Source organism: Kosakonia sp. MH5, assembly GCF_009935945.1.
GTDB lineage: Bacteria > Pseudomonadota > Gammaproteobacteria > Enterobacterales > Enterobacteriaceae > Kosakonia > Kosakonia radicincitans.
The window spans coordinates 57672-114482 of sequence record NZ_QODH01000001.1; the positions used below are offsets into that span (position 1 = coordinate 57672).

The window sequence follows — 56811 nt, forward strand, 5'->3', positions numbered from 1 at the left end:
GATAACACTGGCATATGAATAAGATCGTTTTTGTGGAAGACGACCCGGAAGTCGGCGCACTGATTGCGGCTTATCTGGGCAAACACGATATGGATGTCATTGTCGAACCCCGCGGCGATCGCGCCGAAGAGGTGATCGCCCGTGAAAAACCGGAGCTGGTGCTGCTGGATATTATGCTGCCGGGTAAAGACGGTATGACGCTGTGCCGCGACCTGCGAAGCCAGTGGAATGGCCCGATTGTACTGCTCACCTCGCTCGACAGTGATATGAACCATATTTTGTCGCTGGAGATGGGCGCAAACGACTACATCCTCAAAACCACGCCACCTGCGGTGCTGCTGGCCCGGCTGCGGTTGCATTTGCGACAGCGTACTGGCGTCGCGGCGGAACCTGCATCCCCGTCGCTGAAACAGCATAAAGCCATCAGTTTCGGCACATTGTCGATCGATCCGGTTAACCGCCAGGTACTGCTGGCAGGCGAGCAGGTTTCGCTCTCGACGGCGGATTTTGAGCTGCTGTGGGAACTGGCAACCCACGCCGGACAAATCATGGACCGGGACGCACTGTTGAAAAACCTGCGCGGCGTCAGTTATGACGGCATGGATCGCAGCGTCGATGTGGCAATCTCCCGACTGCGGAAAAAGCTGCTCGACAGCGCCACCGAACCTTATCGCATCAAAACCGTCCGTAACAAAGGCTACCTGTTCGCGCCGCACGCGTGGGACAACTGAAGCTCTTAACCAGGTGTCACGATGAAAAAACTGTTCGTCCAGTTTTACCTTTTGCTGTTCGTCTGTTTTCTGGTCATGACGATGCTGGTGGGTCTGGTTTATAAATTTACCGCCGAGCGCGCGGGACGTCAGTCGCTGGACGACCTGATGAAAAGCTCCCTCTACTTAATGCGCAGCGAACTGCGAGAGATCCCGCCGCATCAATGGGCCAAAACGCTGAAAGAGCTGGATCTGAATTTGTCGTTCAATCTGCGCATTGAACCGATGAATAAATTCACGCTTGAGGAACACGCAGCCCAACGGCTGCGCGAAGGCGATATTGTGGCGCTGGATTCTGAATACACCTTTATTCAGCGCATTCCACGCAGCCATTACGTGCTGGCTGTCGGCCCGGTGCCCTATCTCTTTTTCCTGCATGAGATGCGTCTGCTGGATATGTCGTTGATGGCGCTGATTGCCATCTCACTCGCTTTTCCGGTGTTTATCTGGATGCGCCCGCACTGGCAGGAGATGCTGCGGCTGGAATCTGCCGCGCAACGTTTTGGTGAAGGCCATCTTGAAGAACGTATTCATTTCGACAGTAACTCCAGCTTTGAGCGGCTCGGCATCGCCTTTAACCAGATGGCCGATAACATCAATGCGCTGATCGCCAGTAAAAAACAGTTGATTGACGGTATCGCCCACGAGCTGCGCACGCCGCTGGTCAGGCTGCGTTACCGGCTGGAGATGAGCGATAACCTGAGCGAAACCGAACGCGCGGCGCTGAACCGTGATATCGGGCAACTGGAAGCATTAATTGAAGAACTGCTGACCTATGCCCGGCTCGATCGCCCGCAAACTGAGCTAAAACTCACTACCCCGGATCTGCCCGCCTGGTTTCACAGCTATATGGATGATGCCCGCAGCATGAACCCGCAACACACCTTGTTGCTGACCGCCACACCGGGCGAAGAGTATGGTGCGCTCGATATGCGCCTGATGGAGCGCGTGCTGGATAACCTGGTAAACAATGCATTGCGTTACAGCCAGCAAACCGTGAGGGTCACCTTACAGCGCCAGGGCTCGCAGGCCAGCATGACCGTGGAAGATGATGGTCCAGGCATTGCGCCCGAAGAGCGCCAGCGTGTGTTCGAGCCTTTTGTCCGCCTCGATCCCAGCCGCGATCGCGCAACCGGCGGCTGCGGCCTGGGGCTGGCCATTGTGCATTCAATAGCCCTGGCATTCGGCGGCGAAGTCAGTTGCTCACAAAGCGAGTTGGGTGGCGCGCAATTTACTTTTAGCTGGCCCATCTACCACCACATTTCACTGCCCTCCTGAACCATAGCGGTACAGTAGCCGGATGCGTGCACCTGTGCTATAAATTAAAAAGTATGTTGTAACTAATGGAGAAACCAGGATGGCAGCGCTGGATCTTATCGAACGTCTTAACACCACTTTTCGGCAGCTTGAACATGAACTCGGCGCATTGAAAGCGGCGCTGGCGGAGTGCCGTCTGATGGCCGGGCGCGTCTTTACCTTGCCGGAAATTGCCAAAGGTGCGGAGCACGATCCCCTGCCTGCTATTCACGTCAAACAACATATTGGCCGCCGCGCGGCAGAGCTGGCGCTCAACCATTACACGCATCTGTTCATTCAGCAGCAGTCGGAAAACCGCAGCAGCAAAGCAGCGGTGCGGCTGCCGGGCGTACTGTGTTATCAAACCAATGAGGCGACTCGTCAGGCGCTGGAACAGCGCATCAGCGCGATCAATTCGCTGAAACTGGCCTTTGAACGGATTGTTACCGTGGAATCCGGGCTGGTGCCCGCAGCCCGTTTTGAGTGGGTACATCGTCATTTACCAGGTCTGATCACCCTCAATGCCTACCGCACGCTGACGTTGATTCATTCTCCCGCCACCATTCGTTTCGGCTGGGCCAATAAACACATCATCAAAAACCTCACGCGCGATGAGGTGCTGGCACAACTGGAGAAAAGCCTGAAATCACCGCGCGCTGTTTCCGCCTTCACGCGGGAGCAGTGGCTGGCGAAAGTCGAACAGGAGTACAACGATGTTGCCGCACTACCCAAACAGGCGCGGCTGAAAATTAAACGTCCGGTGAAGGTACAGCCGATTGCGCGCATCTGGTATTCCGGTTCACAAAAGCAGGTGCAGTACGCCTGCCCGACACCAATGATTGTGCTGATCTCAGAGGAAAATGGCGGGATGGTGCCGGATATTGGCGAACTGCTGGATTACAACGCCGACAATATACAGCACCGTTTCAAACCGCAGCCGCAGCCGCTAACGCTGTTGATCCCGCGGCTGCACCTCTATCTGGCGGGTTAGGCCTGTTTCATGCTGCCGACCATCGACTCCGGGCGTACCCAACTGTCAAACTCGGCCTCGGTCAGATAGCCGAGCGCCAGCGCCGAGGCTTTCAGCGTCAGCCCCTCTTTATGGGCTTTTTTGGCAATTTCCGCCGCTTTGTCGTACCCGATATGCGTATTCAGCGCCGTCACCAGCATTAACGACTCATTGAGCAACTGGTCGATACGCACACGATTGGGCTCAATGCCCACCGCGCAATGCTCGTTGAAACTCTCCATTCCGTCCGTCAGTAAACGCACCGATTGCAGGAAATTATGGATAACCAGCGGGCGGAACACATTCAGCTCGAAGTTGCCGGATGCGCCGCCAATATTGACCGCCACATCGTTGCCCAGCACCTGGCTGCACAACATGGTCATCGCTTCGCACTGCGTCGGGTTAACTTTGCCTGGCATGATCGAGCTACCCGGCTCGTTTTCCGGAATGGCGATTTCGCCGATGCCGCAGCGCGGGCCGGAAGCCAACCAGCGCACATCGTTGGCGATTTTCATCAGCGATGCCGCCAGCCCTTTTAACGCGCCGTGAGCCTGCACCAGCGCATCACAAGTGGCCAGCGCCTCGAATTTATTGGGCGCAGTGACAAACGGTTGTTGCGTGAAACTCGCCAGCTCTTTCGCCACACGCTCTGCATATTCCGGGTGCGTATTCAGCCCCGTGCCTACGGCAGTGCCGCCCAGCGCCAGCTCGCTTAAGTGCGGCAAACTTAATTCGATATGCTTCAGGTTGTGTTCCAGCATCGCGACCCAACCGGAGATCTCCTGGCCAAGCGTCAGCGGCGTTGCATCCTGTAAGTGAGTTCGGCCGATTTTCACAATGTCAGCGAAAGCGCGGGACTTCTCCGCAAGCGTGTTTTTCAGCACCAGCAATTGCGGCAGCAGATGTTCGCGCACGCCAATCACCGCCGCAACATGCATCGCGGTAGGAAAAACGTCGTTGGAGCTCTGGCTTTTGTTTACGTCGTCGTTGGGATGAATTTTGCGATCCATACCGCGCACGCCGCCGAGGATCTCGCTGCCGCGATTCGCCAGCACCTCGTTCATGTTCATGTTGCTCTGCGTGCCGGAGCCGGTCTGCCAGATGGCGAGCGGAAACTCATCGGGATGTTTCCCCGCCAGCACTTCATCTGCCGCCGCGATAATCGCGCGGGCCTTCTCTTCAGGCAACAGCCCCAGATCCTGGTTCACCTTCGCCGCTGCACGCTTGGTCAGCGCCAGCGCGTGGATCAGCGAGACCGGCATCTTCTCGGTGGAAATGCGGAAATGCTCCAGCGACCGCTGGGTTTGCGCGCCCCAAAGTTTATCGGCCGGAACATCGATGGCGCCCATCGAATCTTTCTCACTGCGATGCGTTGTCATTACTTTCTCCTTGGCTACAAAGTGGTGTTGAGTGCTGACATTGCTCACCTGCAAACAAGTAAAAGTATTGATGCTATTTATGATGTTGTTTACTGCTTTGTGCTGAATCAGGTCTGTCGGAGAGCGGCAGCCCCGAAAAAAACCGCCCCCAGGGGCGGTCTGAATCATTTCACACAGCGGGCGCACTGGCCGGACTGGATCTGCTGGAAGAAGTCATTGCCTTTGTCATCAACAAGGATAAAGGCCGGGAAATCTTCCACTTCAATCTTCCAGATGGCTTCCATTCCCAGTTCCGGATAAGCCACGCACTCCAGATGCTTGATGCTGTTCTGCGCGAGGATAGCCGCCGGGCCGCCAATGCTGCCAAGGTAAAAACCGCCATGTTTATGGCAGGCATCCGTCACCTGCTGGCTACGGTTGCCTTTCGCCAGCATGATCATGCTGCCGCCCTGCGACTGCAACTGATCGACGTAGGAATCCATCCGTCCTGCGGTGGTTGGGCCGAGGGAACCAGAAGCATAACCTTCCGGCGTTTTCGCCGGGCCAGCGTAATAAATCGGGTGATTTTTCACGTACTCCGGCAGATGCTCGCCGCTGTCCATCAGCTCTTTCAGTTTCGCATGCGCAATATCGCGAGCGACAATGATCGTACCGCTGAGCGACAGACGCGTGGAGACCGGGTACTGCGACAACTGCGCCAGGATCTCTTTCATCGGACGGTTGAGATCCACTTTCACCGCCTCGCCTTCACCCGCCTGGCGCAGCGCTTCGGGAATGTATTTACCGGGATTCTGCTCCAGCCGCTCCAGCCAGATCCCTTCACGGTTGATCTTGCCTTTGATGTTACGATCGGCCGAACAGGAAACGCCCATCCCCACCGGACAGGATGCGCCGTGGCGCGGCAGACGGATCACGCGAATATCATGGGCAAAGTACTTGCCGCCAAACTGCGCGCCCAGACCGAGATTCTGCGCTTCCACCAGCAGTTCCTGCTCAAGTTGCACATCGCGGAATGCCTGGCCGTGCTCATTACCTTCCGTCGGCAACGCGTCGTAATATTTGGTTGATGCCAGTTTGACCGTTTTCAGCGTCGCTTCCGCCGATGTACCGCCAATCACGAACGCAATGTGATAAGGCGGACACGCGGCCGTACCCAGGGTGCGCATCTTCTCAACAAGGTAATTTTTCAGCTTCGCCGGGGTGATCAGCGCTTTGGTTTCCTGGTAGAGATAAGTTTTGTTGGCCGAACCGCCGCCCTTGGCAATACACAGGAACTTATATTCATCGCCGTCCACGCTGTAGAGATCGATCTGCGCTGGCAGGTTAGTGCCGGTGTTGACCTCTTTGTACATATCCAGCGGCGCATTCTGCGAGTAGCGCAGGTTATCGTTGATAAAGGTGTTATAGACGCCACGGGCCAGCGCGGCTTCATCGCCGCCGCCGGTCCATACGTTCTGCCCTTTTTTACCCATGATGATCGCCGTGCCGGTATCCTGGCAGGTTGGCAGAACGCCGCGCGAGGCGATCTCGGAGTTGCGCAGGAATTGCAGCGCGACATATTTATCGTTTTCGCTGGCTTCGGGATCGTCGAGGATATCAGCAACCTGCTGCTGGTGCGCCGGGCGCAGTAAAAATGCAGCATCGTGGAAGGCATGTTGCGCCAGTAGCGTCAGTGCCTGCGGGTCAACTTTGAGGATTTGCTGGCCGTCAAACTCGGCAACAGAAACATAGTCACGGCTTAGCAGATAGTATTCGGTCTCGTCCTTTCCGAGTGGGAAAGGATCCTGATAGTAAAAGGGTTTATTCGACATTGTTCTCTCACTTACGGCACGATCTGGTTATTGTTCAGGCAGCCATTCCCTCTGCCTGTGTTAAAGCGAGTTACCATATCCTACACAATTTTTTAACAAAAACTGAGACTAATACGACTTTTTATCCCCGCAGGTTACTTCTGCCGGGTTTGTTGCTTTAATGACGCCAGTATTTCATTACTTAGAAAGGGCTTGATAATGCAAAAACTCATCAACTCAGTGCAGAACTACGCCTGGGGAAGTAAAACTGCGTTAACGGATCTCTACGGCGTGGCGAATCCGCAAAACCTGCCGATGGCAGAGTTGTGGATGGGAGCGCACCCGAAGAGCAGCTCAAAAGTTCAGGACGCCAGCGGTCAGACCCGCGCGTTGCGTGACGTGATCGAGCAGGACAAAAACCGCCTGCTCGGCCAGGCAGTGGCAGAGCGTTTCGGCGAACTGCCGTTTTTATTTAAAGTGCTGTGCGCCGACCAGCCGCTGTCGATTCAGGTTCATCCCAACAAGAAAAACTCAGAAATCGGCTTTGCCAAAGAGAACGCCGCAGGCATTCCGCTGGACGCGGCGGAACGTAACTACAAAGATCCAAACCATAAGCCGGAACTGGTGTTCGCCCTGACGCCGTTCCTGGCCATGAATGCCTTTCGCGAGTTCTCCGACATAGTCTCTCTGCTGCAACCGGTCGCGGGTGCGCATCCGGCTATCGCCCACTTCTTGCAGGCGCCGGGCGCTGAGAGATTGAGCGAGCTGTTTGCCGCGCTGCTCAACATGCAGGGTGACGAAAAATCCCGCGCGCTGGCGGTGCTGAAATCCGTGCTGGAAGAAAAACAGGGTGAGCCGTGGCAGACGATCCGCACGATTGCTGAATTCTACCCCGATGACAGCGGCCTCTTCTCTCCACTGCTGCTCAACGTAGTGAAACTGAATCCAGGCGAAGCGATGTTTCTGTTCGCCGAAACGCCGCATGCCTATCTGCATGGCGTGGCGCTGGAAGTGATGGCGAACTCCGATAACGTTCTGCGCGCCGGATTAACGCCGAAATACATCGATATTCCGGAACTGGTGGCGAACGTCAAATTCACACCGAAACCAGCCGCAACGCTGCTCACCGAACCGGTGCGCCAGGGCGCGGAGCTGGATTTCCCAATCCCGGTTGATGATTTTGCGTTCTCGCTTCACGATCTCTCCGCCGCTGAAACCACGCTGGCGCAGCAGAGTGCGGCGATTGTCTTTTGCGTGGAAGGCGAAGCGGTGCTCAGCAAAGGCAGTGACCGTCTGGTACTGAAACCTGGCGAGTCGGCATTCATTGCTGCTGATGAGTCGCCAGTGGCCGTCCGCGGCACCGGGAGAGTGGCGCGCGTGTTCAATAAAAGCAACTAAGTTACTGAACTTTTTAATAAGGGTTGCTAAGCTTGCTGTAACCTATTTCGACAGTCCAGGCGGCCACCACCGCCTGGTTTCATTTTTTATGGATAAACACTATGAAAAAAACGTTGGTTGCCGCAGGGATCATTGTTGCACTGGGTGTCGTCTGGACCGGCGGTGCCTGGTACACGGGAAAACAGCTTGAAAGCCGTCTGGCGGAGATAGTGAACGACGCCAATGCGCAGATTAAGCACAACGCGCCGGAGGCCAACGTGGAGCTTTCCGCGCAGGATTATCAGCGCGGCCTCTTCTCCAGCCATTTTACGCTGCATATCAAGCCAGTTGATGGCGCCACCAATACCTGGCTGAAACCGGGCCAGAACATTGTTCTGCAAGAAACCGTCGATCATGGCCCCTTCCCGCTGGCGCAGCTTAAGTCGTTCAGCCTGGCCCCGGCAATGGCCTCTGTGCATACGCAACTGGTTAATAACGATGTCACCAAAGCACTGTTCGACATCGCCAAAGGGGAATCGCCGTTCTATGCCGAAACCCGCATTGGCTACAGCGGCGATACGCGCAGCGATATCACCCTGCTCCCGCTCAGCTCTGAAAAAGAGGGCGAGAAAGTCGCCTTCAGCGGTGGCCAGTTCCGTTTCAGCGCGGACAAAGATGGCAACGCGCTCACCCTGAGCGGAGAGGCGCAGAGCGGGCTGGTTGATGCTGTGAATGAGTACGGACAGCGCGTGCAACTGTCGTTTAACCAACTGAAAACCGATGGCAAAAGCGAAATCGCAGCTTTTGATGAGCGCACCGGTAGCCAGAAACTCTCACTCGATAAACTCTCTATTTCGGTGGAAAACAAAGAGCTGGCCGTGCTGGAAGGCATGAACTTAACGGCTAAATCCGACGTGGCGGATGACAAGAAAAACATCAACAGCCAGCTCGATTACACTCTTAATAGCCTGAAAGTTCAGGGCCAGGATCTGGGCAGCGGCAACCTGACGCTAAAAGTGGGCCAGATCGACGGCCAGGCGTGGCATCAGTTCAGCGAGCAGTACAATGCGCAGACGCGCGCGCTGATGGCGCAGCCGGAAGTGGTGCAGAACCCGGAACTCTACCAGCAAAAAGCGACGGAAGCCTTCCTCAATGCTGTACCGCTGCTGCTGAAAGGTGAACCGGTGATTACCGTTGCGCCGTTAAGCTGGAAAAATGCCAAAGGCGAAGCCACCTTCAATCTGTCACTGTTCCTGAAAGATCCTTCCACCGCCACCGGCGCGCCGCAAACGCTGGCCGACGAAGTGGATCGCACGGTGAAATCGCTGGATGGCAAGCTGCTGATCCCGGTGGAGATGGCCACCGAACTGATGACCCAGGTCGCGAAACTGGAAGGTTATCAGCAGGACGAAGCAGCAAAACTGGCTAACCAGCAAGTTAAAGGGCTGGCGGCGATGGGCCAGATGTTCCGTATCACCACGCTTGAGAACAACAATATTCTCACCAGCCTGCAATACGCGAACGGTCAGGTGACGCTGAATGGCGAAAAAATGCCGCTCGAAGAGTTTGTCGGTATGTTTGGTCTGCCGTCGCTTCAGCCCGCACAGCCGGACAACGCCGTGCCTCCGGTGCCGGAAGTACCGGCAGCGCCGCAGCAGTAATCTCTAACCCCTCTGCGGAGGGGTTAATTTTTTGCCAGACAGCAACGCACCTCTCAGCATCAGCGTGTACAACTCATACAACTCGGTGATATATATACGCAATATATTTCAGTTCCCTCCCATACCGCTGATTTTGTGAGGCTGAATGCGTAAAATGGCGTATGAAGATCTTGTCGATACGGTGCTGAAAGACGCCGTTATGGCATTGCTGGCGTCAGAGAGTAAGATCTCTTTCGCCACGCTTGTGCAGCAACTCCAGCAGCATCTGCAGGAGGCGTGCGATGATGAACGACACCACGCGCTTCAGGCGGCTATCCGTGCCGTCTACCTCTACCAGAGCAGCAATACGCGCCATACCAATCCGTTTCCGTTAACCGGGCTTTCAGCGCGGAATAATCTGCCCAGACATTAACCCTGCGGGCAAAAAAACGCCTTCGCGACAGGCGAAGGCGAATCGAGGACACATTTTTTTGATTACAGATCGTCGGGCGTTTTCTGCACGACCAGCTCTAATGCATTGCGATAGATATCCTGTCTGACCACATCATCTTCTGTTTCCAGCAGCCCGATCAGCGCCAGAATCAGATGCTTATTACTGACCTCTACATTCTTTAACTGCAGGTTATGCATGATCTCGTGGATTATTTCCTTTTCCGCTTCATAAGTGCGCGCATCTGTTCCGAAATACGCATTAAGTTGCTCTTCTGTGGTTGTCGTCTGCATAGTAATCCTGAATAAAAAAGAGAGCCCGGCCTCCACGGTATGGCGGGAGGGTTCTGATTCGACAATAAAAAATAGTCACGCTTTTTCACCTGTGCAACTTAATTACATAACAATTTTTTATCTATTTCCCCTGGCGACATTTTTTACCGGCATAAACTCCACACGCCAGAATTTGAAAACCGTTGCGCTTAGAGCTTCTGCGCCACGGCGTCTATAAATGAATGAGTTTTTTTGACCAGCAGGAGGAAAGAATGCCAGTAGTGGTGATTACCGGAGGGACAGCAGGTGTGGGGCGCGCAACGCAATAAACTGGGTAAAAAAGCCCGTCCGGTGGCACCTGTTTTCCAGCCGGAGACGGCCGCACGCGACATCTATCGGGCCAGCCAGCGGCGCGTGCACGAAGTCTGGCTGGGCAGTTCCAGTATTCAGTCCATTGCCGGGAACATGCTTTTCCCCGCCCTTTTTGATCGTCTTCTGGCGAAAAAGGCCTGGGGCGGCCAAACGGAAGAACAACCGCTATCGGCAACCGCCGATTACCTGGATGCGCCGGTTGATGACCTGCATCATGCGCTCGGCCGCTTTAGCGATGAGGCCAAAACACATACGCTGAGCGCCAGCGCCGATCTGCCCGGCACCAACATTGATTTTTTGGTAGCGAAAAGGACCGCTATCGACCGGCGAAACCAATAAACGGTCGGCATCCGCCGTTGAAAAACCGGCAGCATGCGTACCGGACCACTGCATCGGCGTACGGACAGCCTGACGTTCTGGCAAACGCAAATCATCCCCCATGCCGATCTCATCGCCGTAACGCATCACTGGCGTGCCGGGAAGCGAAAAGAGCACCGCGTGCGCCATCGCAATCCACGCGGTATCACCTTGCAGCATCGGCGCCAGCCGCCGCCGGATGCCGCGTTGATAAACTCTCATCTCCTCATCTGGCGCAAACGCCGCCATCACCTCTTTCTTCTCTTCATCACTGAGACCGTCGAGATCCAGTTCGTCATGGTTACGTAGCCAGTTGGCGAAACAGGCGCGTAGCGGCGGTGCAGGGATTTCACGTAACGCATCCGCCAGCGGCGTGGCATTCTGCCGGGCGAGCGCCAGGAAGAAGTGTTTATTAATGTTGAAACTCAGCAACATATGCAGCCGATCATTGTTGCCGAAGTAGTCGGCATACTCATCAACAGCGACATCCACTTCCCCCAGCAGGATGGTTTCAGGCCTGCGCAACATGACAAAATCACGCAGATGGTTCAGAAGCCAGTAACCTTTATCAGCATCGCCACCACCGGCCTGCTTCACCATGTGCGATGCCGCATCAAGGCGGAAACCAGAGACGCCAAGCCGCAGCCAGAAAACGATAATGCGTTCGATCTCTTTAATCACCTGTGGGCACTGAAGATTCAAGTCGGGCTCGTGGCGATAAAACATGTGTCGGTAATACTGCTGCGCGGCCTCATCCCAGCTCCAGACGCTCTCTTCGACGCCGGGAAACATCGGATCATCATCCTCTTCTGGTGGCTCATCAGCCCAAATGTAGTAGTCGCGATAAGGGGAGTGTTTATCCTGCCGGGCCGACTGAAACCAGACATGCTGATCGGAGGTATGCTGCAAGACAAGCTCAATAATGACATGGATCCCCAGATCTTCCGCCTCTTCCAGCAGTAAGACCATATCGGCGATATCGCCAAAACGCGGGTCAATTTGCAGGTGATCCTGCACATCGTACCCGCCATCAAGAAACGGAGTGAGATAAAAAGGTGTTAACCAGACGCCCGTCGCGCCCAGGCCGCGAATGTAATCCAGGCGGCGGCGAATACCCTGCAAATCACCGCAGCCATCGCCGTTCCCGTCCAGAAAAAAAGGGGTATCAATCTGGTAGATGACAGCATTTTTATACCAATCACTTCGCATCCGACGCTCCTCTTGCTGCTGTTCGCTTACAGAGTGAAGGATAGATGTTTTTCTCGCCCGACAGGCCGCAGCAGCGCGGTATTCATGGAATCTGAAAAAAACAGGCAATCTGCGTTACGTGCGCCACATCGCACCAAAAATCGGAGAAATCTTTACCCTGTGCGCTTTCGGCTTTGGCCTTTGCGAACTAAGGATTAGTGATGACGGTAAAAACCGCCCAGAAAATAACATTGTGGGAATTTTTTCAGCAATTAGGTAAGACATTTATGTTGCCGGTCGCCCTGCTCTCATTTTGCGGGATCATGCTTGGCATCGGCAGTTCACTGAGCAGCCGCGATGTGATTACGCTCCTGCCATGGCTTGGACACCCGCTGTTGCAGGCAGTGTTTATCTGGATGAGCAAAATCGGCGCATTTGCCTTTACCTTCCTGCCGGTGATGTTCTGTATCGCCATCCCGCTGGGGCTGGCCCGTGAAGATAAAGGCGTTGCGGCTTTCTCCGGGTTTGTCGGTTATGCGGTAATGAATCTGGCGGTCAATTTCTGGCTGATGGCAAAAGGGGTTTTGCCCACCAGCGATGCGGCGCTTCTCAAAGCGCATAACGTGCAGAATGTGCTGGGCATTCCCTCCATTGATACCGGCATCCTCGGCGCAGTGATTGCCGGGGTGATCATCTGGCGGCTGCATGAGCGCTTTCATACGCTGCGCCTGCCGGATGCGCTGGCTTTCTTCGGCGGTACGCGTTCGGTACCGATTGTCACCAGCATTGTGATGGGCATGATTGGCCTGGTAATCCCGCTGGTCTGGCCGTGGTTTGCGCTGGGGATTAGCGGGCTTGGGCACATTATCGATCGCGCTGGCGAGTTCGGCCCGATGATTTTCGGCACCGGCGAGCGGCTGTTGCTCCCTTTCGGCCTGCAACACATTCTGGTCGCGCTGATTCGTTTTACCGAAGCGGGTGGCACCATGGATGTGTGCGGTCATACGGTCAGCGGCGCGTTAACCATTTTCCAGGCGCAGCTTGGCTGCCCGGAAACCCACGGTTTTGCCGAGAGCGCTACGCGTTTTCTGTCGCAGGGTAAAATGCCGGCTTTCCTCGGCGGCTTACCGGGCGCAGCGCTGGCAATGTATCACTGTGCCAGACCGGAAAATCGTCATAAAATTAAAGGCTTAATTATCTCCGGCGTGATTGCCTGTGTGGTCGGCGGCACCACCGAACCGCTGGAGTTCCTGTTCCTGTTTGTCGCCCCGGCGCTCTATGTGCTCCATGCCCTGTTAACCGGTCTTGGTTTCACCGTGATGGCGGTGCTTGGCGTAACTATTGGCAACACGGACGGCAATATCATCGACTTTATCGTTTTCGGCATACTGCATGGCATGGCGACCAAATGGTATCTGGTGCCGGTCGTTGCCGCCGTATGGTTTGTGACGTATTACGCGCTGTTCCGTTTTGCTATCACCCGCTTCAACCTGAAAACACCGGGGCGCGAGATCGACACGGCCAGCGAGGCGAACAGCGCAACGACAAGTGCGCAGGGGCAATCGGGCTATAATGTCCCGGCTCTACTGAACGCGCTCGGCGGCGCAGAGAATATCGATTCGCTGGACAACTGCATCACCCGTTTACGTCTGGTGGTGAAGGATATGTCGCGCGTGGACGAGGCCGCCCTGAAAGCGAACCGGGCAATCGGCGTGATTAAAGTTAATCAACATAACCTGCAAGTGGTGATTGGTACGCAGGTTCAGTCAGTGAAAGATGAGATGGTGCAGTTGATGCGCGCACCGCAGGCGGTAGCCCAGACGGAGGCAGGATAAAATGACAGACACAACCTCTTTCGATTTTGCCACCCCAATCGATCGCCACGGAACCTGGTGTACGCAGTGGGATTACGTTGCCGATCGTTTCGGCCACGCCGATTTGCTGCCTTTTACCATCTCCGATATGGATTTCGCCACAGCACCCTGCGTCATTACCGCCATGCAGCAACGGCTGGCGCACGGCGTGCTGGGCTACAGCCGCTGGAAAAATGACGATTTTCTCGGTGCGATTGAACACTGGCTGGCCAGCCGTTTTAACTGTCCGTCAGATCGGGAAACCTTTGTTTACGGCCCATCGGTGATCTGGATGATCGCCGAGCAAATTCGGCAATGGTCGCAGCCTGGCGATGGCGTGGTGGTGCATACACCCGCCTATGATGCGTTCTACAAAGCGATCGCAGGGAATCAGCGCCAGATGTTTTCCGTGCCACTGGAGCGTAACGATGCAGGCTGGTACTGCGATATGACGCGTCTGGAAGCGGTGTTAAGGCGCCCGGAAAGCAAAATTCTTCTCCTGTGCAGCCCACACAACCCAACCGGCAAGCTCTGGACACGGGAAGAACTGGAAACCATGGCCGCGCTGTGCGAGCGGCATAACGTCAGGGTGATCAGCGATGAAATCCATATGGATATGGTCTGGAGCCAGCGTCCACATATCCCATGGCATACCGTGGCGCGCGGCCCGTGGGCGCTGTTTACCTCGGCGTCAAAAAGCTTCAATATCCCGGCGCTGACCGGCGCATGGGGAATGATTGGCGATGCGACGTCGCGCGAGAACTGGCTGGATGCACTGAAAAACAGTAATGGTCTCTCCTCACCGGCGGTGTTATCCGTGGTTGCGCATATTGCCGCTTACCGCCAGGGCGCGCCATGGCTGGATGCTCTGAGAACGTATCTGCGCGCCAATCTGGAGTATATCGCCAGCCGGTTAAATCAGGCGTTCCCGTCGCTTAACTGGCACATCCCGGAATCAACCTATCTGGCGTGGATCGATTTACGTCGCACTGGAGTGGACGACGATGCTCTGCAAAAGGCGCTGATTGAGGAGCAAAAAGTCGCCATTATGCGCGGCGATGTTTACGGCGCGGAAGGTCAGGGATTTATTCGTTTAAATGCCGGTTGCCCGCGAATAAAACTTGAGCGCGGCGTCGAAGGATTAATTGCCGCATTAACATCGCTAATGTGATGTCTACGTTTGTCAGCACCAATGCTTTTTAGGCGGCTGAAGAGATTACGTTCACCGAACACCGATAATATCGGCCATTGCTCAAAACAGAGTCGCCTGCAGGCGGCTCTGTTTTATCGCTAATAATCGCGGAATATTACCCAATGCTTCCGCTCAGGCAACTGACAGAAATGATAGTGGATCAACCATAAAATTGGGTTGTTATTCTCCGCGAAAGCCTTTTCATTCAGGGATTCATAAATTTAGCTGTATTTTTAATAGCTTATTGAGCTGTGGTATAATGGTATGCACTTTAGCAAAAATAAGAGTGCGACCATGATAGATCCAAACCTGCCACTAACTGACATCCATCGCCATCTCGACGGCAATATCCGCGCCCAAACTATTCTGGATCTTGGCCGCCAGTATAATTTACCCCTGCCCGCGCAAACGCTCGACGCGCTGCGTCCGCATGTGCAGGTCACCTCGAACGAACCCGATCTGGTCAGTTTTCTGGCGAAACTCGACTGGGGCGTAAAAGTGCTGGCTTCGCTGGATGCCTGCCGCCGTGTGGCGTACGAAAATATGCAGGATGCGGCCCTTAACGGCCTGCATTATGTCGAGCTGCGTTTCTCTCCAGGCTATATGGCCATGACTCACAACCTGCCGGTTGCTGGCGTGGTGGAAGCGGTAATTGCCGGCGTGCGTGAAGGCAGCCGCGATTTCAACGTCCAGGCGCGGCTAATCGGTATTATGAGCCGCACCTTTGGCGAAGCCGCCTGTTTGCAGGAACTGGAAGCCTTACTGGCACATCGCGACGGGATCACCGCGCTGGATCTGGCGGGCGATGAGCTCGGCTTCCCTGGCAGCCTGTTTCTGTCGCACTTTAACCGCGCGCGGGATGCGGGCTGGCGCATTACCGTGCACGCAGGCGAAGCAGCCGGGCCGGAGAGCATCTGGCAGGCAATTCGCGAACTGGGCGCCGTGCGTATCGGCCACGGTGTCAAAGCGATTAATGATGCGGCGCTCATGGATTTCCTTGCTGAGCAGCGTATCGGCATCGAATCCTGCCTGACGTCGAATATTCAGACCAGTACCGTGCCTTCGCTCGATCGCCATCCGCTCAAGACTTTCCTTGAACATGGCATTCTTGCCAGCATTAACACTGACGATCCGGCCGTGCAGGGTGTGGAAATTGGTCATGAATATCAGGTTGCGGCACCCGCAGCAGGGCTGAGTCGCGAACAGATTCGCCAGGCGCAAATCAACGGGCTGGAGATGGCGTTTCTCAGCGAGCAAGAGAAACAGGCATTACGGAAGAAAGTGGCAACCGCCTGAAACAAACCGCTCACGCAGCGGCGTGAGCGGTCAATTGTCAGGTCAGGCTCAGAGTGGCGCGATGTTTTGCGGACTCAATCCCCAGTTCGATTAACTCCATAATCTGAATAGCCTGGCTGGCCGGAACCGGGTTTTCACCGACGCCATTAAGCGCATCGCGAATCGCAGCATAGTAGGCCGGGTAGTTGCCCGGCACGGTCAGCCAGCTCTCTTCCCTGCGTTCTTCGCCTTCCACGCGCGTCAACACGCCGTCGCGCATATCGTAGCCCCAGTCAGCCTGCGGCAAACGCGCGCCATTTTTCAGGCACTCTTCCTGCGGATCCAGACCATATTTCACATAGCTACCACGACTGCCGTGCACAATGTAGCGTGCCGATTCCGCCGCCGCCAGCAGCGTACCATGCAGCACCACGCGGCGTTGCGGGTAAGTCAGTACGGCATGGAAGTAGTCGGTTGATTGTGCACCCGGACGCAACTGCGCCAGATCGACCATCAGCGATACCGGCAGACCGAATAAATTGACCGCCTGATCGAGCAGATGCGGACCTAAATCGTACCAGATGCCGCTGCCCGGACCGCCCTGTTCGCGCCAGCGGTTGCGTACCTGCGGACGAAAACGGTCAAAATGGGATTCAAAATAGGCCACCTCGCCCAGAGCGCCGTCCGCCAGTAGCGCTTTTAACGTCAGAAAATCACTGTCCCAACGCCGATTGTGGAACACAGACAATACGCGCCCAAGACTACGCGCCAGCGCATCCAGTTCGCGGGCTTGTGACAGTGTCACTGTAAAGGGTTTATCCACGACCACATGCTTACCGGCTTCCAGTGCCGCTTTCGCCAGCGGAAAATGGGTATCGTTGGGCGTGGGGATCACAATCAAATCGATTTGCGGATCGTTGAACAGATGTTTCGGTTCAGAAACAACCGGCACGACGGGCCAGTCAGCTTTGACTTTTGATTCATCACTGCTGGAAATAGCCGCCAGTTCCATCCCTGGCGTTCCGGCAATCAGCGGCGCGTGAAACGTTTTACTGGCATAGCCATAACCGACTAAGCCAACACGGATCTTATCACTCATATCATGGCCCCTCCTTTTAGAGCACTTATTTGACACCATCTGTCGGATGGCGACAACCGCTTCCTCTATTCATAAATTTCATGAATGATTTAGTCCCATTACGCCCTGGTTTCCGGTCGAAAAATCTGCTTAAATCTGCAACCAGCGCCTTTTCGAGACATGATGGCGTTTTTTATACGTGGATTAACATCAGGGAGTTGTAGAAGTATGGCCGGAATAATCAATCGGATCATTGAACTAATGGGGTGGGTGGTGCTTGGCGTATCGACCGTTCTTTTGGTTTTCGCCAGCCATATCGATAATTATCAGCCCCCGGAACAGAGTATTGTGGCGCAGAAAAAATAATAACGAAAACTCCTGGTAAAGAGAGTAAATGCTTATTGCCAGCGGTGGTGAAGAACGTTAATCTTCTTCTCCGCCGCCGTTCTGGCATCTGTTTTCATTCGAAAAGAAAACTCTTAATTTAATAGTAGAGCTATTTACGTTGCGATAATAATAATGTTTATTATTCGAACGAATTAGCCCCATTTTATTTACGCCTCTTTCAATATATGGATAACCCACGACATGACCGTTCAGGACTATTTATTAAAATTCCGCAAAATCAGTTCGCTCGAAAGTCTGGAAAAATTGTTTGACCACCTCAACTACACGCTTACCGACACTGCCGAAATCATCAACATGTACCGCGCCGCCGATCACCGCCGCGCTGAGCTGGTCTCTGGCGGCCGCTTGTTTGACATTGGGTGCGTTCCACGCTCTGTCTGGCGCTACGTGCAGTAACGCCTCTGGCATTTGGCGCGTAATGCTTTATACTCGTCGCCCGGCGAAATAAATGCATTACATTAAAGCCTTAACAGAGGAATACACATGACGACAACGCCTGCAGAACGAATCGGAGGCTGGTTACTTGGCCCTCTGGCCTGGTTGCTGCTCACGTTATTAAGTACTTCTCTGGCATTAATGCTCTATGCCACCGCACTATTAACGCCACAGACGGTCGCGGCGCTCGGCGCGCAAACGCTGAAAGAAAACGTTTTGTGGTTCGTTTCATTCGCCTTTGCTATCGCCATCTGGTATTACACGTTCTGGCTGGTGATCGCCTTTTTTAAGCGCCGCCGCAGCGTACCCAAACACTTTATAATCTGGTCGTTAATTTGCGTCCTGCTGTCGCTGAAAGCGTTCGCTTTCTCTCCCGTTTCCGACGATCTGGCGGTGCGACAGCTTCTGTTCCCACTGCTTGCCGCTGCGCTGATGGTGCCTTACTTCAAGCGTTCTCAACGCGTGAAGAAGACCTTTGTTAATCCGTAATAACCTTACAGTTATCCTGTTGTCGCCCGGTGCTGTTTGACCGATAATAGGCGGCTTTTTTATTTTCAGGCCAAATAATGACAGATTATCTGCTGCTATTTATCGGAACGGTGCTGGTCAATAACTTCGTACTGGTGAAGTTTCTTGGCCTGTGTCCGTTTATGGGCGTTTCCAAAAAACTGGAAAGCGCCATGGGCATGGGTCTGGCGACTACCTTCGTGATGACGCTGGCGTCGGTGTGCGCCTGGATTATCGATACCTGGGTTCTGATTCCGCTGGATTTAGTCTATCTGCGCACGCTGGCGTTTATCCTGATTATCGCGGTCGTTGTGCAGTTCACCGAAATGGTGGTGCGCAAAACCAGCCCGGCGCTCTATCGCCTGCTGGGGATCTTTCTGCCGTTGATTACCACCAACTGCGCGGTGCTGGGCGTTGCGCTGCTGAATATCAACCTTGGTCATAATTTCATGCAATCGGCGTTATATGGCTTTGCCGCCGCCGTTGGCTTCTCTTTGGTGATGGTGCTGTTCGCTGCGATCCGCGAGCGTCTGGTGGTTGCCGATGTGCCCGCCCCTTTCCGCGGCAATGCGATTGCGTTAATCACTGCGGGCTTAATGTCTCTGGCCTTTATGGGCTTTAGTGGTCTGGTAAAACTGTAATGAGTGCAATTTCAATTGCCGTTGCAGCTCTGAGCGTGCTAGGGCTGCTGTTTGGCCTCATTCTCGGTTACGCATCCCGCCGCTTTGCGGTTGAGGACGATCCGGTCGTTGAACGTATTGATGAGCTGCTGCCGCAAAGTCAGTGCGGCCAGTGCGGCTATCCAGGCTGCCGCCCTTATGCAGAAGCAGTGGGCATCAACGGCGAAAAAATTAACCGCTGCGCGCCGGGCGGCGAAGCGGTAATGCTGAAAATCGCCACGCTGCTGAATGTCGATCCGCAACCGATTGACGGCGATGCCAGCGCACAGGAGCCGGTACGGATGCTGGCGGTTATTGATGAAAACAACTGCATTGGCTGCACCAAATGCATCCAGGCCTGTCCGGTCGACGCCATCCTTGGCGCCACGCGCGCCATGCATACGGTGATGAGCGATCTGTGTACCGGTTGCAATCTTTGTGTGGATCCGTGTCCGACGCAGTGCATTGAATTGCGTCCTGTGGAAACGACCACCGCGAGCTGGAAATGGGATTTAGAAACCATCCCGGTACGTATTATTCCTGTGGAACACCATGCTTAAGTTATTTTCCGCTTTCCGAAAAGAGAAACTGTGGGATTTTCACGGTGGCATCCATCCGCCGGAGATGAAAACGCAGTCTAACGGCACGCCGCTGCGCCAGTTACCGCTGGCGCAGCGCTTTGTCATTCCGCTAAAACAACATATTGGTGCTGAAGGCGAGCTGTGCGTCAGCGTCGGTGATACGGTGCTGCGCGGCCAGCCGCTGACGCGTGGTCGCGGCCGGATGCTACCAGTGCATGCCCCGACGTCGGGTACCGTTATCGCTATCGCTCCCCACTCCACCGCTCACCCTTCAGCGTTGCCGGAGATGAGCGTCATTATTGCAGCTGATGGCGAAGATCGCTGGATCGAACGTGATGGCTGGAATGACTACCGCGCACACAGCATTGACGCGTTGCTCGAACGCATTCATCAGTATGGCGTCGCGGGGTTAGGCGGCGCGGGCTTTCCGACCGCCGCCAAACTGTATGGCGGCGGCAATAAAATTGAAACGCTGATCATCAATGCCGCCGAATGCGAGCCGTACATTACCGCTGACGACCGGCTGATGCAGGATTGTGCCGCGCAGATTATCGAAGGTGTGCGTATTCTGGCGCACATTCTTAAACCGCGTCAGACCCTCATCGGGATTGAAGATAATAAACCGCAGGCCATTTCGATGATGCGTGCGGTGCTGGCCGACAGTCATGATATTCAGTTACGCGTTATTCCAACCAAATACCCGTCCGGCGGCGCAAAACAGTTGACGCAGATCCTGACAGGCAAACAGGTGCCGCACGGCGGTCGTTCTTCGGATATCGGCATCCTGATGCAAAACGTCGGCACGGCCTATGCGGTGAAACGCGCAGTGATTGATGGTGAGCCTCTGACCGAACGCGTCGTCACGCTGACCGGCGAAGCCGTCACCCGTCCCGGCAACGTCTGGGCGCGTCTGGGGACGCCAGTGCGTCATCTGCTTGAACATGCGGGTTTCTGTCCTTCCAGCGAACAACTGGTCATTATGGGCGGCCCGCTGATGGGCTTTACCCTGCCATGGCTGGATGTTCCGGTAGTCAAAATCACCAACTGTCTGCTGGCGCCATCTGCCAGCGAAATGGGTGAACCGCAGGAAGAAAAAGGCTGTATTCGCTGTAGCGCCTGTGCCGATGCTTGCCCGGCAGATTTACTGCCGCAGCAGCTTTACTGGTTCAGCAAGGGCCAGCAGCACGATAAGGCCACTGCGCATAACCTCTCCGATTGTATCGAATGCGGTGCCTGCGCCTGGGTGTGCCCCAGCAATATTCCGCTGGTGCAATATTTCCGCCAGGAGAAAGCGGAAATTTATGCCATTGCGCAGGAAGAGAAACGCACGATCGAAGCTAAAGCGCGCTTTGAGGCGCGTCAGGCTCGTCTTGAGCGCGATAAAATTGCCCGGCAGCAGCGCCACAAACAGGCCGCGGTGCAGCCTGGCGCTCAGGATCAGCAGGCTATCGACGCTGCGCTGGCCCGCGTGCGGGAAAAACAAGCTACCGCCACGCAACCAGTGGTGATTCAGGCTGGCGCCGAGCCGGATAACCGCGATGCCATCGCCGCCCGCGAAGCGCGCAAAGCGCAGGTTCGCGCCCGCCAGGCAGAGAAAGCACAGCTCGCTGAAGCAAACACGGCAAGCGGTGAAACGGACGATCCGCGCAAAGCGGCTGTCGAAGCCGCCATTGCCCGCGCGAAAGCGCGTAAAGCGGCGCAGGCTGAATCCCCGGTTGTCGAACAACCGCCGGAGCAGGCGCCTGTCGATCCGCGCAAAGCTGCCGTTGAGGCAGCAATTGCCCGCGCGAAAGCGCGTAAAGCGGCGCAGGCTGAATCCCAGGTTGTCGAACAACCGCCGGAGCAGGCACCTGTCGATCCGCGCAAAGCCGCTGTCGAAGCCGCCATTGCCCGCGCGAAAGCGCGTAAAGCGGCGCAGGCTGAATCCCCGGTTGTCGAACAACCGCCGGAGCAGGCACCTGTCGATCCGCGTAAAGCCGCTGTCGAAGCCGCCATTGCCCGCGCGAAAGCGCGCAAAGCAGAACAAACGCAGGCGCAGGCAGCGGTAAATGAGGCATCACCGGTTCCGCAGGCCGCCAATGATGATCCGCGCAAAGCGGCTGTCGCCGCCGCCATCGCCCGTGTTCAGGCTAAAAAAGACGCGCAGCAAGCTGTTAACGAGGATTAAATGGTTTTCCGAATCGCAAGTTCCCCCTATACCCATAACCAGCGTCAGACTTCACGCATTATGCTGTTGGTAACGCTCGCCACCGTGCCAGGCATTGCCGCTCAACTGTGGTTTTTCGGTTGGGGAACCCTGATACAGATTATTCTCGCCATTGTCACTGCTCTGGCAGCGGAAGCGCTGGTGTTGTCGCTGCGTAAACAAAACGTGGGCGCGATTCTGGCGGATAACTCGGCGCTATTAACCGGCCTGCTGCTGGCTATCAGTATCCCCCCTTTCGCGCCGTGGTGGATGGTGGTGCTGGGTACGGTGTTCGCCGTCGTTATTGCCAAACAGTTATATGGCGGGCTTGGTCACAACCCATTTAACCCGGCGATGATCGGTTACGTGGTACTGCTGATCTCTTTCCCTGTGCAAATGACCAGTTGGCTGCCGCCATACGAAATCGCCCATACCGTGCCGGGTTTTATGGATGCGGTACAGGTGATCTTCAGCGGGCATACTGCAACGGGTGCCACCATGGAAACCCTGCGTATTGGTATTGATGGCGTCAGCCAGGCCACACCGCTGGATACCTTTAAAACATCACTGCATGCGGGTCACAGCGTTGAGCAGATCCTGCAATACCCGATCTACAGCGGTGTGCTGGCGGGCGCAGGCTGGCAGTGGGTTAACCTTGGCTATCTGGCCGGCGGGCTGTTCCTGCTGTGGCAGAAGACCATTCGCTGGCATATTCCGCTGAGCTTCCTGCTTTCGCTTGCGGTGTGCTCCACGCTTGGCTGGATCTTTTCCCCGCAATCGCTGGCTGCACCGCATCTGCATTTACTCTCCGGCGCAACCATGCTGGGCGCTTTCTTTATTTTGACCGATCCGGTAACCGCCTCCACTACCAACAAAGGGCGGCTGATTTTTGGCGCGCTGGCGGGTTTGCTGGTGTGGCTGATCCGCAGTTTTGGCGGCTATCCGGACGGCGTCGCCTTTGCTGTACTGCTGGCTAATATCACCGTACCGCTGATTGACTACTACACGCGTCCTCGCGTGTACGGGCATCGATAAGGAGTCGCCATGCTAAAGACGATGCGTAAACATGGCGTGACGCTGGCGCTGTTCGCAGCGGGTTCTACCGGCCTGACAGCTGCCATTGATCAAATGACCAAAACCACGATTGCCGAGCAGGCCGCGCAGCAACAAAAAGCGCTGTTTGATCAGGTGATTCCCGGCGACAGCTATAATAATGCGCTGCAACAGAGCTGTTATCTGGTAAGCGATCCGGCGTTAGGTAAAGGCCAGCATCATCTGTGGATCGCTAAAAAAGATGAGCAGCCGGTGGCGGCAGTGATTGAAGCCACGGCACCCGACGGCTACTCTGGGGCAATTCAGTTACTGGTCGGTGCCGACTTTTCCGGCACCGTACTGGGTGTGCGCGTGACTGAGCATCATGAAACGCCGGGGCTGGGCGATAAAATCGAACTACGTATTTCTGACTGGATCACGCACTTTTCCGGGAAGCGAATTGAAGGTGCCACCGACCCGCATTTTGCGGTGAAAAAAGATGGCGGCGATTTCGATCAGTTCACGGGAGCCACCATTACCCCGCGCGCCGTGGTCAATGCGGTTAAACGTGCGGGTCTGTATGCAACGACGCTGCCTGAGCAGCTTTCCCGTTTACCGGGTTGCGGAGAGTAAACGATGAGCGAAGTAAAAGACGTTATCGTCCAGGGGCTGTGGAAGAACAACTCCGCGCTGGTGCAGTTGCTCGGGATGTGCCCGCTGCTGGCGGTAACCTCCACGGCGACTAACGCTCTGGGTCTGGGGCTCGCTACCACGCTGGTCCTGACGCTGACCAACTTGTTTATTTCGCTGTTGCGTCGCTGGACACCCGCAGAGATCCGTATTCCTGTTTATGTAATGATTATCGCGTCCGTGGTCAGTGCGGTACAGATGCTGATTAACGCTTACGCTTTTGGTCTGTACCAGTCATTGGGGATTTTTATCCCGCTGATCGTCACCAACTGTATCGTGGTCGGGCGCGCTGAAGCTTTCGCCGCGAAAAAAGGCCCGGCGTTATCGGCGCTGGATGGTTTTTCCATCGGCATGGGGGCAACCGGTGCGATGTTTGTTCTCGGCTCGCTGCGTGAAATTCTTGGCAACGGCACCCTGTTTGACGGCGCAGATGGTCTGCTCGGCAACTGGGCCAAAGTGCTGCGTATTGAAGTGTTTCATACCGATTCACCGTTTTTGCTGGCGATGTTGCCGCCCGGTGCATTTATCGGTCTGGGCATGATGCTGGCAGTGAAATATCTGATCGATCAAAAAATGAAAAAGCGCCGGGAAGCCGCTGCTGCTGTTAGTGACGCTGCGCACTCGTCGCCCGGGAAGGCATAATGAACAAAGCAAAACGGCTGGAAATATTAACCCGTTTACGGGAAAACAACCCACATCCGACCACCGAACTCAATTTCAGTTCGCCGTTTGAACTGTTGATCGCCGTGCTGCTTTCCGCCCAGGCGACCGACGTCAGCGTCAATAAAGCCACCGCGCTGCTCTACCCGGTTGCCAATACGCCAGCCGCGATGCTGGCGTTGGGCGTTGAGGGTGTGAAGCAATACATCAAAACAATTGGCCTGTTTAACAGCAAAGCGGAAAACGTGATTAAAACCTGCCGTATTTTGCTGGAAAAACATGGTGGCGAAGTGCCGGAAGATCGCGCCGCACTGGAAGCGCTGCCGGGCGTCGGGCGTAAAACCGCCAATGTGGTGCTCAACACCGCCTTTGGCTGGCCAACGATTGCCGTCGACACACACATCTTCCGCGTCTCTAACCGCACGCGTTTTGCGCCCGGTAAGAACGTTGAGGAAGTGGAAGAGAAGCTGCTGAAAGTGGTGCCGGCGGAGTTTAAAGTCGATTGCCACCACTGGTTGATCCTGCACGGGCGATACACCTGCATCGCCCGTAAGCCGCGCTGCGGCTCCTGCATTATCGAAGATCTCTGCGAATACGACGACAAAGTCGAACTCTGACCGCCGTCAGAACGGCCGGAATACCGCCAGCAGAATAATCACCGCCACCACGACGATAATCAGCGTGGTGGCATTACGCACAGCGCCTGCGCCCTTCACCGCCTCACCGCCCGCCATCCGGCGTATCGTTGCAGAGAGAAAGCCGTGCAGCCCGGAAAGTACAATCACGGCCACGATCTTCACGACCAGCCAGAGATGCGGAAACTGACCGTGAGCGATAACCATGATCGCCCCGGCAATCCACAGCAGCAACATCGCGGGGGTGACGACTTTGCGGCTCCAGCGACGTACCGCCAGCAGCAACCCAGCCGTTGAGGTTTTATCACTTTGCAGCGCGCTCCAGCCGGCAACCACAGCCATCACCAACATGCCGCCAATCCAGACGATGGCGGAGACAATATGTAACGCATTGAGCCACGGGTGAAAGTTCATTATTTGACTCCAGTAGAAAGGGACAGGCAGCAGTCTGCCAGCAGCGCGGCGGGATGTCATGAACAATGCGCGGCATAACGTTAAAAAAGCCATGGTTATTGCCTTTTTACCGTATGCGGAAGCAATGAAAATTGGCAGAACTTGCTGATTTTCAGCAGATAACTGATGTGATATTACTCACATCTCTGCACATTGCCCATCAAGTCGAATTAATGTTCGAAAAATGATGAATTTGACAAATAATCGTTCACTTATGCGTATTCATTAAGACTTATCATTTTTTTAGAAGAAAAAAATACAACCGCAGTGTGATTATACTGACATTGCTAATGTGATGTTAAAAAAGAAGTTTATTGCCGGGAATTTCAGACCGTAGCGCAAAGTTTAGCCACTTATTTTCAAGACATATAACCATTAATGTTTGATAAACCAGTCCAATACACTACATTATAAGCAAAATAGCAGAACATATAGCTAATGACGTAATCCTACCCTATGATCCCAGTGGAAAAATCCATCTTTATTACATTGGTAAAATTTAACTCTGAATAACAAATACAATTACCGAGTAATGTAATGACAGAGATCTATGTAACAGAATATGTCAAAGGTATTGCCTGAAAGCCCAGGATAGTGAACATTACCCGCCGTTTCCCCTCCCAATATAACTATAAGCGTGATGAACTCTGGTTATTACGCGCTGAACACCCCCGTTAATATGGGATGTAAAAAAAGAGGTATATGTGTCAACTGCAAACAAACCAACCGAAAGCGTTAGCCTGAATGCTTTTAAACAACCGAAAGCGTTTTATCTGATTTTCTCGATCGAGTTATGGGAACGTTTTGGTTACTACGGCCTGCAAGGGATCATGGCCGTTTACCTGGTAAAACAGCTGGGTATGTCCGAAGCGGACTCGATTACGCTGTTCTCTTCCTTTAGCGCGTTGGTCTACGGCCTGGTCTCTATCGGCGGCTGGCTGGGCGATAAAGTCCTCGGTACCAAACGTGTGATTATGCTGGGCGCGATTGTGCTGGCGATCGGCTATGCACTGGTGGCATGGTCCGGCCATGACGCCGGTATCGTCTATATGGGTATGGCGGCTATCGCCGTCGGTAACGGGCTGTTCAAAGCCAACCCGTCTTCCCTGCTCTCTACCTGCTATGCCAAAGATGATCCGCGTCTGGACGGTGCATTTACCATGTACTACATGTCCGTTAACGTTGGCTCCTTCTTCTCTATGCTGGCAACGCCGTGGCTCGCCGCGAAGTTTGGCTGGAGCACGGCATTTGGTCTGAGCGTTGTCGGTCTGCTGATCACCATCGTTAACTTCGCCTTCTGCAAACGCTGGGTGAAAAATTACGGTTCAAAACCGGACTTCGCACCGGTGCGCATGGGTTACCTGCTGGCGACCATCGTCGGTGTCGCCGTGCTGATTGCTATCGCAACCTGGCTGCTGCACAACCAGGGGATCGCCCGTATGGTACTGGGTGTTGTTGCGCTGGGTATTATCTGCATCTTCGCGAAAGAGACGTTCGCCCTGCAAGGCGCTGCACGTCGCAAAATGATTGTGGCCTTCATTCTGATGCTTCAGGCGATCGTTTTCTTCGTCCTGTACAGCCAGATGCCGACGTCCCTGAACTTCTTTGCCATTCGCAACGTTGAACATACCCTGTTTGGCATCGCGTTTGAGCCGGAACAGTATCAGGCGCTGAACCCGTTCTGGATCATTATTGGTAGCCCGATTTTGGCCGCAATCTACAACAAAATGGGCGATACGCTGCCGATGCCGCATAAATTTGCGATCGGTATGGTATTGTGCTCCGGCGCGTTCCTGGTTCTGCCGCTGGGCACCAAATTCGCTTCCGATGCCGGTATCGTCTCCGTGAACTGGCTGATTGCAAGTTACGCGCTGCAAAGTATCGGTGAACTGATGATCTCCGGGCTGGGCCTGGCGATGGTTGCGCAGTTGGTACCGCAACGACTGATGGGCTTCATCATGGGTAGCTGGTTCCTGACGACTGCCGGTGCGAACATCATCGCAGGTTACGTCGCTAACCAGATGGCAATCCCGGAAAACGTGACCGACCCGCTGATGTCACTGGACATCTACGGTACTGTCTTCCTGCAGATTGGTATCGCCACAGCCGTGATTGCGGTGCTGATGATCCTGGCTGCACCGAAGCTGAACCGCATGACGCAGAGCGACGACAACGTGCGTGAAGCGTCGGAAACCGCAACAGCGTAATTGCTGCGGGGAACACGAAATATTCAGCCGCTAACCCAGGTTAGCGGCTTTTTTTTTATTCCGCGACGTAATAACCTAATGCCCGAAATTAACTATAAGGAAAGCATAATGAAACTGTTTTACAAGCCCGGCGCCTGCTCGCTTGCATCGCACATTGCCCTGCGTGAAACCGGTAAAGACGTGACGCTGGTCAGCGTCGACCTGATGAAAAAGCGCCTGGAAAATGGCGACGACTTTTTTGCCATTAACCCGAAAGGCCAGATCCCTGCGCTTCAACTTGATGACACCACGCTGGTGACGGAAGGCGTGGCAATCATGCAATATGTCGCCGACAGCGCACCGGACAGCCAGCTTCTGGCGCCGGTCGGTACGTTGCCGCGCTACAAAACGCTGGAGTGGCTAAACTTTGTCGCGACCGAGCTGCATAAAGGCTTCACGCCGCTTTTCCGCCCGGATACGCCTGAAGAGTACAAACCGACGGTTCGCGCTCTGCTGGAGAAAAAGCTGCAATACGTGGACCAGTCCCTGGCGAATAGCGAGTGGATCAGCGGCGCGCGCTTCACTATTGCTGATGGCTACCTGTTTACGGTGCTGCGCTGGGCGCGCGCAGTGAAACTGAACATGGAAGGCCTGAGCCATATCGACGCGTACATGGCGCGTGTTGCCGCTCGTCCGGCCGTTGCGGCCGCGATGGCAGCGGAAGGTATTCAGTAAGCACTGATGGCCCGCGTGCGTTTGCGCGCGGCATTAATGCCAGTAAGAGAAAGGCGGGAAAATCCCGCCTTTTTTATTACAGCAAGGTTGCGCTGAACAGATGTTCCGGTTTCGCGATCCTGTCCTGCGCTGCCACCACTTGCAGTTCGTACTCCTGCATGCCCTGAGTGGTCAGCATAATTTCATACACCGCAGCCGTTACATGCTCCAGCGCCTCACGTACCGATGCACCCTGCAGCAGCTTCACCAGTAACAGCCCGCTGGTGACATCGCCGACGCCAACCGGCTGACGCGCGCCGAAATCGACCAGCGGACGGCTGATGTGCCAGGCTTCCTGCGGCGTCACCAGCAGCATCTCAAAACGATCCGCGCTCAGACCGGCGCGCGCCAGATGTTTCACCAGAACAATTTGCGGCCCTTTCGCAATCAGTTCACGCGCGGCAGCGACCGCTTCCTGCACGCTATTCACTGCATGTTCGCAAAGGATCTCCAGCTCAATCAGATTAGGCGCAATGATATCGCTGGCCGGTAACGCGTGGCGCAGATGGAATTCGGCGACGCCCGGCGCAACGATGCACCCTTTTTCGGGATGCCCCATCACCGGATCGCAGAAATATTTCGCCTGCGGATTGGCGGCTTTTACCTGACGCACGATACCGAGAATATGTTCGCCCTGCTCCGCCGACCCGAGATAGCCGCTTAGTACCGCGTCACAGCGCTGTAGCTGATCAATAGCGGCGATGCCCTGCACAATCTCCGTCAGATGCGCGGGCGGCATGACGCTACCGGTCCATTTGCCGTACTGGGTGTGGTTAGAAAACTGCACCGTATTCAGCGGCCAGACATTGGCGCCAAGGCGGCGCATCGGAAATTCAGCCGCACTGTTCCCCGCATGCCCAAAGACCACATGCGATTGAATGGCGAGGATGTTCTTCATTTTTGTAGCCTTGCAATGACGGGACGAAAAAGAAGGGAGTGATTTCTCACTCCCCGGGATATGACGTGAATTATTTCCAGCAGATCAGGCAGTAATTTTTCTTACCGCGACGCAGCAGCGTGTAGCGACCAAACAGGCGATCGCTGTCGGCGAAGGTGTATTCCGGATCGGACTGTTTTTCACCGTTGATGGTGACCGCATTGGAGGCGATGGTTTTACGCGCCTGGCCGCGGGATGGTTGCAGCTCGGAATCGACCAGCGCCTGCATCAGATCCGCACCTTTTTCCATCTCGACCATCGGCACGCCATCCTGCGCCAGCTGTTCGAAATCCGCTTCGCTCAGATCGCTCAGCGTGCCGTTAAACAGGCTTTCGGTGATGCGTTTTGCGGCAACCAGCCCCTCTTCGCCATGCACCAGTCGCGTGACCTGCTCGGCCAGCACATACTGTGCGCGCGGTGCTTTACCGCTGTTCTTGTCTTCTTCTTCCAGCGCGTTAATTTCGGCGATATCCATAAAGGTGAAGAATTTCAGGAAGCGATAAACATCGGCATCGGCGGTGTTGATCCAGAACTGGTAGAACTTGTACGGGCTGGTTTTCTTCGGATCCAGCCAGACCGCGCCGCCTTCGGTTTTACCGAATTTGGTGCCGTCAGCTTTGGTGATCAGCGGAACCGTCAGGCCAAATACCTGATTCTGGTGCAGACGACGGGTCAGGTCGATACCGGAGGTGATGTTGCCCCATTGATCGGAACCGCCGATCTGCAACGCCACGCCGTGCAGCTTGTTCAGGCAGGCGAAGTCGTAACCCTGTAACAGGTTGTAGGAGAACTCGGTAAAGGAGATACCGACATCATCACGGTTCAGACGCTGTTTCACCGCTTCTTTGTTAATCATCTGGTTAACAGAGAAGTGTTTGCCGATATCGCGCAGGAAGGTCAGCACGTTCATATTGCCGAACCAGTCGTAGTTGTTCGCCGCAATTGCGGAGTTGTCACCGCAGTCGAAATCGAGGAACGGTGCCACTTGCCGGCGGATTTTATCCACCCACTCCTGCACGGTCTCTTCGGTATTCAGTTTGCGCTCGGTCGCTTTAAAGCTCGGATCGCCAATCAGCCCGGTAGCGCCGCCTACCAGCGCTACCGGCTTGTGGCCAGCCTGCTGGAAGCGTTTCAGGCATAACAATGGAACGAGATGCCCCAAATGCAAGCTGTCTGCGGTGGGATCGAAGCCGCAATAAAGCGCGATTGGCCCCTGCGCCAGTCGCTCTGCTAACGCTTCCTCATCCGTTACCTGAGCCACCAGGCCCCGCTCTTGCAATTGTTTAATCAAGTTACTGCTTGCCATCAAATTCTCCATGTATAAAACGGAACTGCACCTTTGCCGGTACACGACTTTTCGCCAGATGCGAAAGGATACTTCAGGGGGGCAGATAGCATAAAGCGCCGGAACACGGAGTACCAGCGCTTAACGCAACATTTTTCAGGGATTACGGAGCGAGACGATCAATTTTCCAGGCGTCATTTTCACGCTGGTATAAAAAACGATCGTGCAGACGGTTAGCGCCGCCCTGCCAGAACTCCATCTGCTCAATGCTGACGCGAAAACCTCCCCAGAAACTGGGCAGCGGAATTTCGCCCTGCTGGAACTTTTGCTTCAGTTCAAGAAACTTGCTTTCGAGGATACCGCGCGCGGAGATACGGCTGGATTGTTTAGAAACCCAGGCACCGATTTGACTGTCGCGCGGGCGGCTGTGAAAGTACTTCACCACTTCCAGCGTCGATAAGCGTTCTGCTTTACCGGTTACCATCACCTGACGTTCCAGCATATGCCACGGGAACAGCAGACTGACCGCCGGATTATGCTCAATATGGTGCGCTTTACGGCTACCAAGGTTGGTATAAAACACCAGCCCTTTTTCATCATAATGCTTGAGCAGCACGATGCGCTGATAAGGCTGACCGTTTTCATCCACCGTTGCTACCACCATGGCAGTCGGATCGACGAGCTGGGCCTCGCAGGCTTGCCCTAACCAGCGCTCAAAGAGTTTCAGCGGCTCTGCTGGCAGGTCGTTGCGGCGCAGACCGCCTTTTGTGTATTCACGGCGCAGATGCGCGATTTGCTGCAATTGATCGTTATCAGACATGGCGTTAGCAAAAAATAATCATCAGGGAGGGCTATTATGCGCCCCCCTGTGAAAATCTCAACGCTCTGGAATTAACTGACAGTTATTCAGCACGATGCGGTCACGTTTATAGACCGTCGCGCCGTTACCTTTCGACCAGAAAACATAAACGCCATCAGTATAGCGCGCGCCGGATGCCGATAACCCTTGTTGCAGCGTCAGTAGCTTGTCATCCCAGACGAAACTGGCCTGCTGGCGGGTACGGTTAATTTTCACGGTCAGGGGTTTTTCATCGCACTGGTAAACCAGCGTGTCGGTATGCATCCGTTCAACGAACTGGTTGTAATAACTACACCCGGCAAGCAGTGCGGGCAGGCAGGCAATCAGCAGTTTTTTCATTGGGTATCCCTGGACAGTCCTGGTCACGGAGGGCGAAACGCCCTCCTTAAATCCGGTCAGTCTAGCGATGTAACACCAAAGTAAAATTCGGTTAACTCTGATTCTGGCGTGGGTTCGCCGGATAGATGGCGCCAAGTACCGTCGGCGCAGAAGCCCCGGTCACCGACGGCAGATTGCCTGGTAACCCGGCGAGCGTTCGCCATGCCAGCCAGGCAAAAGCCAGCGCTTCCATATCATCACCGCTGATCCCCGCGTCATCCGTAGTGGAAACTTCGATACCCGGCAGCAGCGCCGCCAGACGCGCCATCAACAGCGGATTACGGCTGCCGCCGCCGCACACCAGCAGACGTTCACAACCGCCGCTCAGCAATACCTGTTCGGAAATGGTCACCGCCGTCAGTTCCGTCAGCGTTGCCTGGACATCGCTGGCGCTAATACCCGGGAAATGGACCAGGTGGCGCTCAAGCCAGCCATAGTTGAAATATTCGCGCCCGGTGCTTTTCGGCGGTATTGCCGCGAAGTAAGGATCGCTGAGCATATTTTGCAGCAACGGCAGCACCACTTTCCCTTCGCTTGCCCACTGAGCGTCTTTGTCATATGGCTTGCCCTTTTGTCGCCAAATCCAGGCATCCATCAGCATATTACCCGGCCCGGTATCATAGCCTCTGACCGGTTGACCGGGGATTAACAGCGACAGATTGGCAATGCCGCCAATATTGAGCACCATCCGTCGTTCAACCGGATGCGCCAGCAGCGCGTGGTGAAAAGCCGGAACCAGCGGCGCGCCCTGTCCACCCAGCGCCATATCGCGCCGACGAAAATCGCCGACCACCGTTACGCCAGTACGAGCGGCAATCTGATTGTTATCGCCTATTTGCAGCGTATGCGGTGCAACTCCCGTTGGTTCATGCCAGACCGTTTGCCCGTGGCAGCCAATCGCCACGATATCCTCCGGGTGCAGATGCTCGCGATCCATCAACGCCAGAACGGCATCAGCGAACAGTTTTCCCAGTTGCGTATCCAGCCGTCCCAGTTGTGAGAGCGTGAGCGGCTGCCCCTGGCAAATCGCGAGGATCGCCTCTTTCAGCGGCAGTGGAATAGGAAACGTAAGGCTTGCCTGCTGCGCGACCATGTTCTCATCGATGGCCGCCAGCACCACATCCACACCGTCCAGACTCGTTCCCGACATCACCCCAATGTAGCGACCCGATTTCATGCGCCTTCCTTAATTTGCGTAACTCAGGAGCAACACTCCACCATAAAGCAACCATTAACGCTATCGACTACAAACACTTTTTAACAATCCTGCCGTTTTACACTAAGTGAAATCCCATCAGGTCGCGTTTATAATCGCTTCGTTTAAATCTGGTTAAACAGACACCGGGTATTATTTTTGCCAGGATTAGGCAGAAGATACGACCTGGCATTGTAAAAATGCCATATAATTTAACCATGACGGATGCTCATAAGAGCATTTCATGGTGAACAGGAGATTCATAAATGATGTTACGTGCACTGGCAGTTTCGCTGATTGGTTTAACGTTGGCTGGTTGTGTCAACAACGATACGCTTTCCGGTGATGTTTACTCTGCCTCCGAAGCCAAACAAGTGCAAAATGTCACTTACGGCACCATTGTTCATGTCCGTCAGGTGCAGCTCCAGGGCGGCGATAACAGCAACGTTATTGGCGCGATTGGCGGCGCAGTGTTGGGTGGTTTCCTCGGTAATACCGTGGGTGGCGGCACTGGTCGTTCTCTGGCTACCGCAGCAGGCGCGGTTGCAGGCGGCGTAGCGGGTCAATCCGTTCAGGGTTCTCTGAACAAAACTCAGGGCGTTGAGCTGGAAATTCGTAAAGACGACGGTAACACCATCATGGTGGTGCAGAAACAGGGCAATACCCATTTCTCTGCGGGCCAGCGCGTCGCGATGGCCAGCAACGGCAGCCAGGTAACGGTCTCTCCGCGCTAAGCAGGAGGCTGGTTGTTGCAGTTGCGATCACCTTCAGACATAAAAAAGCCTTGCGATGCAAGGCTTTTTCAATTCAATCCCGCGACTGTAGCTCAAGGATATTTTGCTCCAGCCGGGCAATCATCTTGATTAACAGATCCAGTTCTTCCGCAGAGATCCCGGAAAGAATTTCACCCCGGGTTTTGCGAATTACTGTCTCCATTTCATCGATAATCGGTGCTGCTTTTTCCGTCAATTTGATCCGTTTTGCCCGGCGATCGCTGGCGCATGTCTGGCGAGAAATAAGACCTTTCTCCTCCAGTTGGTCAAGCGTACGCACCAGCGAAGGCTGCTCAATGCCAATCGCTTTAGCCAGTTGAATTTGCGACTGCTCGGGCGGCAACTGATGAATATTGTGCAGCGTTACCCAGTGAGTCTGCGTTAATTCCAGAGGTTTCAGGCGATGGTCAATCAAAGCGCGCCATACGCGCACTAAGCGTGCCAGATCAGAACCTAATGGCGATTCCAATTTCATCTCCTTATAATTAGCTTGCTAACTTATTATACTCATTTTAAAATAGTTTGCAGTATTTGTATTGGTAAAACAAATGTATTGCTGTCCCGGTCAAGTAGTTTGCGAAGTCGCTCCCAGCTCTGACGTGGCATCTTTATCTCTTTTCTTACCGTTAAGCCCTGCCCGGCGATCCGTTTGACTGTACAGGACCCATAAACGTGAAGTGGAATTCGAGTTCGCTGGATTTACCCCTCCAGGACCTGATTTTCGGCGCATCAGTCTATTTCCCGCCTGTTTTTAAAGTCGTGATGCTTGGCTTTCTGCTGTGGCTTGTCGCCCACCGTTTGTTGCGCGAGTGGATCTACGCTGGCGAGATCTGGCACCCCATTCTGATGGATCTTTCCCTGTTTGTTATTGCGCTGAGTCTCGCGCTCGGCTTGCTCATCGTGTGGTAATTATTCATCTGAAATCCCTTAAATATTTCTCCACTTTGCTGGTACTGGCCGTGGCCATTGTCGCGGCGTGGTGGATGTGGAACTACTACATGCAAACCCCCTGGACGCGGGATGGGAAAGTTCGCGCCGAACAGGTCAGTATTACGCCGCAGGTTTCCGGCACGATTACCATGCTGGCGGTGAAAGATAATCAGCTCGTCAAAGCCGGGCAATTGCTGTTCCGCATCGATGACACGCCATACCACATCGCCGTTCTGAACGCCGAAGCGCAGTTGGCAAAAGCGCAAACCGATCTGGCAAAAGCCAGTAATGAAGCCAACCGCCGCCGCCACCTGTCGCAAAATTACATCTCCGCAGAAGATCTCGATACCGCCAATATTGGTGTTAAAGCTGCACAGGCGGGCGTTGCAGTCGCCGAAGCGCAGCTCGCACAGGCAAAATGGCAACTGGCGCAGACCACCGTCAGCGCGCCGGTGGATGGCTGGGTCACGAATCTTTCGGCGCGCACGGGCAATTACGCCACCGCCGGACAGCCAGTCTTCGCCCTTGTCGATAGCCATTCGTTTTATGTCATGGGTTATTTTGAAGAGACCAAACTGCGCCATATTCATGAAGGCGCCGCCGCGAAAATCGTCCTCTACAGCAGTAATGTTACGTTACAGGGTCACGTATCCGGTATTGGTCGTGCGATCTACGATCAGAGCGTTGAGACGGACAGCGGCCTGGTCCCGGACATCAAACCAAATGTACCCTGGGTGCGGCTGGCGCAGCGCGTGCCGGTACGTATTCAGTTTGATAAATTGCCCGACGGTCTGACGCTGGTTTCCGGCACTACCTGTACCGTGGCAATTGGCGAACAACCATGAAATCCCCTGCCTGGCTGTGGCAAAACCTGCCGTGGGTGAAAGCCACGCCTGCGCAGTGGCGCTATGCATTGCGCAACGGGGTCGCCATGTGTCTGGCGCTTACGGTGGCTTATTATCTCGATCTGGATCAACCCTACTGGGCGATGACGTCCGCCGCAGTGGTCAGTTTTCCCACTGTTGGCGGCGTGATCAGCAAAAGTCTTGGCCGTATTGCCGGTAGCCTGCTCGGTGCCAGCGCCGCGCTGATTATTGCCGGGCAAACGCTGAATGATCCGTGGTTGTTTCTGTTTGCCATGGCCGGCTGGATTGCCTTTTGTACCTGGGCTTGCGCGCAATTTACCAATAATGTCGCTTACGCATTTCAGCTTGCTGGCTATACCGCCGCGATTATCGCTTTCCCGGCGATCAACATTACCGATACCACCGAACTGTGGGATATCGCCCAGGCGCGCGTGTGTGAAGTGATTTTAGGTATATTGTGCGGCGGTTTTATGATGATGGTGATGCCCGGCACGGCGGACGGCGTCACGTTACTGGTGACATTAAAAAAGATGCATGCCCGTTTGCTTGAGCATGCCAGCCTGCTGTGGCAACCGGAAACAACCGATGCTATTCGCGCCGCCCATGAAAGTGTCATCGGGCAGATTCTTACCACCAATCTGCTGCGCATTCAGGCTTTCTGGAGCCACTACCGTTTTCGTCGGCAGAACGCCTTGCTTAGCTGGCTGCTGCACCAGCAACTGCGTATGACCAGCGTGATCTCCAGCCTGCGCCGCATGCTGCTTAACTGGCCGGACGCGCCAGCCAATTTGCGCCCGACAGTAGAAGAATTATTGGCCGCGCTGGCCAGGCCGAACGCGGACGCGCTGACCATCGCCAGGATAATCGCCCCTCTTGCGCCTGGCGAGCAGGATGATTACCGCCACCACGCATTCTGGCAGCGCTTACGCTATTTTTGCCGCCTCTATCTGGACAGCAACCGCTGGCTGGCACGTGTCGAGAACGCAACGCCGATCAGTGTCTATACGCCGCCGCGCAGCCCGGCGTTAATGCGCTATACCGATAATGCCGAGGCGCTGTGGAGCGGTATTCGTACTTTCTGCGCGCTGGCTCTGGTGGGCGCCTGGAGCATTAATACGCAGTGGGAATATGGCGCGGCGGCGCTGACGCTGGCGGCAATCAGCTGCGTGCTCTATTCGGTGTCGCCTGCGCCTTTTAACTCGCTGACGCTGCTGCTGCGCACATTGCTGCTGCTGTCGCTGTTCAGTTTTGTGGTGAAATTTGGCCTGATGGTGCAGATAAGCGAGCTGGGTTCATTTTTGCTGTTCCTGTTTCCGCTGCTGACGACCATGCAACTGCTGAAATTGCAACTCCCCAAACAGGCCGGGCTGTTGGGACAGTTGATCGTCTTTATGGGCTCGTTTATCGCGGTGACCAATCCGCCTGCTTATGATTTCGCCGATTTTTTAAATGACAATCTGGCGAAAATCCTCGGCGTTGCGCTGGCCTGGCTGTTGTTTGCCGTGCTGCGTCCGGGTTCCGATGCGCGCAAAAGCCGCCGCCATATCCGTACATTGCGGCGTAATTTTGTCGATCAACTCAGTCGGGTACCGCAACTGAGCGAAGATGCGTTCGAGTCCGTGGTCTATCATCACATCAGCCAGTTGAGCAACAGCCAGGATGCGCTGGCGCGGCGTTGGTTATTGCGTTGGGGAGTGGTGCTGCTGAATTGCTCGCATGTGGTGTGGCAACTTCGCGAGTGGGAAATTCGTTCCGATGTGCTGGCAAACGTGCGTGATATCTGCATTGCGTTATTGCGCGATGTAATGAGTGAGCGTGGCGTTCAGCAACGAACGCTGTCCGCCACGCAGGCGGAGTTACAACATATTTGTGTGACGCTGGGAAAACATCATCAGCCTGCGGCGCGCGAACTGGCGTCGGTTATCTGGCGTCTTTACTGTTCGCTTTCCCAGCTGGAGCAAGCGCCGCCCGAAGGCACGCTTATCGAACGAATCACTTGATGACGCCACAGGCATAACGCGCCCCGCCTCCACCCAGCGGTTTTGGTTGATCGGACATATTATCGCCGCCGACATGAATCATCAGCGCTTTATCTTTCACGTCATCCAGCTTTTTCAGCCGCGGTGCCATCACCGGATCGGTCGCTTTACCGTCGTTATTGACTACCAGCACCGGCAGATCGCCTAAATGTCCGACGCCCTCCGGCCCTTCATGTTTACCCGTATGTTGCGGATCAAGGTGGCCGCCTGCAGCCTCAGCGGCAGAGGCTTTCCCCTCCTTCATAGCGGGCTCACAACTGCCTTTCGCGTGGACGTGAAAGCCGTGCTCGCCAGGCGGCAGGGCTTTCAGATCCGGCGCAAATTCCAGCCCTTTGTCCGTTTCACTGATTTTCACGCTGCCGATCGACTGCCCAATGCCCTGGGCAGTGACGAGATGCATCTCGACGTCTTCACTGGCGGCCTGCGCCCCCGTACAGACCAACAGCGCCAGCATTGCCAGACTAAAACGCTTCATATGACCTCCTTTGATATACGTTTACCCTGTCAGTTTAAACCAGGATGAACGATTTCACCGGGAGGCCTTTGCTTATGGCACGTCGTAGCCCAACGCCGCTTTGCGGATGCGGAACCACTGCTGGCGAGTCATCTGCAGCTCCAGCGCGCCAAGCGCTGATTTAACGCGTTCAATTTTGCCGGAACCGATAATCGGCAGCGGCGACGATGGCAGACGCATGACCCACGCGTAAACCACCTGTTCGATAGTTTCCGCGTTCAGCTCGCGTGCAACATTCGCCAGCTCATCGCGCAACGGTTGAAAAGCAGGATCATTAAACAGGCGACCGCCACCCAGGCACGACCAGGCCATCGGGCGAATGCGCAGTTGTTGCAGTTGATCCAGTGTGCCATCAAGAAGCAGCGGCTGATGTACCGGGGAGATCTCCACCTGGTTGGTCGCCAGCGTAAACGGCAGCCGCGATTGCAACAGTGAGAACTGCGCCGGGGTGAAGTTGGAAACGCCAAAGTTGCGCACTTTACCGCTCTGGTGCAGATGCAGGAACGCCTCTGCCACTTCATCGGCATCCATCAGCGGGTCGGGACGGTGAATCAGTAGCAGATCGAGATGATCGATAGCCAGATTACTCAGCGACTGTTCCGCGCTTTTGATGATGTGGTCGCGATCGGTGATGTAATGACCAAGCACATTTTCCGCTTTTGCGGTGGTCGCAATACCGCATTTGCTGACGACTTCCATCCGCTCACGCAAATGCGGAGCCAGTTTCAGCGCGTCACCAAACGCGGCTTCGCACTGATAGCCGCCATAAATATCGGCATGATCGACAGTCGTGATGCCCAGATCGAGATGTGCCTCGATAAAACTCACCAACTGGCGCGAGGACATATTCCACTCCATCAAACGCCAGTAACCCATCACAAAACGAGAGAACTCCGGGCCTTGCGGCGCAAGAGCAATACGTTGAACCATAATGGTATCCTCAAAGGTCATTTTCCTGTGAGTATACGCATTTTCAGGATCAAAAAAGTGAAGGTTGCTGAGGTTCTTCCGGGGGAAGGGATTTGTTTGCGCGCATTTTGCGCAGCCAGCGCTGACGGCACAGGCGGAGCACCTCTTGCTTTTGTCCGTCGCTCATATTTTGCCAGTTGAAACGCTCATCGCGGCTACGCATGCAGCCACGGCAAAAGCCCCGCTCATCTGACTGGCAGATGCCGCGACACGGACTCTGGACAGGAAAAAACTCCAGTTGTTCAGGCACGGTCGTCTCCGTTAATGCATGCACTCTCTCTATTGAAGACTGCTCATTGATAACGTGCAAGCCCTAAAGCGCATTGATTGCCACTTGCAGTGGACCGATCGGTCTAGTAGAGTGGCGCGATGAGCAGAAATACCGAACACGACACGCGCGAACACTTACTGGCTACCGGCGAGCAACTTTGCATGCATCGCGGGTTCACTGGTATGGGCCTGAGCGAATTATTGAAAACAGCAGAAGTGCCGAAAGGCTCGTTCTACCACTATTTTCGCTCAAAAGAGGCGTTTGGCGTGGCGTTACTTGAGCGTCACTATGCGGGTTACCACCAGCGGCTGGCTACCCATTTCGCCAGCGGGCCGGGAAATTATCGTGACAGGCTGCTGGCGTACTATCAGGAGACACTGCATCAGTTTTGCCAGCAGGGGATTATCAGTGGTTGCCTGACGGTGAAACTCTCTGCGGAAGTGTGCGATCTGTCGGAGGATATGCGCGCCGCGATGGACAAAGGCGCAAGCGGTGTTATCGCCCTGCTTGCGCAAGCGCTGGAAAAAGGGCGAGAAGATCGTAGCCTTACCCTTTCCGGCGATGCGCTGACGCAAGCGCAGGTGCTGTATGCTTTATGGCTGGGCGCCAATTTGCAGGCCAAGATTTCTCGCAGTGCCCTGCCGCTGGAAAGCGCGCTGGCGCATGCGAAAAACATTATCGCTATGCCTGTGTAATATCAGGCTTTTTTATTTCACATTTTACTAGTCGACCGGTCTATTCAGGAGTTGTTATGTCCAGTAAATTATTCACGCCGCTGAAAGTGGGCGCAATTACCGTTCCAAACCGTGTTTTTATGGCTCCACTGACGCGTCTGCGCAGCATTGAGCCGGGCGATATCCCGACGCCGCTGATGGCGGAATATTACCGTCAACGCGCCAGTTCTGGCCTGATCATCAGCGAAGCCACGCAAATCTCCGCACAGGCGAAAGGTTACGCAGGCGCGCCGGGCCTGCACAGCGCCGAACAAATCGCTGCGTGGCAGAAAATTACCGATGCCGTACACCGTGAAAACGGCCGTATTGCGGTTCAACTGTGGCACACCGGTCGCATCTCACACAACAGCTTGCAACCGGGCGGCGCAGCGCCTGTCGCGCCTTCGGCTATCAGCGCGGGCACCCGCACTTCGCTGCGTGATGCTAATGGTAACGCTACCCGCGAAGATACCTCTATGCCGCGCGCACTGGAGACCGCCGAAATTCCGGGTATCGTTAACGATTTCCGCCAGGCCGTTGCGAATGCACGTGAAGCGGGTTTTGACCTGGTCGAACTGCACTCTGCCCACGGCTACCTGCTGCATCAATTCCTGTCGCCATCTTCTAACCATCGTACCGATCAGTACGGCGGTAGCGTGGAAAACCGCGCCCGTCTGGTGCTGGAAGTGGTTGATGCCGTGAGCAAAGAGTGGGGAGCCGATCGCATCGGGATCCGCGTTTCGCCGATTGGCACATTCCAGAATGTGGATAATGGCCCGAACGAAGAAGCGGATGCGCTGTATCTGATTGAAGAACTGGGTAAACGTGGGATTGCTTACCTGCATATGTCCGAACCGGACTGGGCGGGCGGCAAGCCATACACCGATGCGTTCCGTGAAAAAGTGCGTGCGCGCTTCCACGGCCCGATCATCGGCGCTGGCGCTTACACCATCGAGAAAGCAGAGGCACTGCTCGAAAAAGGTTTGATCGATGCCGTAGCCTTTGGTCGCGCGTATATCGCCAACCCGGACCTGGTGAAACGTCTGCAACTGAAAGCGGAACTGAACCCGCAGCGCCCGGAAAGCTTCTACGGCGGCGGCGCAGAAGGCTATACCGATTACCCGTCTCTGTGATCCTCGGATTGTTCATTTGATAGCGGCGGGTTTACGCCGCTATACTAAAACGATGTTTCTAACTGGAACGTTAATTCATTTATAAAAGAGGACATCATGCGCTTACTTCACACCATGCTTCGTGTTGGCAACCTGCAACGCTCCATCGACTTCTATACCAAAGTGCTGGGCATGAAGCTGCTGCGTACCAGCGAAAATCCGGAATATAAATACTCGCTGGCCTTTGTGGGTTACGGCCCGGAAACCGAAGAAGCGGTCATCGAGTTGACTTACAACTGGGGCGTCGAGAGCTATGAGCTGGGCACCGCCTACGGTCACATCGCGCTGAGCGTGGAAAATGCCGCAGAGTCCTGCGAAGCGATCCGCAAAAACGGCGGTAACGTAACCCGCGAAGCGGGTCCGGTTAAAGGCGGTACCACCGTTATCGCCTTTGTTGAAGATCCGGACGGTTACAAAATCGAACTGATCGAAGAGAAGCACGCCGGTCACGGCCTGGGTAATTGATCCCTTCGGGCGCACTTTGCGCCCGCTGTTTTACATCCCTTCGCAAAATTTGCCATAATGCGCTGCCATTTTCCCGTATCAAGAGATCCTGATGTCCGATAACGCTCAACTTACTGGCCTGTGCGACCGTTTTCGCGGTTTTTATCCTGTCGTGATTGATGTTGAAACTGCCGGCTTTAACGCCAAAACCGACGCACTGCTGGAAGTCGCCGCCATTACGCTGAAAATGGATGAACAAGGCTGGCTGATGCCTGACAGCACCCTGCATTTCCACGTTGAGCCTTTCGAAGGCGCAAATCTGCAACCGGAAGCGCTGGCCTTTAACGGTATTGATCCCTCGAATCCACTGCGCGGCGCGGTAAGCGAACATGATGCGCTGCATGCCATTTTCAAAATGGTGCGCAAAGGCATTAAAGATCAAAACTGCAATCGCGCTATTATGGTGGCGCATAATGCCACCTTCGATCACAGCTTTATGATGGCCGCCGCCGAACGCGCGTCGCTGAAGCGCAATCCTTTCCACCCGTTTGTCACCTTTGATACCGCATCACTGAGCGGGCTGGCGCTGGGGCAAACTGTGCTGTCAAAAGCCTGCGCCGCCGCGGGTATTGCCTTTGACGCCTCGCAGGCGCATTCGGCGCTGTACGATACGGAACAAACCGCCCTGCTGTTTTGCGAAATCGTGAACCGCTGGAAGCGTCTGGGTGGATGGCCATTGCCGCTCGCCGATGATTCACAGGCATAAAAAAAGCGACCGCAGGGTCGCTTTTTTATTGGCGGAAACTTATTCCGCAGCCGGCTCGTCTTTATGGTTTGCCGCCGCTTCTTTAATCAGCGATTGCAGTTCGCCGCGCTGATACATCTCAATGATGATATCGCAGCCGCCGACCAGTTCGCCTTCAACCCACAGCTGCGGGAAGGTTGGCCAGTTAGCGTATTTTGGCAGTTCTGCGCGAATGTCCGGGTTTTGCAGGATATCGACATACGCGAAACGCTCGCCACAAGCAGACAGCGCCTGCACAGCCTGGGCGGAGAAGCCGCAGCTCGGCAGCTTCGGGGAGCCTTTCATATACAGCAGAATCGGGTTTTCAGCGATTTGACGCTGGATTTTCTCAAGGGTTGTGCTCATTGTCTTACTTCCTTCAACTTCTTCTACGGCTGAGATCTGACATTGTAACGGTTCAGACAAGCAACGGAAAATAACATTTTATTCACCGTTCATTATTTTATCGTCTGTCACGTAAAGTTGCCTTAAAAATATGACTTAACCCAACTTGTCCTGCTCAACTCTTAATCGTCATAGAAACGTTTTGCTGCTTTTTTTTGCGCTTGCTAACGAAACGAAGTTATAGATGCAAAAACAGTATTAACTTTTGTGCTTTTTATGGATTAGAATCGACGGGTTTTGAAAAACCATACGCAGGCATATTATATGCTTGCCTTAACAGGGGATTGCTCAGTGGCGCGGATACCAAAAGCTTCGATCACGCTCTGTGCTTTGTTGTTCACCACGCTTTCTTTCACGCCATTGGCTAACGCCTCTGAACAGGCGCGAGCATCGGCCGTGCAAAAATCGCATCTGGCGAAAGCATCCGAACGTAAGAAAAAAACCACATCACAAAAAACATCAAAGAAAAGCAGTCGCAGTACGGCAGAAAAAACCACCAGTAAAAAAACAGCGGAACACAAGAAGTCACCGGCTAAGAAAAAAGTTTCCACCAGCAGCAAAGCCAGTCAGATTACCTCGCGTCGTAACAAAACCAGCCAGTTAAAAACTACAGAAGTCGCCTGGACGGAAAAATGCAGTACGCCGCGCAAAGGCCGCAAGCCTCATTGTGTCAAAGTCAAAAAAACCACGACCATTGCTGAGGCACATAAAGTACGTATCCAGAAAGCCCAGAAAACGGCGATGTCGAAACTAATGAACCAGATTGGTAAACCTTACCGCTGGGGCGGCACCTCGCCGAGTACCGGTTTTGATTGTAGTGGTCTGGTCTATTACGCCTATAAGGATTTGGTGAAATTCCGCATTCCGCGCACCGCCAACGAAATGTATCACCTGCGTGATGCGTCGCCGGTGAATGTGGCGGAACTGGAAAGCGGCGACCTGGTATTCTTCCGCACGCAGGGTCGCGGTACCGCCGATCACGTTGGCGTGTACGTTGGCAACGGCAAGTTTATCCAGTCTCCGCGCAGCGGCCAGGATATTCAGGTCACTTCCCTGAGCGAAGACTACTGGCAGCGCCATTACGTCGGCGCTCGCCGCGTCGTTACGCCGAAAACCATTCGTTGATCCCATCGCCTGTCGTCATTGCGACAGGCGATGTTCTCTTTTTCCCGTCCCCGCGATTTGTTACTCTAAGCCTCACACTCAATAGGGTTATTGGGTGTATTAAAATAATGAAGGAGAGTAGCAATGTCGTTCGAATTACCTGCATTACCGTATGCAAAAGACGCCCTGATGCCGCATATCTCAGCCGAAACGCTGGAGTATCACTATGGTAAGCACCATCAGACTTATGTCACTAACCTCAACAACCTGATCAAAGGCACCGCCTTCGAAGGCAAAACGCTGGAAGAGATCGTTAAGCACAGCGAAGGTGGCGTGTTCAATAACGCCGCTCAGGTCTGGAACCACACCTTTTACTGGAATTGCCTCGCGCCGCACGCTGGTGGTGAGCCGACTGGCGAACTGGCCGCTGCGATTGCTAAAGCCTTTGGCGGCTTTGCGGAGTTCAAAGCGCAGTTTACCGATGCCGCAGTGAAGAACTTTGGTTCAGGCTGGACATGGCTGGTGAAAAAAGCGGATGGCGGGTTGGCGATTGTCTCAACGTCCAATGCGGGAACCCCGCTGACGACGGATGCGACACCGTTGCTGACTGTCGATGTCTGGGAACATGCTTATTACATTGACTACCGCAACGCCCGTCCGAACTACCTTGAACACTTCTGGGCGCTGGTCAACTGGGCCTTCGTGGCGAAGAATTTCGCCGCATAAAACAAAGGAGGGGCATTGCCCCTCCTCTTTTTACTCGACTGCCGCACAGGCTCGTTCCGGCCGGGAGCGCCCGGAAAACAGCACCACCATCAGCCCAAGCCCCGCAATAATCGCCCCCATCACCGGGACAAAATCATATCCCAGGCCGCCGGAGATCACCGCGCCGCCCGCAGCCGCACCGAGTGCGTTACCGAGGTTAAAGGCACCAATGTTCACTGAAGAAGAGAGTCCTGGCGCTTCATGTGCGACGCGCATTACACGCATTTGCAGCGGCGGAACCACAGCAAAGGTCGCTGCGCCCCAGATCACCATACTGATAGCCGCGCCTACTTCGCTGCGGGCCAGGAACGGAATAGCCAGCATGATGGCAATCAGCAGGATAAGAAAACCTTTCAGCGTACCGGTTACCGAACGATCCGCCAGTTTGCCGCCAAGGTAGTTGCCAATCGAGAAACCGACGCCAATCAGCACCAACATCCCGGTAACAAACACCGGCGTAGCATCAGTAATGGTGCGCAGCACCGGCGAAATATAGGTATAAAGCGTGAACATCGCGCCCGCGCCGAGCACCGTCGTCAGCAGTGCCGACAGCACCTGTGGACGAACCAACACGGACAACTCTTTGCGTACATCCGGACGTTCGCCCGTTCCGCCGCCAGGCAGTGAAAAGTAGAGGCTCAGCATGGCAACCAGACCCAGCACGGCGGTCGCCATAAACGACATGCGCCAGCCGATGGTTTCACCCAGCCAGGTTGCAGCAGGCACACCGCCAATATTGGCGATAGTCAGCCCCATAAACATGGTGGCGACGGCGCTGGCTTGTTTCTCTTTTGCCACCACGCTTGCCGCAACAACCGATCCCAGACCAAAGAAGGCGCCGTGGTTGAGGCTGGTAACGATGCGCGCCAGCATTAAGGTGGTGTAGTCCGGCGCGATTGCCGACAGCACATTACCCAGCGTAAAGATCGCCATCAGGAAGATCAGCGCGTTACGTCTGCCACGGTGCGACAGCAGCAGCGTCATCAGCGGCGCCCCCACCATCACGCCAATCGCATAAGCGCTAATCAACATCCCCGCCGCCGGAATGGAAACATCGACGCCACGGGCAATAACGGGCAGCAATCCCATCGGGGAGAACTCCGTTGTACCTATCCCAAAGGCGCCAATCGCCAGGGCAAGCAGAGGGAAATTTACTTTCATCGTTTGACTCCGAAAAAGCCGTGTCGGTTGGAGACACTGTCGCAGAAGTCAAAAGTATGACAGCAATCACAAAAAACAGAAGTTAGCAGAATGACAAAAGATTATTGCAGAAGTGATAACAATGGCGGGGAAAGCCGAGGGAGAAGGCTCTCCCTCGTGCCAGATCAATGCAGCGCGGCGGTCAGCCCACCGAAAACAATCAGGCTCAGAACAATGACGGTAGTGACCAAAGAATACTTCAGATCGGTGCTCATCAATTTTTCTCCATTTTCATTTCCCCACAAAAAGTGAGTTTGCGCATTTTTGCACAAATAATCATAAAAATCTTGCTGGAATTAGGAGGAGATATGTTTTAGCGCTTCCCCTTTTGCTCAAGATAAGACAAAATTCGACGCTAAATTTATTAGCGTACCGGCCATTGACTCCCCTCCTGACGTTTAGTGTCTTTTTCCCGGCGTACCGCACTCACTTTGCTGGGGTTCAGGGTGATGGAAGGCAAACGTTTACCTTAAGTATTATCAGGAGCTTATGATATGGTCTGGAGTGATTTCTGATGGCAACGATTAAAGACGTCGCGAAACGAGCAAACGTTTCCACTACAACCGTATCACATGTAATTAACAAAACGCGCTTCGTCGCTGAAGAGACTCGCAACGCCGTATGGGCGGCGATTAAAGAGTTACATTACTCCCCCAGCGCTGTGGCACGTAGCCTGAAGGTCAATCACACCAAATCGATCGGTTTACTGGCCACCAGCAGCGAAGCCGCCTATTTTGCCGAGATCATCGAAGCCGTAGAGAAAAAATGCTTCCAGAAAGGCTACACCTTGATCCTCGGCAACGCCTGGAACAGCCTTGAGAAACAGCGCGCCTACCTGTCGATGATGGCGCAAAAACGTGTCGATGGCCTGCTGGTGATGTGCTCCGAATACCCGGAGTCGCTGCTGAGCATGCTGGAAGAGTACCGTAATATCCCAATGGTGGTGATGGATTGGGGCGAGGCGAAAGCCGATTTTACCGATTCGGTCATTGATAATGCTTTTGAAGGCGGCTATATGGCTGGCCGCTATCTGATTGAGCGCGGACATCGCGATATCGGCGTCATTCCAGGCCCGCTGGAGCGCAACACCGGCGCAGGCCGCCTCGCCGGTTTTATGAAAGCGATGGAAGAGGCGATCATTACCGTACCGGAAAACTGGATCGTGCAGGGCGACTTTGAACCGGAATCGGGTTACCGGGCGATGCAGCAAATCCTCAACCAGTCCCACCGCCCTACTGCCGTGTTCTGCGGCGGCGATATTATGGCGATGGGTGCGCTCTGCGCGGCGGATGAGATGGGGCTGCGCGTTCCCCAGGATATTTCGCTGATCGGCTATGACAATGTGCGCAATTCCCGCTACTTTACGCCCGCACTGACCACCATCCATCAGCCGAAAGATTCGCTGGGCGAAACGGCGTTTACCATGTTGCTCGATCGTATCGTCAACAAACGCGAAGAGTCGCAGTCCATTGAAGTCCATCCGCGTCTGATCGAGCGTCGTTCGGTGGCGGATGGTCCGTTCCGCGACTACCGCCGTTAATCACACCCTGCGGGGGCCGCTACTCCGGCTCCCGCAACCATTCGCTGTTCAGCGTCTCACTGTCCCCCAGATACTCCAGCAGCCAGTTCAACGCCGGTGATGCGTCATTTTGTTGCCATGTCAGGCAGCAGGCCGCATCCGGAAACGGGTTCTCCAGTTCCAGCGCCACCCAGTCGCCGCTGTCCAGCCGCGGACGCGCGAAATGCGCGGGCACCATCCCCACACACAGCCCGGCAGAAAGGCAGGCTTCTGAAGCGGACCAGTCCGGCACGATTACCCGCTTCTGGTTATCCAGCAGCCAGGTAATACGTTTTGGCAACGAGCGCGACGTATCTTCCTGGATCAACGAAGGCCAGTTGCGCAACGTTTCATCGCTTAGCGGGCCGGGCATTGATGCCAGCGGATGGCGGCTGGAGACCACGCATTTCCAGCTCAGCATGCCCATATCACGAAACGCGTACCGTCCACCGACCGGGATCGCCTGGGTCGCGCCAATCGCCACCTCAACGCGGCCATCTGCCAGCGCATCCCAGACACCGTTGAACACCTCCTGGTAAACCTGTAACTCGACATCGTTAAAATGTCGGTAGAAATCGACGATCAGTTGCTGTGTTCGTGCCGGTTTCACAATGTTATCCACGGCAATCGCCAGTTGGCCGCGCCAGCCGTTGGCGATCTGTTGGCACTGCTGGCGGGTGATCTGCATTTTTTTGATAACAGATCGCCCCTCTTTTAAAAACCAGCTTCCGGCGGGTGTTAACTCCACATCCCGATGACGGCGTTCAAATAACGGAACTGCCAGCCACTCTTCGAGTTGGCGCACCGTATAGCTCACCGCTGAAGGTACGCGGTGCAACTCCTGGGCGGCACCGCTGAAACTGCCGTTGCGCGCAACAGCATCAACCACTTCGAGTGAATATTCTGACCACATAATCTGCCTGCAAAAATTTTGAAACCACTGCGCAAATATTAGCGTTTCACAAGCAGGAAAGCACTCCTTACACTCGACAGCCCTGAAGAAGCAACAAGATGAGAACTCAAATGCAACCTGGAAAAGGATTTTTAGTCTGGCTCGCGGGATTAAGCGTGCTGGGCTTTTTAGCCACCGATATGTACCTGCCCGCGTTTAGCGCGATACAACAAGATTTGCAAACCTCCCCGGCCATCGTCAGCGCCACGCTGAGTTTGTTTCTGGCAGGCTTTGCTGTCGCACAACTGGTATGGGGCCCCTTGTCGGATCGCTATGGCCGCAGACCTATTTTGTTGAGCGGGCTGACTATTTTCGCACTTGGCTGTCTGGGAACATTGTGGGTACGGGACGCCAGCCTGTTACTGGCGCTGCGTTTCGTACAGGCAATCGGCGTTTGCGCCGCTACGGTTAGCTGGCAGGCGCTGGTCACTGACCACTATCCGGCACACCGCGTTAACCGTATCTTCGCGACCATTATGCCGCTGGTGGGCCTGACGCCTGCGCTGGCCCCCCTGCTGGGTGCCTGGATGCTGGCGCACTTCTCCTGGCAGGCGATTTTTGCCACTCTGCTGGCAATAACTCTGGTGCTGATGGTGCCTGCCTGGCGGTTGAAAGCGCCCGCCCAGCCTGCTGCGCTGCATGAACAGCCGCTGACCTTTTACGATCTGCTGCGCAATAAAGCATATCGCGGCAATGTCATCATCTACGCTGCCTGCTCGGCCAGTTTTTTTGCCTGGCTGACCGGTTCGCCGTTCATTTTGCACGAAATGGGTTATGGTCCGTCAGTAATTGGTCTGAGTTACGTACCGCAGACCATTGCCTTCCTGATTGGCGGTTATGGTTGCCGCGCTGCCTTGCAAAAATGGCAGGGTTCGCGCCTGCTTCCGTGGCTGCTGAGCGCCTTTGGATTAAGCGTGATTGCCACCTGGATTGTGGGTTTGCTGCCGCAGACATCACTGACCGCACTGCTGATCCCGTTCTGTTTTATGGCAATGGCCAACGGCGCCATCTATCCTGTTGTGGTAGCACAGGCGTTACGCCCGTTTCCCCAGGCGAGTGGCCGCGCAGCCGCGCTGCAAAATACGTTGCAACTCGGGTTGTGTTTCCTGGCAAGCCTGGTGGTATCAGGGCTGATTGCCACACCGCTGTTTACCACCACCACTGTAATGGTGGCGATGGTGCTGCTGGCCGCGTTTGGCTATCGCCAGCAACACCAGCGTAATACTGAAACGGTAAAAGATGAGGCTGTCCCCTCCTCTTCGCACGGATGATTATGTTAGCGACTATCAATAGTTAAGTGATTAGTTTGCTAACAGCTTTAAGTTGAATCACCTGATATTGAGGCCTATACTAATTTTCGGTTTTTAATAAATACGATAAATATTATGTAGTAACGGGCACCGGATTGTGCCCGCCATTCCAGGGACGGCCTTTCGGCAAGGGTCATCTCCCTTCCTCTGTTCTACGTCGGATATCAGCCTCACGGCGAAAACCGTGAGATTTCTCACAAGCCCGAAAAAGCGACTACGCTGTTTGAAGGTTCAGATCACTACGAGTGATGGAGAAGTTATGAGTTCATCGTGTATAGAAGAAGTTGGCGTACGGGATGATAATTGGTTCCGTATAGCAAACGAGTTACTGAGCCGCGCAGGTATCCGCGTTAACGGTCCCGCTGCTTCAGATATCCAGGTGAAAAACCCGGATTTTTTTAAACGCGTTTTACAGGAAGGTTCGCTCGGGCTAGGTGAAAGTTATATGGACGGTTGGTGGGAATGCGATCGTCTGGATATCTTCTTCACCAAAGTGCTGCGTGCCGGACTGGAAAAACAGCTTCCGCACCATTTCAAAGACACACTCCGCATTGCCGGAGCAAGATTATTTAATCTGCAAAGTAAAAAACGGGCCTGGATTGTCGGTAAAGAGCATTACGACCTTGGTAATGATCTGTTTACCCGCATGCTGGATCCGCAGATGCAATACTCTTGCGCCTACTGGAAAGACGCAGAAAATCTCGACGACGCACAACGGGCGAAATTAAAGCTTATTGGTGAAAAACTGAAGCTGAAACCCGGTATGCGCGTGCTGGATATCGGCTGCGGCTGGGGCGGGCTGGCACAATTTATGGCACAGAATTACGGCGTCAGCGTGGTCGGCGTAACAATCTCGGCGGAACAGCAAAAAATGGCGCAACAGCGTTGTGAAGGGCTGGATGTCGATATTCGCCTGCAGGATTATCGCGATCTGAATGAGCAGTTTGACCGCATTGTCTCCGTCGGGATGTTTGAACACGTGGGGCCGAAAAATTACGCGACCTATTTCAGCGTGGTGGATCGCAACCTTAAACCGGACGGAATTTTCCTGCTGCACACTATCGGTTCAAAACGCACCGACCTCAATGTTGACCCCTGGATCAACCGCTACATCTTCCCGAACGGTTGCCTGCCTTCCGTACGCCAGATTGCCAACGCCAGTGAATCACATTTCGTGATGGAAGACTGGCACAACTTCGGCGCCGATTACGATCGCACGTTGATGGCATGGTACGAACGTTTTCTTGCCGCCTGGCCGGAAATTGCCGACAACTACTCTGAACGCTTCAAACGGATGTTCAGCTACTATCTGAACGCCTGCGCAGGCGCTTTCCGTGCACGTGATATTCAACTGTGGCAGGTCGTCTTCAGCCGCGGTATCGAACACGGCCTGCGCGTTCCGCGCTAAAACAAAAAACCCCGGCAAGCCGGGGTTTTCTTTACTCTTCGCCGCTGATGACAGCGGCTTCTTTTGCCGCCAGCACACGCTCAACGGTATCGACCACGGCCTGCGTTTGCGGATCGATCTCAATATTGACGCGGTGGCCCAGCTTTTTCTCACCAAGGGTGGTGCGTTGCAGCGTTTCCGGAATCAGATGCACACAGAAACGGCTGTTTGTCACCTCACCGACCGTCAGACTAATACCGTCTATACCGATAAATCCTTTATAGAGGATATATTTCATCAAGGCCGGATCCTGCACTTTAAACCAGATCTGGCGGTTATTCTCGGAGGTGAGAATTTTAACGATTTCAGCGGTCGTCATAATATGGCCGGACATTAAATGGCCGCCAATCTCATCGCTGAATTTTGCTGCGCGCTCAACGTTTACCCTATCACCAATATTTAGCTCACCGAGATTGGTAATACGCAGCGTCTCTTTCATCAAATCGAAACTAATATGGCTGCCATTAATGGCCGTCACGGTCAGACAGCAACCATTGTTAGCAATGGATGCACCGGTCTCAATTCCCTCCAGCATCGTTTCAGGAAGCTCAACAACGTGGGTGCGGAAATTCGGTTTATCCTCAATTGAAACCAGTTTTGCCATACCCTGTACAATACCCGTAAACATACTTACCACTCCTGTTCCATTCCTACGGCTCAGCCGTGTTCTTTACGCACAATAACAGGTGAAAATAGCCCATGCCAGTCTCATTCACCCCGCCGCTGCTTTTCCCGCCAAGCCGGTGATAAGATAAGCGCCCCGCTCCAGGCGCGGTAATAATTTTGCTTTATGGTCAACATGGAAAAAAGAGGCTGTAGCAGGTAATATTTATGCGCATGCCGCATCTTTCACACTGCGGCATTCTTGTTAGCACAAGGAAAACTCCTTCCTGATAAGCCGTTCCATTCTTTCTTATAACAACAATATAAAGGTGTTCACGTGCAGAAGTATGTAGCAGAAGCGCGTCAGTTACTGGCCCTTGCGGTGCCGGTTATTTTCGCGCAGGTGGCCCAGACCTCTATGGGCTTCGTTGATACGGTGATGGCGGGTGGCTACAGCGCCACGGACATGGCTGCCGTCGCCATTGGTACCTCAATCTGGCTGCCAGCGATCCTGTTTGGACACGGCCTGCTGCTGGCGCTAACGCCGGTGATTGCGCAACTTAACGGTTCAGGGCGCCGCGATCGCATCGCACATCAAATCGGTCAGGGGTTCTGGCTGGCAGGCACTGTCTCCATTCTGGTGATGGTGGTGCTGTGGAATGCCGGCCATATCATTCGCGCGATGCACAACATCGACCCGGAGTTAGCCAACAAAGCCGTGGGTTACCTGCGCGCGCTACTGTGGGGCGTGCCCGGTTATCTCTTCTTCCAGGTACTGCGTAACCAGTGCGAAGGCCTTGCCCGCACCAAACCCGGCATGGTGATGGGTTTTCTCGGCCTGCTGGTCAATATCCCGGTGAATTACATCTTTATCTACGGCCATTTTGGTATGCCAGAACTGGGTGGCATCGGTTGCGGCGTGGCCACCGCCTTGGTGTACTGGGTGATGTTTATCTGTATGCGCATCTGGGTGAAACGCGCCCGCGTCATGCGCGATATTCAGCAGAACCAGCGTTTTGCGAAACCAGATATGGACGTACTAAAACGTCTGACGCAACTCGGCCTGCCGATTGCGCTGGCGTTGTTTTTTGAAGTCACGCTGTTTGCGGTGGTTGCACTGCTGGTGTCGCCGCTGGGTATTGTCGATGTCGCCGGGCACCAGATCGCCCTCAACTTTAGTTCGCTGATGTTCGTGCTGCCGATGTCGCTTGGTGCGGCAGTGACCATTCGCGTCGGTTTCCGCCTGGGGCAGGGATCAACCCTTGATGCGCAAATCGCAGCGCGCACCGGGCTGATGGTTGGCGTCTGCATGGCGGTGGTCACGGCGATTTTCACCGTGCTGCTGCGCGAGCAGATTGCCCTGCTCTATAACGATAATCCGCAAGTCGTGGCGCTGGCATCACACCTGATGTTGCTGGCGGCGATTTATCAGATTTCTGATTCGATCCAGGTCATTGGCAGCGGCGTGCTACGCGGCTATAAGGATACGCGCTCCATCTTCTTTATCACGTTTACCGCCTACTGGGTGCTGGGGCTTCCTTCCGGCTATATCCTGGCGCTGACTGATTTAGTGGTGCCAAGAATGGGACCGGCCGGTTTCTGGATGGGCTTTATCATCGGCCTGACTTCTGCGGCAATTTTGATGATGCTGCGGATGCGCTTCCTGCAACGCCAGCCTTCCGCACGGATTTTGCAACGCGCTGCGCATTAACAGGCCAGTAGCCGCCGGATGGCGGCTACTTTCCCGGCGTTTTGGTTAGTTGTTCCGCAATCGCGTGAATTCAGGAAGAAATTTGCCATTTTCCCCTTGCCACATCTCCGGGCTGCCGCTAATATTCGTCCCCGTTGTCAGCCACAACACTGCGTTCATAGCTCAGTTGGTTAGAGCACCACCTTGACATGGTGGGGGTCGTTGGTTCGAGTCCAATTGAACGCACCATTCTCTCAGTGCGTCCGTAGCTCAGTTGGTTAGAGCACCACCTTGACATGGTGGGGGTCGATGGTTCGAGTCCATTCGGACGCACCATTCTTAAGTTTCCTTTTTACTTCTCTTGTTTTATCGCTGCGTTACGCAGCAGACCGCAAATGCGGCCTGCCTGTGTTTTACGTTTACGCACTCAGCGTTTTCATATCGATAACAAAACGGTACTTCACGTCGCTTTTCAGCAGGCGCTCAAAGGCGTCATTGATCTCATCCATCCGAATCAGCTCAGAATCCGCCGTAATGTTATGTTCACCGCAGAAATCGAGCATTTCCTGAGTTTCGGCAATACCACCAATCGCGGAGCCGGAAACCGAACGGCGACCAATCAGCAGCGGGATGGTGTTAATGGTCGGTTCGAGTTCGCCCAGCAGCCCAACAAATACCAGCGTGCCATCCAGCGTCAGCGTTGACAGATAGGCATTGATATCGTGGGTGTAAGGCACGGTATCAATGATCAGCTCAAACTCCCCGTGTACCGCTTCCATCTGTTTCGCGTCTGTAGAGAGCACCACATGGTGCGCCCCCAGACGACGGGCATCCGCCTCTTTGCCCGGTGAACGGGTAAACAGCGTCACTTCCGCACCCAGCGCATGCGCCAGTTTCAGCGCCATATGCCCCAGCCCGCCAAGGCCGATCACCGCGACTTTACTGCCTTTTTTCACGCCCCAGCGGCGCAGCGGTGACCAGGTGGTGATCCCGGCGCACAGCAGCGGTGCGACAGCTTGCGCATCGAGGTTCTCCGGGATGCGCAACACAAAATCTTGCGAGCAGACGATCGATTGTGAATAACCACCGAATGTAGGACGGTGATCGTGCCGGTCAATACCGTTATAGGTCTGGACGTTCCCCTCTTCGCAATACTGTTCCAGCCCCTGTTTGCAGGGGTTACATTCACGACAGGAATCGACCATGCAGCCGATGCCGACTAAATCGCCGGGTTTGAATTTACTGACACCCGCCCCCGCAGACACAACGCGACCAATAATTTCGTGACCCGGCACGATGGGATACTGGCTGAAACCCCAGTCGTTACGGGCCTGGTGAAGATCGGAATGGCAAACGCCGCAATAAAGAATATCAATCACCACATCATCTGCCCGTGGGTCGCGACGCTCAAAATGGAAAGGCGCCAGCGGGGCTTTATTTGACTGTGCGGCATAGCCGAGGACTTTCATCGTCATGGTTGTTCTCCGTTTATTCTTCAGGCTTGATACAAAGGTGATAACACCCGATTGTGATCCTGTTGTTGCTCCCACACCGTCGTTCAAGTATGGCGCGTTGCAGTATCCACCGCCGTCCGATCGCACGCTTTGCACTTTCTGTCATCGGAAAACAAAAAAGCCCTCCGCAGAGAGCTTGATGTTAAAGAACTTTACTGAGGAACGCGGCGGTCCGGGGATTGGTGGGCGCGGTGAAAATCTTCTGCGGCGGCCCCTCTTCCTGGATCACGCCCTGGTCGATGAATATCACCCGGTCCGCCACTTCGCGGGCAAAGCCCATTTCATGAGTGACGATCACCATCGTCATCCCTTCCGTCGCCAGCGTTTTCATCACCTGCAATACATCACCCACCAGCTCCGGATCGAGCGCCGATGTCGGCTCATCGAATAGCATAATCGCCGGATTCATCGCCAACGCGCGGGCAATTGCCACGCGCTGCTGTTGCCCGCCGGAAAGACTCGCCGGCCAGGCATCACGTTTATCGCTCAGCCCGACTTTCGCCAGCAGGTTCTCCGCCAGGGCAACGGCCTCAGCGCGTTTCATCCCCTTCAGGTTCACAGGCGCCATTGTCAGGTTGTCCAGCACTGTCATATGCGGGAACAAGTTGAAACGCTGGAAAACCATGCCGACGCTTTCGCGCAGCTTGTTGATATCGGTTTTCGGATTGTGGATCGCAAAGCCGTTAACCTCAACGACACCTTCGCTCACCGACTCCAGGCCGTTCATACAGCGCAGAAAGGTACTTTTCCCCGAGCCGGACGGCCCAATCACGCACACCACTTCTTTCGGCTTGATATCGCAAGTGATGCCGCGCAGCACATGGCTTTCGCCAAAATGTTTATGCAGATTTTTAATGTGAATCACTTTTGCCAAACCTCTTTTCCAGTCGATTAACCAGTTGCGCAAGCAGGAAGGTGATCGCCCAGTAGACCAGCGAAATGGTCAGATAGGGTTCCCAGTAGGTGGCATACGCACCAGAAACGGTGCGGGCGGCATAGGCCAGATCCGCAAGACCAATCGCTGACGCCAGTGATGAATCTTTAACAATAGCAATGGCGTTATTACCCAGCGGCGGCAGAATGCGACGGAACGCCTGCGGCAGGATCACTTTGCGCATCGTCTTCCACCACGGCATACCCAGCGCACGGGAGGCTTCCATCTGCCCGCGATCGACAGACTGAATACCCGCGCGGAAGATCTCCGACACGTAGGCTCCGGCATTGAGCGTAATAGCGACGATACAGGAAAGAAACGCGCCATAGTCGGAGCGCAATCCTCGCGCCAGATCGCTGCTCATGATCCCACTGGTCACCAGAATGCCGTCACGCGGGTTAATGAACAGCGGCACCAGCGCAAAGTGTACGACCATAATCTGCACAAACAGCGGCGTACCACGAATGGCGCTGACATAAAAACGCACCGGAAATTGCACCAGATAGCGCAATACATATTTCCACGGCCCATGTTCAGCCTGCGCCATGCGGCCAAGGCCGAGCGTGAGGCCCCAAAGCGTGCCTAAAATAACGCAGATAATCGTGCATTTGATGGTCATCCAGGCGCCTTCCATAAATAACGGCGCGTACTCCTGGATTATTTCCCAACGGAATCCCGACATAAGTCATTCCTGAA

Annotated in this window: 58 protein-coding genes and 2 tRNA genes; 37 read left to right on the forward strand and 23 right to left on the reverse strand. The window is 54.6% G+C overall.

Annotation, left to right across the window (positions count from 1 at the left end; genetic code table 11):
- Positions 1–14: 14 nt before the first annotated feature.
- The 3 genes from rstA to tus all read left to right on the forward strand — a co-directional run bounded on the left by rstA (position 15) and on the right by tus (position 3057).
- Complete coding sequence (rstA, locus tag DK872_RS00220) at positions 15–731, forward strand: two-component system response regulator RstA (RefSeq protein ID WP_035889265.1); 717 nt, start codon at positions 15–17, stop codon at positions 729–731.
- Between the two features lie 21 nt (positions 732–752).
- Positions 753–2048, forward strand: coding sequence for a two-component system sensor histidine kinase RstB (gene rstB / locus DK872_RS00225; RefSeq protein WP_071920709.1), 1296 nt, complete (start codon positions 753–755; stop codon positions 2046–2048).
- 79 nt (positions 2049–2127) lie between these two features.
- Positions 2128–3057, forward strand: coding sequence for a DNA replication terminus site-binding protein (gene tus / locus DK872_RS00230; protein ID WP_161517849.1), 930 nt, complete (start codon positions 2128–2130; stop codon positions 3055–3057).
- Here tus and fumC read toward each other — a convergent pair.
- A complete protein-coding gene (gene fumC / locus DK872_RS00235) occupies positions 3054–4454 on the reverse strand; it encodes a class II fumarate hydratase (RefSeq protein ID WP_007374808.1) in 1401 nt (466 codons plus the stop codon). The genes tus and fumC overlap by 4 nt on opposite strands.
- Before the next feature lie 164 nt (positions 4455–4618).
- Positions 4619–6265: a class I fumarate hydratase FumA gene (fumA, locus tag DK872_RS00240; protein ID WP_007374807.1), complete on the reverse strand. Its 1647-nt coding sequence runs from the start codon at positions 6263–6265 to the stop codon at positions 4619–4621.
- 198 nt (positions 6266–6463) lie between these two features.
- Here fumA and manA point away from each other — a divergent pair, with 198 nt between their 5' ends.
- The 3 genes from manA (at position 6464) to DK872_RS00255 (ending at position 9694) form a co-directional block, all read left to right on the forward strand.
- The gene (gene manA, locus DK872_RS00245) at positions 6464–7642 is read left to right on the forward strand and encodes a mannose-6-phosphate isomerase (RefSeq protein ID WP_149288861.1); all 1179 of its coding nucleotides are present in this window, start codon (positions 6464–6466) and stop codon (positions 7640–7642) included.
- A 101-nt stretch (positions 7643–7743) separates the two neighbouring features.
- Positions 7744–9282 carry a YdgA family protein gene (locus DK872_RS00250; protein WP_072438648.1) on the forward strand — a complete coding sequence of 513 codons (1539 nt, stop codon included), beginning with the start codon at positions 7744–7746 and terminating at the stop codon, positions 9280–9282.
- 154 nt (positions 9283–9436) lie between these two features.
- Positions 9437–9694 (forward strand): hypothetical protein, encoded by a 258-nt coding sequence (locus tag DK872_RS00255; RefSeq protein ID WP_139201259.1) that lies wholly within the window; start codon positions 9437–9439, stop codon positions 9692–9694.
- Between the two features lie 62 nt (positions 9695–9756).
- Here DK872_RS00255 and DK872_RS00260 read toward each other — a convergent pair whose 3' ends face one another.
- Both DK872_RS00260 and DK872_RS00265 read right to left on the reverse strand, forming a co-directional pair.
- Positions 9757–10005, reverse strand: a complete 249-nt coding sequence (locus DK872_RS00260; protein WP_007374803.1) for a biofilm development regulator YmgB/AriR family protein — start codon at positions 10003–10005, stop codon at positions 9757–9759.
- 516 nt (positions 10006–10521) lie between these two features.
- Complete coding sequence (locus DK872_RS00265; RefSeq protein WP_237656145.1) at positions 10522–11922, reverse strand: alpha-amylase family protein; 1401 nt, start codon at positions 11920–11922, stop codon at positions 10522–10524.
- 200 nt (positions 11923–12122) lie between these two features.
- Between DK872_RS00265 and malX the strand changes: the two genes are divergently transcribed.
- The 3 genes from malX (at position 12123) to add (ending at position 16242) form a co-directional block, all read left to right on the forward strand.
- Positions 12123–13736, forward strand: a complete 1614-nt coding sequence (gene malX, locus DK872_RS00270) for a maltose/glucose-specific PTS transporter subunit IIBC (protein ID WP_161517850.1) — start codon at positions 12123–12125, stop codon at positions 13734–13736.
- A 1-nt stretch (position 13737) separates the two neighbouring features.
- A complete protein-coding gene (locus DK872_RS00275; protein WP_007374799.1) occupies positions 13738–14925 on the forward strand; it encodes a MalY/PatB family protein in 1188 nt (395 codons plus the stop codon).
- Positions 14926–15240: 315 nt separating this feature from the next.
- Complete coding sequence (add, locus tag DK872_RS00280) at positions 15241–16242, forward strand: adenosine deaminase (protein WP_161517851.1); 1002 nt, start codon at positions 15241–15243, stop codon at positions 16240–16242.
- Positions 16243–16279: 37 nt separating this feature from the next.
- Here add and DK872_RS00285 read toward each other — a convergent pair whose 3' ends face one another.
- Positions 16280–17320 carry an oxidoreductase gene (locus DK872_RS00285; RefSeq protein ID WP_007374797.1) on the reverse strand — a complete coding sequence of 347 codons (1041 nt, stop codon included), beginning with the start codon at positions 17318–17320 and terminating at the stop codon, positions 16280–16282.
- A 207-nt stretch (positions 17321–17527) separates the two neighbouring features.
- On the opposite strand from DK872_RS00285, the gene blr reads away from it, so the two are divergent.
- The 10 genes from blr (at position 17528) to nth (ending at position 25073) form a co-directional block, all read left to right on the forward strand.
- Complete coding sequence (gene blr / locus DK872_RS00290) at positions 17528–17665, forward strand: division septum protein Blr (RefSeq protein WP_007374796.1); 138 nt, start codon at positions 17528–17530, stop codon at positions 17663–17665.
- 222 nt (positions 17666–17887) lie between these two features.
- Positions 17888–18103 (forward strand): transcription modulator YdgT, encoded by a 216-nt coding sequence (gene ydgT, locus DK872_RS00295; protein WP_007374794.1) that lies wholly within the window; start codon positions 17888–17890, stop codon positions 18101–18103.
- 87 nt (positions 18104–18190) lie between these two features.
- On the forward strand, positions 18191–18631 hold the full coding sequence (locus DK872_RS00300) for a DUF2569 domain-containing protein (protein ID WP_007374793.1): 441 nt from the start codon (positions 18191–18193) through the stop codon (positions 18629–18631).
- 77 nt (positions 18632–18708) lie between these two features.
- Entirely contained in the window at positions 18709–19290 is a 582-nt protein-coding gene (gene rsxA, locus DK872_RS00305; RefSeq protein ID WP_043953698.1) for an electron transport complex subunit RsxA, read from the forward strand.
- The gene (rsxB, locus tag DK872_RS00310; protein ID WP_007374791.1) at positions 19290–19868 is read left to right on the forward strand and encodes an electron transport complex subunit RsxB; all 579 of its coding nucleotides are present in this window, start codon (positions 19290–19292) and stop codon (positions 19866–19868) included. Before rsxA ends, rsxB begins: the two co-directional genes overlap by 1 nt.
- A complete protein-coding gene (gene rsxC / locus DK872_RS00315) occupies positions 19861–22056 on the forward strand; it encodes an electron transport complex subunit RsxC (RefSeq protein WP_161517852.1) in 2196 nt (731 codons plus the stop codon). Before rsxB ends, rsxC begins: the two co-directional genes overlap by 8 nt.
- The gene (gene rsxD / locus DK872_RS00320; RefSeq protein WP_035889255.1) at positions 22057–23109 is read left to right on the forward strand and encodes an electron transport complex subunit RsxD; all 1053 of its coding nucleotides are present in this window, start codon (positions 22057–22059) and stop codon (positions 23107–23109) included.
- Between the two features lie 9 nt (positions 23110–23118).
- Complete coding sequence (gene rsxG, locus DK872_RS00325; RefSeq protein ID WP_007374788.1) at positions 23119–23739, forward strand: electron transport complex subunit RsxG; 621 nt, start codon at positions 23119–23121, stop codon at positions 23737–23739.
- A gap of 3 nt (positions 23740–23742) precedes the next feature.
- Complete coding sequence (locus DK872_RS00330; protein ID WP_071920699.1) at positions 23743–24438, forward strand: electron transport complex subunit E; 696 nt, start codon at positions 23743–23745, stop codon at positions 24436–24438.
- Positions 24438–25073, forward strand: coding sequence for an endonuclease III (gene nth / locus DK872_RS00335; RefSeq protein ID WP_071920698.1), 636 nt, complete (start codon positions 24438–24440; stop codon positions 25071–25073). Before DK872_RS00330 ends, nth begins: the two co-directional genes overlap by 1 nt.
- 6 nt (positions 25074–25079) lie before the next feature.
- Here nth and DK872_RS00340 read toward each other — a convergent pair whose 3' ends face one another.
- Complete coding sequence (locus DK872_RS00340; protein ID WP_071920697.1) at positions 25080–25505, reverse strand: CopD family protein; 426 nt, start codon at positions 25503–25505, stop codon at positions 25080–25082.
- 743 nt (positions 25506–26248) lie between these two features.
- Here DK872_RS00340 and dtpA point away from each other — a divergent pair.
- Positions 26249–27751 (forward strand): dipeptide/tripeptide permease DtpA, encoded by a 1503-nt coding sequence (gene dtpA, locus DK872_RS00345; protein ID WP_161517853.1) that lies wholly within the window; start codon positions 26249–26251, stop codon positions 27749–27751.
- A gap of 108 nt (positions 27752–27859) precedes the next feature.
- Positions 27860–28465 (forward strand): glutathione transferase GstA, encoded by a 606-nt coding sequence (gene gstA / locus DK872_RS00350; protein ID WP_007374783.1) that lies wholly within the window; start codon positions 27860–27862, stop codon positions 28463–28465.
- 76 nt (positions 28466–28541) lie between these two features.
- Here gstA and pdxY read toward each other — a convergent pair whose 3' ends face one another.
- The 5 genes from pdxY to anmK form a co-directional block, all read right to left on the reverse strand.
- The gene (pdxY, locus tag DK872_RS00355; protein WP_007374782.1) at positions 28542–29402 is read right to left on the reverse strand and encodes a pyridoxal kinase PdxY; all 861 of its coding nucleotides are present in this window, start codon (positions 29400–29402) and stop codon (positions 28542–28544) included.
- A gap of 70 nt (positions 29403–29472) precedes the next feature.
- The gene (gene tyrS / locus DK872_RS00360) at positions 29473–30747 is read right to left on the reverse strand and encodes a tyrosine--tRNA ligase (protein ID WP_007374781.1); all 1275 of its coding nucleotides are present in this window, start codon (positions 30745–30747) and stop codon (positions 29473–29475) included.
- 142 nt (positions 30748–30889) lie between these two features.
- Positions 30890–31546, reverse strand: a complete 657-nt coding sequence (gene pdxH, locus DK872_RS00365; protein WP_007374780.1) for a pyridoxamine 5'-phosphate oxidase — start codon at positions 31544–31546, stop codon at positions 30890–30892.
- Between the two features lie 57 nt (positions 31547–31603).
- Positions 31604–31924 (reverse strand): C-type lysozyme inhibitor, encoded by a 321-nt coding sequence (mliC, locus tag DK872_RS00370; RefSeq protein ID WP_007374779.1) that lies wholly within the window; start codon positions 31922–31924, stop codon positions 31604–31606.
- Between the two features lie 91 nt (positions 31925–32015).
- Positions 32016–33140, reverse strand: coding sequence for an anhydro-N-acetylmuramic acid kinase (gene anmK, locus DK872_RS00375; protein ID WP_007374778.1), 1125 nt, complete (start codon positions 33138–33140; stop codon positions 32016–32018).
- Between the two features lie 284 nt (positions 33141–33424).
- On the opposite strand from anmK, the gene slyB reads away from it, so the two are divergent.
- Complete coding sequence (gene slyB, locus DK872_RS00380; RefSeq protein ID WP_007374777.1) at positions 33425–33892, forward strand: outer membrane lipoprotein SlyB; 468 nt, start codon at positions 33425–33427, stop codon at positions 33890–33892.
- Positions 33893–33965: 73 nt separating this feature from the next.
- Here slyB and slyA read toward each other — a convergent pair whose 3' ends face one another.
- Complete coding sequence (gene slyA / locus DK872_RS00385; protein WP_035889248.1) at positions 33966–34406, reverse strand: transcriptional regulator SlyA; 441 nt, start codon at positions 34404–34406, stop codon at positions 33966–33968.
- A 197-nt stretch (positions 34407–34603) separates the two neighbouring features.
- On the opposite strand from slyA, the gene DK872_RS00390 reads away from it, so the two are divergent.
- The 3 genes from DK872_RS00390 to DK872_RS00400 are packed head-to-tail and all read left to right on the forward strand — an operon-like array spanning position 34604 to position 37727.
- Positions 34604–34840 carry a DUF1656 domain-containing protein gene (locus DK872_RS00390; protein WP_007374775.1) on the forward strand — a complete coding sequence of 79 codons (237 nt, stop codon included), beginning with the start codon at positions 34604–34606 and terminating at the stop codon, positions 34838–34840.
- Between the two features lie 2 nt (positions 34841–34842).
- Positions 34843–35706: an HlyD family secretion protein gene (locus DK872_RS00395; protein ID WP_161518138.1), complete on the forward strand. Its 864-nt coding sequence runs from the start codon at positions 34843–34845 to the stop codon at positions 35704–35706.
- Positions 35703–37727: an FUSC family protein gene (locus tag DK872_RS00400; protein WP_007374773.1), complete on the forward strand. Its 2025-nt coding sequence runs from the start codon at positions 35703–35705 to the stop codon at positions 37725–37727. The genes DK872_RS00395 and DK872_RS00400 overlap by 4 nt, the downstream gene beginning before the upstream one ends.
- On the opposite strand, the gene sodC is transcribed toward DK872_RS00400, so the two are convergent.
- The 3 genes from sodC to DK872_RS00415 all read right to left on the reverse strand — a co-directional run bounded on the left by sodC (position 37720) and on the right by DK872_RS00415 (position 39499).
- Positions 37720–38241 (reverse strand): superoxide dismutase [Cu-Zn] SodC, encoded by a 522-nt coding sequence (gene sodC, locus DK872_RS00405; protein WP_035889244.1) that lies wholly within the window; start codon positions 38239–38241, stop codon positions 37720–37722. The genes DK872_RS00400 and sodC overlap by 8 nt on opposite strands.
- Positions 38242–38313: 72 nt before the next feature.
- Entirely contained in the window at positions 38314–39210 is an 897-nt protein-coding gene (locus DK872_RS00410) for an aldo/keto reductase family oxidoreductase (protein WP_007374771.1), read from the reverse strand.
- A 49-nt stretch (positions 39211–39259) separates the two neighbouring features.
- Complete coding sequence (locus tag DK872_RS00415) at positions 39260–39499, reverse strand: DUF1289 domain-containing protein (protein WP_035889243.1); 240 nt, start codon at positions 39497–39499, stop codon at positions 39260–39262.
- Positions 39500–39618: 119 nt separating this feature from the next.
- On the opposite strand from DK872_RS00415, the gene DK872_RS00420 reads away from it, so the two are divergent.
- From DK872_RS00420 to rnt, 4 genes are all read left to right on the forward strand, one after another.
- Positions 39619–40215, forward strand: coding sequence for a TetR/AcrR family transcriptional regulator (locus DK872_RS00420; RefSeq protein WP_035889241.1), 597 nt, complete (start codon positions 39619–39621; stop codon positions 40213–40215).
- A gap of 56 nt (positions 40216–40271) precedes the next feature.
- Positions 40272–41366, forward strand: coding sequence for an alkene reductase (locus DK872_RS00425; protein ID WP_035889239.1), 1095 nt, complete (start codon positions 40272–40274; stop codon positions 41364–41366).
- A 96-nt stretch (positions 41367–41462) separates the two neighbouring features.
- Entirely contained in the window at positions 41463–41870 is a 408-nt protein-coding gene (gene gloA, locus DK872_RS00430) for a lactoylglutathione lyase (RefSeq protein WP_007374767.1), read from the forward strand.
- Between the two features lie 91 nt (positions 41871–41961).
- Entirely contained in the window at positions 41962–42615 is a 654-nt protein-coding gene (gene rnt / locus DK872_RS00435; protein WP_007374766.1) for a ribonuclease T, read from the forward strand.
- Between the two features lie 39 nt (positions 42616–42654).
- On the opposite strand, the gene DK872_RS00440 is transcribed toward rnt, so the two are convergent.
- Positions 42655–42999, reverse strand: coding sequence for a Grx4 family monothiol glutaredoxin (locus DK872_RS00440; RefSeq protein WP_007374765.1), 345 nt, complete (start codon positions 42997–42999; stop codon positions 42655–42657).
- 330 nt (positions 43000–43329) lie between these two features.
- On the opposite strand from DK872_RS00440, the gene DK872_RS00445 reads away from it, so the two are divergent.
- Together DK872_RS00445 and sodB are read left to right on the forward strand one after the other, a co-directional pair.
- Positions 43330–44163, forward strand: coding sequence for a C40 family peptidase (locus DK872_RS00445; protein WP_007374764.1), 834 nt, complete (start codon positions 43330–43332; stop codon positions 44161–44163).
- 123 nt (positions 44164–44286) lie between these two features.
- Positions 44287–44868: a superoxide dismutase [Fe] gene (gene sodB / locus DK872_RS00450; protein WP_007374763.1), complete on the forward strand. Its 582-nt coding sequence runs from the start codon at positions 44287–44289 to the stop codon at positions 44866–44868.
- Positions 44869–44898: 30 nt separating this feature from the next.
- On the opposite strand, the gene DK872_RS00455 is transcribed toward sodB, so the two are convergent.
- Both DK872_RS00455 and DK872_RS00460 read right to left on the reverse strand, forming a co-directional pair.
- Positions 44899–46068 carry an MFS transporter gene (locus DK872_RS00455; protein ID WP_090397010.1) on the reverse strand — a complete coding sequence of 390 codons (1170 nt, stop codon included), beginning with the start codon at positions 46066–46068 and terminating at the stop codon, positions 44899–44901.
- Positions 46069–46232: 164 nt separating this feature from the next.
- Positions 46233–46322, reverse strand: coding sequence for a YnhF family membrane protein (locus tag DK872_RS00460; RefSeq protein WP_090137008.1), 90 nt, complete (start codon positions 46320–46322; stop codon positions 46233–46235).
- A 299-nt stretch (positions 46323–46621) separates the two neighbouring features.
- Between DK872_RS00460 and purR the strand changes: the two genes are divergently transcribed.
- Positions 46622–47647, forward strand: a complete 1026-nt coding sequence (gene purR, locus DK872_RS00465; protein WP_007374760.1) for an HTH-type transcriptional repressor PurR — start codon at positions 46622–46624, stop codon at positions 47645–47647.
- A 19-nt stretch (positions 47648–47666) separates the two neighbouring features.
- Here purR and punR read toward each other — a convergent pair whose 3' ends face one another.
- Positions 47667–48578, reverse strand: a complete 912-nt coding sequence (gene punR, locus DK872_RS00470) for a DNA-binding transcriptional activator PunR (protein ID WP_035889235.1) — start codon at positions 48576–48578, stop codon at positions 47667–47669.
- Positions 48579–48688: 110 nt separating this feature from the next.
- Between punR and punC the strand changes: the two genes are divergently transcribed.
- Together punC and cfa are read left to right on the forward strand one after the other, a co-directional pair.
- Positions 48689–49888 (forward strand): purine nucleoside transporter PunC, encoded by a 1200-nt coding sequence (punC, locus tag DK872_RS00475; RefSeq protein ID WP_161517854.1) that lies wholly within the window; start codon positions 48689–48691, stop codon positions 49886–49888.
- A 298-nt stretch (positions 49889–50186) separates the two neighbouring features.
- On the forward strand, positions 50187–51335 hold the full coding sequence (gene cfa, locus DK872_RS00480) for a cyclopropane fatty acyl phospholipid synthase (protein WP_007374757.1): 1149 nt from the start codon (positions 50187–50189) through the stop codon (positions 51333–51335).
- 31 nt (positions 51336–51366) lie between these two features.
- Here cfa and DK872_RS00485 read toward each other — a convergent pair whose 3' ends face one another.
- Positions 51367–52002, reverse strand: coding sequence for a riboflavin synthase subunit alpha (locus tag DK872_RS00485; RefSeq protein WP_161517855.1), 636 nt, complete (start codon positions 52000–52002; stop codon positions 51367–51369).
- Between the two features lie 312 nt (positions 52003–52314).
- Between DK872_RS00485 and mdtK the strand changes: the two genes are divergently transcribed.
- The 3 genes from mdtK to DK872_RS00500 all read left to right on the forward strand — a co-directional run bounded on the left by mdtK (position 52315) and on the right by DK872_RS00500 (position 54003).
- Positions 52315–53688: an MdtK family multidrug efflux MATE transporter gene (gene mdtK, locus DK872_RS00490; RefSeq protein WP_161517856.1), complete on the forward strand. Its 1374-nt coding sequence runs from the start codon at positions 52315–52317 to the stop codon at positions 53686–53688.
- Positions 53689–53839: 151 nt separating this feature from the next.
- Positions 53840–53916: transfer RNA gene (locus DK872_RS00495), tRNA-Val, on the forward strand.
- A gap of 10 nt (positions 53917–53926) precedes the next feature.
- Positions 53927–54003: transfer RNA gene (locus tag DK872_RS00500), tRNA-Val, on the forward strand.
- Positions 54004–54086: 83 nt separating this feature from the next.
- On the opposite strand, the gene DK872_RS00505 is transcribed toward DK872_RS00500, so the two are convergent.
- The 3 genes from DK872_RS00505 to DK872_RS00515 all read right to left on the reverse strand — a co-directional run bounded on the left by DK872_RS00505 (position 54087) and on the right by DK872_RS00515 (position 56797).
- The gene (locus tag DK872_RS00505) at positions 54087–55142 is read right to left on the reverse strand and encodes an NAD(P)-dependent alcohol dehydrogenase (RefSeq protein ID WP_007374753.1); all 1056 of its coding nucleotides are present in this window, start codon (positions 55140–55142) and stop codon (positions 54087–54089) included.
- Between the two features lie 181 nt (positions 55143–55323).
- Positions 55324–56046 (reverse strand): amino acid ABC transporter ATP-binding protein, encoded by a 723-nt coding sequence (locus DK872_RS00510; RefSeq protein WP_007374752.1) that lies wholly within the window; start codon positions 56044–56046, stop codon positions 55324–55326.
- Positions 56033–56797, reverse strand: a complete 765-nt coding sequence (locus DK872_RS00515) for an amino acid ABC transporter permease (RefSeq protein ID WP_072440607.1) — start codon at positions 56795–56797, stop codon at positions 56033–56035. Before DK872_RS00515 ends, DK872_RS00510 begins: the two co-directional genes overlap by 14 nt.
- Positions 56798–56811 lie beyond the last annotated feature (14 nt).

What these genes read in the sequence shown, in the direction of transcription:
- rstA (WP_035889265.1), top strand. Translation starts at nt 15, where the DNA reads ATGAATAAGATCGTTTTTGTGGAAGACGACCCGGAAGTCGGCGCACTG.
- rstB (WP_071920709.1), top strand. Translation starts at nt 753, where the DNA reads ATGAAAAAACTGTTCGTCCAGTTTTACCTTTTGCTGTTCGTCTGTTTT.
- tus (WP_161517849.1), top strand. Translation starts at nt 2,128, where the DNA reads ATGGCAGCGCTGGATCTTATCGAACGTCTTAACACCACTTTTCGGCAG.
- fumC (WP_007374808.1), bottom strand. Translation starts at nt 4,454, where the DNA reads ATGACAACGCATCGCAGTGAGAAAGATTCGATGGGCGCCATCGATGTT.
- fumA (WP_007374807.1), bottom strand. Translation starts at nt 6,265, where the DNA reads ATGTCGAATAAACCCTTTTACTATCAGGATCCTTTCCCACTCGGAAAG.
- manA (WP_149288861.1), top strand. Translation starts at nt 6,464, where the DNA reads ATGCAAAAACTCATCAACTCAGTGCAGAACTACGCCTGGGGAAGTAAA.
- DK872_RS00250 (WP_072438648.1), top strand. Translation starts at nt 7,744, where the DNA reads ATGAAAAAAACGTTGGTTGCCGCAGGGATCATTGTTGCACTGGGTGTC.
- DK872_RS00255 (WP_139201259.1), top strand. Translation starts at nt 9,437, where the DNA reads ATGGCGTATGAAGATCTTGTCGATACGGTGCTGAAAGACGCCGTTATG.
- DK872_RS00260 (WP_007374803.1), bottom strand. Translation starts at nt 10,005, where the DNA reads ATGCAGACGACAACCACAGAAGAGCAACTTAATGCGTATTTCGGAACA.
- DK872_RS00265 (WP_237656145.1), bottom strand. Translation starts at nt 11,922, where the DNA reads ATGCGAAGTGATTGGTATAAAAATGCTGTCATCTACCAGATTGATACC.
- malX (WP_161517850.1), top strand. Translation starts at nt 12,123, where the DNA reads ATGACGGTAAAAACCGCCCAGAAAATAACATTGTGGGAATTTTTTCAG.
- DK872_RS00275 (WP_007374799.1), top strand. Translation starts at nt 13,738, where the DNA reads ATGACAGACACAACCTCTTTCGATTTTGCCACCCCAATCGATCGCCAC.
- add (WP_161517851.1), top strand. Translation starts at nt 15,241, where the DNA reads ATGATAGATCCAAACCTGCCACTAACTGACATCCATCGCCATCTCGAC.
- DK872_RS00285 (WP_007374797.1), bottom strand. Translation starts at nt 17,320, where the DNA reads ATGAGTGATAAGATCCGTGTTGGCTTAGTCGGTTATGGCTATGCCAGT.
- blr (WP_007374796.1), top strand. Translation starts at nt 17,528, where the DNA reads ATGGCCGGAATAATCAATCGGATCATTGAACTAATGGGGTGGGTGGTG.
- ydgT (WP_007374794.1), top strand. Translation starts at nt 17,888, where the DNA reads ATGACCGTTCAGGACTATTTATTAAAATTCCGCAAAATCAGTTCGCTC.
- DK872_RS00300 (WP_007374793.1), top strand. Translation starts at nt 18,191, where the DNA reads ATGACGACAACGCCTGCAGAACGAATCGGAGGCTGGTTACTTGGCCCT.
- rsxA (WP_043953698.1), top strand. Translation starts at nt 18,709, where the DNA reads ATGACAGATTATCTGCTGCTATTTATCGGAACGGTGCTGGTCAATAAC.
- rsxB (WP_007374791.1), top strand. Translation starts at nt 19,290, where the DNA reads ATGAGTGCAATTTCAATTGCCGTTGCAGCTCTGAGCGTGCTAGGGCTG.
- rsxC (WP_161517852.1), top strand. Translation starts at nt 19,861, where the DNA reads ATGCTTAAGTTATTTTCCGCTTTCCGAAAAGAGAAACTGTGGGATTTT.
- rsxD (WP_035889255.1), top strand. Translation starts at nt 22,057, where the DNA reads ATGGTTTTCCGAATCGCAAGTTCCCCCTATACCCATAACCAGCGTCAG.
- rsxG (WP_007374788.1), top strand. Translation starts at nt 23,119, where the DNA reads ATGCTAAAGACGATGCGTAAACATGGCGTGACGCTGGCGCTGTTCGCA.
- DK872_RS00330 (WP_071920699.1), top strand. Translation starts at nt 23,743, where the DNA reads ATGAGCGAAGTAAAAGACGTTATCGTCCAGGGGCTGTGGAAGAACAAC.
- nth (WP_071920698.1), top strand. Translation starts at nt 24,438, where the DNA reads ATGAACAAAGCAAAACGGCTGGAAATATTAACCCGTTTACGGGAAAAC.
- DK872_RS00340 (WP_071920697.1), bottom strand. Translation starts at nt 25,505, where the DNA reads ATGAACTTTCACCCGTGGCTCAATGCGTTACATATTGTCTCCGCCATC.
- gstA (WP_007374783.1), top strand. Translation starts at nt 27,860, where the DNA reads ATGAAACTGTTTTACAAGCCCGGCGCCTGCTCGCTTGCATCGCACATT.
- pdxY (WP_007374782.1), bottom strand. Translation starts at nt 29,402, where the DNA reads ATGAAGAACATCCTCGCCATTCAATCGCATGTGGTCTTTGGGCATGCG.
- tyrS (WP_007374781.1), bottom strand. Translation starts at nt 30,747, where the DNA reads ATGGCAAGCAGTAACTTGATTAAACAATTGCAAGAGCGGGGCCTGGTG.
- pdxH (WP_007374780.1), bottom strand. Translation starts at nt 31,546, where the DNA reads ATGTCTGATAACGATCAATTGCAGCAAATCGCGCATCTGCGCCGTGAA.
- mliC (WP_007374779.1), bottom strand. Translation starts at nt 31,924, where the DNA reads ATGAAAAAACTGCTGATTGCCTGCCTGCCCGCACTGCTTGCCGGGTGT.
- anmK (WP_007374778.1), bottom strand. Translation starts at nt 33,140, where the DNA reads ATGAAATCGGGTCGCTACATTGGGGTGATGTCGGGAACGAGTCTGGAC.
- slyB (WP_007374777.1), top strand. Translation starts at nt 33,425, where the DNA reads ATGATGTTACGTGCACTGGCAGTTTCGCTGATTGGTTTAACGTTGGCT.
- slyA (WP_035889248.1), bottom strand. Translation starts at nt 34,406, where the DNA reads ATGAAATTGGAATCGCCATTAGGTTCTGATCTGGCACGCTTAGTGCGC.
- DK872_RS00400 (WP_007374773.1), top strand. Translation starts at nt 35,703, where the DNA reads ATGAAATCCCCTGCCTGGCTGTGGCAAAACCTGCCGTGGGTGAAAGCC.
- sodC (WP_035889244.1), bottom strand. Translation starts at nt 38,241, where the DNA reads ATGAAGCGTTTTAGTCTGGCAATGCTGGCGCTGTTGGTCTGTACGGGG.
- DK872_RS00410 (WP_007374771.1), bottom strand. Translation starts at nt 39,210, where the DNA reads ATGGTTCAACGTATTGCTCTTGCGCCGCAAGGCCCGGAGTTCTCTCGT.
- DK872_RS00420 (WP_035889241.1), top strand. Translation starts at nt 39,619, where the DNA reads ATGAGCAGAAATACCGAACACGACACGCGCGAACACTTACTGGCTACC.
- DK872_RS00425 (WP_035889239.1), top strand. Translation starts at nt 40,272, where the DNA reads ATGTCCAGTAAATTATTCACGCCGCTGAAAGTGGGCGCAATTACCGTT.
- gloA (WP_007374767.1), top strand. Translation starts at nt 41,463, where the DNA reads ATGCGCTTACTTCACACCATGCTTCGTGTTGGCAACCTGCAACGCTCC.
- rnt (WP_007374766.1), top strand. Translation starts at nt 41,962, where the DNA reads ATGTCCGATAACGCTCAACTTACTGGCCTGTGCGACCGTTTTCGCGGT.
- DK872_RS00440 (WP_007374765.1), bottom strand. Translation starts at nt 42,999, where the DNA reads ATGAGCACAACCCTTGAGAAAATCCAGCGTCAAATCGCTGAAAACCCG.
- sodB (WP_007374763.1), top strand. Translation starts at nt 44,287, where the DNA reads ATGTCGTTCGAATTACCTGCATTACCGTATGCAAAAGACGCCCTGATG.
- DK872_RS00455 (WP_090397010.1), bottom strand. Translation starts at nt 46,068, where the DNA reads ATGAAAGTAAATTTCCCTCTGCTTGCCCTGGCGATTGGCGCCTTTGGG.
- DK872_RS00460 (WP_090137008.1), bottom strand. Translation starts at nt 46,322, where the DNA reads ATGAGCACCGATCTGAAGTATTCTTTGGTCACTACCGTCATTGTTCTG.
- purR (WP_007374760.1), top strand. Translation starts at nt 46,622, where the DNA reads ATGGCAACGATTAAAGACGTCGCGAAACGAGCAAACGTTTCCACTACA.
- punR (WP_035889235.1), bottom strand. Translation starts at nt 48,578, where the DNA reads ATGTGGTCAGAATATTCACTCGAAGTGGTTGATGCTGTTGCGCGCAAC.
- punC (WP_161517854.1), top strand. Translation starts at nt 48,689, where the DNA reads ATGCAACCTGGAAAAGGATTTTTAGTCTGGCTCGCGGGATTAAGCGTG.
- cfa (WP_007374757.1), top strand. Translation starts at nt 50,187, where the DNA reads ATGAGTTCATCGTGTATAGAAGAAGTTGGCGTACGGGATGATAATTGG.
- DK872_RS00485 (WP_161517855.1), bottom strand. Translation starts at nt 52,002, where the DNA reads ATGTTTACGGGTATTGTACAGGGTATGGCAAAACTGGTTTCAATTGAG.
- DK872_RS00505 (WP_007374753.1), bottom strand. Translation starts at nt 55,142, where the DNA reads ATGACGATGAAAGTCCTCGGCTATGCCGCACAGTCAAATAAAGCCCCG.
- DK872_RS00515 (WP_072440607.1), bottom strand. Translation starts at nt 56,797, where the DNA reads ATGTCGGGATTCCGTTGGGAAATAATCCAGGAGTACGCGCCGTTATTT.